Here is a 55,859-nt window from a genome sequence, read left to right as displayed (position 1 = left end):
CGCCGAAGCCCGGGTCACCTTGAAGTCGTCGTGGTTCGCGCAGGTCGCGCCGTTCGCGGTGCCGTTGTAGTCACCGGTCCGGACCTGCACGACGTTGTCACCGGACCGCAGGAAACGGGTCGGGAACCGCAGGCTGACGTCCTCCGCACCCAGCGCGCCGAAGTCGCCGCCGAGGTCCACCCGGTTGCCGTTGACCAGCACGAAGTTGTGGTACTTCGCCTCGGCCGAGTTGCCCGCCTCGACGGTGAAGCCGAACGTCGCCGTCCCCGCCGCGAGCGTCTCCGCGTTCTCCACCGGCTTGCCGTCGATCGCCAGCGACTCGACCGTGTCACCGCTGCCGTTCGGCAGCGCCGCGGTCACCAGCTGCGTGCCGCGCACGAGCGCGCCGTCGGCGGGCGTCACCTTCGCCGCACCGGTCGGAGCGTTGTTGACCTCGACGGTCACGCTGGTCCGCGCGCCCGACTCCGTCGTCGCGGCGACCGTGTGCGAGCCGTTGGCCAGCTTCGTGGTGTCCAGGTTTGCGCTCAGCCCGGCGGTGCTGCCCGGCTCGCCGGAGACGACGAACGTCAGCGGCTGGCTCAGCAGGCGCTTCGAGCTGCCGCAGGTGCCGTCGCCGAAGCTGTAGCTGAACGCGTTCTGCTCGCCGTCGGCCACCACCCCGAGCAGGCCCAGGCCGATGCTGCTCAGCGCGAAGTCGTCATAGTTCGGGCAGCGCAGGCCTTCGCCGTACGGCAGCTGCTCCACCCCGACCGCGGTCGTGCTCGTGGTGTCGACCCAGTTCGCGCCGGCCTTGACGGTCACCGTGTTGGTGCCCGCCCGCAGCCACGAACCCGGGAACTCCAACGTGCCGCGCGTGCCGCCGACGACGTCGGGGAAGAAGACCCGCTCGGCGTCGGCGGTGTGCCCGTTGACCACGAGGTGGTTGTGGTAGCGGGCCTCGGTGCCGTTGCCGCCCATGTCGAAGCTCAGGCGCGCGGTGCCCGCGGTCTTGTCGGCGTCGACCGTGACGCCGTCGACGGTGATGGAGACGACCGAGTCGTCCTCCGTGACCGGCCCCGCGTCGACCTGCACGGTGCCTTCGAGGGTCTGGCCGTCCCGCAGGTCGAGGGTAGGACCGCTGCTCGACGCCGCGGCCGGCGAACCGTCCGCGGCGACCGAGACGATCGCGGTGCCCGCACCGGCGACCAGCGCCAGCGCGAGCGCCGGCCCGAGCAGGCGTCGCCGGCTCGGGCGCAATCGGTGGATCATGAGGGGTGTCTCCTTAGCTGACATTCGTGAGCTGCACCGCTGCGACAGCGGTGACACCGACGCCGAACAACGTGATGCCGGCGGCGGCGAGAACAGGGGCCACCCGGGTGGCCAGACGCAGGACCCCGCTCGACCGGGCACCCCGGACGACCACGGAACTGCCGGCGATAGCGAGCAGGCCGACGCCGAACAGCACGACAGCCATCCCGATCCCGAACGTCATCACCAGCAGCAGCGCGAACCCGGGCCGCCCGATGAACAGCCCGGTCACCAGCACGAGAAACGCCGCCGGGGACGGGGTGAGGCCCCCGGAAACTCCCAGCAGCACCAGACCGGGCCGCTTACCGGAGCCATGGCCGTGGCCGTTCGGATCGTGGGGATCGGTCTCGTGCACATGGCCGGAGTCGGCGATTTGCGCGTGGTCAGGGTCGTGCCCATGGTCAGGGCCATGCGAATGAGCGTGGCCGTGCGAAGGACTGTGGCTGTGCGAATGGCCGTGGCTGTGCGAGTGGCCGTGGCTGTGTGAGTGGCCGTGGCTGTGCGAGTGGCCGTGGCCACCAACGTGACGACGCACCAGAGCGAGGCCGGTGGCCAGGACGAGCAGGCCGGCGAGCAGTTGCAGCCAGCCGGTCAGCTCCTCCATGCGCAGCACGTCCGAGAGGGACAGGAACGTCCAGGCCAGGCCGATGACGAGGACCGAGACGGTGTGCATCACGGCCACCGAGCCGCCGAGCCAGGCGGCGTCGCGAATCCGGCCGCGCGACCCGATGAGGTACGCCGCAGCCAGGCTCTTGCCGTGCCCCGGAGCCACCGCGTGCACCGCGCCCGCGACGAACGCGAGCCCGAACGCGAGCGGCGGCACCCCCGGCGACTGGATGATGTCCTGCAACTGGTCCGCGATGGACGCGGTGGGTATCGCGGCGGTCATCGCGCGACCCGCCGGCGGCGACGGCCCGACCAGCGCCACACCATCAGCGCGGCGACGGCGGCGACCAGCACGCCACCGACCACAGCCGCGATCTGGACGGCAGCGCTGCGGCCCAGGTCCGGGGCATCCTGCGCCGGAGCGTCGCCGAGCACCCAGTCATGCGAGGCCTGGTCGGACGCGTACACGGCACGAGCGCCACCCGGACCGGTGGCCAGCGTGCGGTACGCCGGATTGAGGTCGGTCAGGGTCCGGACCGCGACCGCGACCGTGCCGACAGGTCCAGCGCACGTGTAGTCGATGGTCACGCCGGTCCGCGCCAGATCGGCCGGCGCCGCGACGGTGCCCGCACACGCCTGATCGCCGCTGACGACCGTGATCCGCTTCAGCAGGTAGGCCGAGAACTCGGTCGACGGGCCGATCGCCGCGGCGTCCGACGCCTCGTAGAAGACCGCGCCGTCGAGCATGACCCGGTCCTGCGGGAGCAGGCCGAGTGACACCCCGAGCAGCGTCAGGTCGTCGACGCCGCCGACCTTCCAGCGGACGCGCACGACCTCGGGGCGTACGGCGTCGGCTGCGATGGCGATGGTCTGCGGATCGCCGAACGGGTGTGCCTGCGCCGGGGCCGGCGCGAGCAGGGTGGCCGCGAAGGCCGACAGCGCGAGGGCGATCGTCGCACCGCGACGCGGCCGATGTGCGTGTGGGGGCAAGGGAGGACGCTCCGGATCCCTGAGGTGCTGTGGCGCGCTGGGAGCGCAACCAGCCAGGGACACTGCCGAGCGTTCGAGAACTCACCGGGTGACAGCGGTGATCAGCGGGGATCTTCCACGTGAACAGTCAGTTGATCAATCACGGACGTATATGTGTGAGCAGCGCCTTCGCATGCCGGGGGCGGCGCTGCACACGCCGCCCCCGGAAAGTGCACGGGCCTACTTGGCTGCGGACAGTCGGCGCAGGTCCGCGGTGGTGACCTGCAGCGTGTTGCCCTGCGCCCGGTTCAGCCCGCCGGAGGCGTCCAGCTGGTACTGCGCCTGGTTGGGGTTCAGCAGCGCGGCGGGGGCGTCCGGGTACGTCGCGAGGAACAGCACGTAGGTGTCGCCGCCCTTGAGCTTCGTCGCCTCGGCCTGGACGTAGTTGACACCCTTGTACAGCCCGCCCAGCTGACCCACATCGATCTGCTGACCAGGCTTGGCGTCACCCTTGTACACCTTCACCACCTCGATCTGCCGGACCGTGATGACGACCACGTCCTCAGCCGCGCCGGCCTGCTGGCCGGTGCCCGCCTGCGGGTTGGCCTTCGGGTCCGTGCCACCGACACTCGGGCGCAGCTCCTGGACACGCTCAGCCGCGCCGATGCGGGCCTCGACGACCAGGTTGGCCTTCTGGTACAGCGCATCGACGGACTCGTACGTCGGGTAGGAGCCGTGGTACTCGACGGTCTCGGTGCCGCCGCACGCGGCCAGCGCGACGGCGGCGAGTACCGCGACGACGATCGTGCGTACGCGATTCATGACTGCCTCCGTCAGGGGTAGTAGGAGTTGACGTCGTTGATGTCGTACTGCTGCGGTGTGGTCTGCGAGTCCCACAGCCCGTACTTCATCCGCGAGGCCTGCGAGGTGCTGGGATTGTCGGCGAGGTTCAGCCCGTGGCCGAGTTCGTGCACGAACACCGCGGTCACGAAGTTGCTGAAGTTGCTGGCGTCCGCGGCGATGGTGCGGGAGTTGAGCTTGATGTCGAAGTACCGGCCGAAGTTCCAGTGCGTGGAGTACAGGCCGTACCAGGTGTTGGAGTAACTGGCCGCGGTGACCCAGGACGGCGCCGAGGACGACTTGGTGATCCACACCGGCGTCGCCGTGACGTTCCAGTTCGAGATGGCCTTGTCCATCGGACCCTGCCACTGGCTGTTGTAGCTGTACGGCTTGATCTGGAAGTCGGCGTGGGCCATGCCGTTGCCGCTGAGGGTGGCGCCCGCCGGCGCCTGCCAGGCGATGGCCGCGACCAGCGCCGTCACGAACGCGGTCACGGCGTGGCCCAAGGCCCGCCGCGTCCCGCTGCGGCGTGGCCGCACGGAAGGGAATCTCATGCTTGCTCCCCGTGAATCTGTCGCATTCGGAGATGTGCGGCGTCGCGATCGCCCTGGCACACCGGCGGTGTAACAGATCCGCACCGCAATGTACGGCCCCCGCCGAGACTCACCCTAGCCCACACATCGTAACGTTTCCACCTGTCTATATTTCACTGCGTGAGCAACAGTTGCGCGGTGCGTGATCGAAGATCCGGTCCCGATCCCATGCAACCGTCGCGGCCCGGCGTTCCGTGTCATACCCGTACCGGCCACGGAACCAGCACAGGAACGGGGCGAGATGGATCGTGACGGCGAGTTCACGGCCTACTGCGCGGCGCGGAGCGCGACGCTGCGCAACACCGCATACCTGCTCTGCGGTGACTGGCACCTGGCCCACGACCTCACCCAGACCGCCCTGATCAAGCTGTACCTGGCCTGGTCCCGGGTGAGCCGCCACGCGACGATCGACGCCTACGCCCGCCAGGTGCTCGTGCGGGTGTTCCTCGACGAGCGCCGCCGCCCATGGCGGCGCGAACGCGGCGTCATCGACCAGGCGCTGCTCGACCGCCCGACGCACGACCCCGCGATCGCCGAACGGATGGCCGTGCGAGCCGCGCTCGCCGAGGTGCCACCACGCCAGCGGGCCGCGCTCGTACTGCGGTTCTGGCTGGACCTGTCGGTCGACCAGGCAGCCGAGGCGCTGCGGTGCTCCCCCGGCACCGTGAAGAGCCAGACCGCCCGCGGCCTGGCGACCCTGCGCGCCGCACTGGAACGGATGCCCGAACTCGTGGAAGGACAGCGCAGATGAACGACGTCAGGGAGGCGTTCGGGAAACTGCTGGAAGAACCGGCGCCACCGCCGGCCACCGCCGAGCAGCTGCTCGGGGCCGCACACCGCGCACGGACCCGGCGGCGACGCACCCTCGGCGTGACCGGGGCCGCGCTCGCGGTCGTCGCCGTGATGGGGGCGGGGTGGCTGATTCGGGTGGAAGGGAAGCCTCCGTCGCCGGCGACGACGGCCAGTCCGTCCAGGGGGCCGCGCTTGTCGGAGGCGACCGCCCGGCTTGTCGCGCAGCGCATGGAGAAGACGCTGGACGACATCCTTCCGGCAGCTGCCGAACCGCTCGGCGCGAGTTCGGAGTGGGGCGGCGACGGCAGCAGCCCGGCGGACGGGATCGCGACCGTGGGCGCGTACGCCGACGTGTTCGTGGGACCGCACCGCGGGCCGCTCGCCGGCGGGCAGGTGCTGGCGTACCTGCTGGCCACCACGGAGACAGGAGACGGCGACCTCTGCACGCTCGCACCGGACCGCCGCCTGCTGCGGGGCACGGAGATCGGCTGTGAGGTGCTGACGGTCCGCGGCAGCAGGGTGCGGGTCGGGCGCATGCTGGAGTCCGTCGCGCCGACCCGGGTCGCGAGCGGGTACGTCGAGTTCCATTACGCCGTCCGTTACGTCGACGGGTGGACGGTCATGGTGTGGGAACTGCCGTACACGAGGCAGCCGGTCAACAATCCAGTCGCCGACGGCGCGGTGCCGATGCTCGACCAGCCGATATTCAGCCCACGGCAACTGGCGGAGCTGACGCTGGAGCCGGGATTCGCCCCACCGGGCTGACCTCAGCCGGAGTCGACGCGCGGACCGAAGGGGATTCGAACCCCCGGTGGGGCTTGGCACGCCAGCGGCCCCACGCACCTTCGAGCCGCCCGTGCGTGCCCGGCGTTCGGCCCTCGGCGCTGCAATAACCCGGCTCTGCCACCGGTCCGACCGCAGTATGGCTCGAACCCGTCAGCCACGCAGCGCAGTTTCCCAAGGCCCGGTCACGACCGCAGGGCCTCCCGGCCGATCCGCCCTGCCGCACGGGCGTGCGATCCGCCGGCAGCGAAACGTTTGATGGTCAGTCCAGCTTCCGCACCTCGGGCGGCTCGATGCCCAGGCGCCGCAACGCGCTCGCCCGCACCACGCAGACCCATGAGCAGCCACCGGTCCCGTCGGCGCGCCGCACCGTGTAGTGGTTGATTCGAATCTCGTCGGCGGTGAACGGGTCCCAGTCCATGCGCCACCGGAACAGTCAACGCTCCCAGGCCCGGTGCCACACCCGGGCCTTGATGCTGCTGAAGTAGAACACGGTCGCAGCCCGTCGAGCTTGTCCAGCGTGGCCGGGTCGAGGTCGACCTCCGGCTCGGCCGCCAGGTAATGAGACACGTCCCAGCGGGGAACGAGGGCCAAACGTGGTTCTTGACCCGTTCGACGATGTACCTGGGAACGCCGAGCAGGTCGGCGATGCTGTCTGCGCGACGACGTACGGTGCCGCGATGCCGAGCGTGCCGACGGCCTCGGCGGTCCACAGCGGCAGCCGTGCGAGCAGGATCGACACCAGCTCGCCGATCAGGTCCGCACGAGCGTGCGCACCAGCGTGACCACCGAGCCGCTCATGGCAACGACTGCTTTCATGCCCTCGGCGGCCCGCCTCAGTCCGGCCAGCAGGTCGAGGGTCTCACCAGCCTGCTGCCGGGTAGGCGACCGCGGCTGGTCCGTCCCAGTCCTGGATCTGGCCGGCGACGGCGCGGCTGTACAGATCGGCGATGTCGGCGTGCTCAACGGCGATGTTGTGCCAGGTCTGAGCGTTGGCGGCGACCTGGTCCGGATCGCCGGCGAGCCAATCCAGTGCCTGCGACAGCGGCTCGACGTGTTCGACACACCAGCGAAGCCGGCGGTCACCAGCGCGCCGACTGGGTCGAGCACCCATACGGCCGCCTCGGCGACGGTCCTGACCCCGCCGAGCGTCCCGTCGACCCAGGAGCCGTTCTCGACCCCAGTGACGATCATCTCGACGGACTCGGCGATCCCGACACCTGAGTACCAGGTCGTGGAGTCGACACGGTTGGCGACCAGTACGTTGCCGCCGTCGTTCACTCCGGACGCCTGTCAGCCACCGTCGCGGTCCGAGTGGACGCGGCGAGCTCAGCGTCCTCGTAGGTTAGGGCTGCCGTTTGCAGCGCTTCACTACGACCGCGCAGGTCGGCGGCTGCCGCACGCATCGTCGCCGCGATCCGTGACTGCAGCGGCGCTCACCGGCTCCGGGCCGTCGGGCGGATCAGCCCTTGACGACGCAGACGTCGCGATCGGTCCCTAAAGTCGACGCAAAACATTTACACAATAACAGTTGCGCAATAGAGTATGTACAAATTTTTTTGTGGATCTGATAGAATGGCGACATGGCGCAGGAACCACGCGCGACCGCGGCGAAGACCACGGCGCGTATCACCGATCTCCGAACTCTGCGCGCCATCGCGCATCCGGTCCGGCTGAGGCTCTACGAGGTGCTGGCCACGGGCGGGCCGGCGACAGCGTCCAAACTGTCCGCGTACGTGCCCGGCGCGCCGGGATCGCTCAGCTATCACCTCCGCCAGCTCGCGGAGCACGGCTACATCGAAGAGGCGCCCGAGCTGGGCAAAGACGGGCGCGAGCGCTGGTGGCGTGCCATCCCAGGCGGCGTGCGCTGGTCCAACGCCGACTTCGAGGGCCAGCCCGCCGGGCGCGAGGCACTCGCCTCCGCGCAGCAGGTGCTGGTCGCGCGCCAGCTCGAACGCCTGCACGCGTGGCAGGCGGCCGGGGCCGAGCAGTGGGGTCCGGACTGGGCCGGCGCCGCGGTGGCCACCGACACGGTGCTCCACCTGAGCCTGGACGAGCTGCGGGAGTTCGCCGCGGATCTGCACGCGGTGATGAACAAGTGGGGCGAGGCGTCCCGGGCGGCGACCCAGGGTGCCCGGCGCGGCGACGACACCGACCGCGAGCAGGTCTTCGTCTTCACCCACGCGTTCCCGTTCGACGACCGCCCCGGCCCGTCCCGCGGCAACCCGGCCTGACCCCGCGAAGCGGAGGACCCGTGACGACCACCCCCCGGGCCGCCACCGGCCCTGTCGACGTCCCCGAGGCGGCACGGGCCGACGCGCCCCCCGCCGTATGGCGCGACCGCGGCTTTCTGCGCTACCTCGCGGGATTCGGTCTGTCGCTGCTGGGCGACCAGATCTGGTTCGTGGCCCTGGCCTGGGCGGCCACCCGCCTGGACAGCCCCGCCGAGGCCTCGTTCGTGCTGGCCGCGGGATCGCTGCCCCGGGCGGTGCTGATCCTGTTCGGAGGCACCCTCGCCGACCGCTGGGGTGCGCTACGGGTGACCCTCGTCAGCCAGGCGGCGCGGGTGGTCACGATGCTCGCCGCGGTGGTGCTCGCGGTCGCGGCGGAGCCGCGGCTGTGGACGCTCGCCCTCGTCGCGATGCTCTTCGGCGCCGTCGACGCCGCGCACATGCCGGCCGCCGCCGCGCTGCCGCCGCAGCTGCTCCCCCGCGACGCGCTGCCGGCCGGGCAAGGGCTGGTGCAGACCCTGGAGCGGGTCGCCATGATCGTCGGGGCCCCGGTGGGCGGGCTGATCGTCGCGTTGGGCGGGCTGAGCGCGGCCGCCGCGGCCAACGCGCTGCTGTTCGTGGCGGCGCTGGTGATCCTGCGCGCGTTGCGGCTGCGCCCGTCCGCCGACCACGCCCACCCGGCCGGCCCGAGCGAGCCCGAGGGCACCTGGCAGGCGCTGCGCGGCGGCCTCGCGTACGCGATCCGCGAGCCGGTGCTCGGGCCGGTGCTGCTCGTCGTCACCGTGCTCAACCTCGCCATCGCCGCACCGCTCAACGTCGGGGTGGCCCTGCTGTCAGACGCCCGGGGCTGGCAGGCCGCAGGATTCAGCGCGATCATCGCCGGCTTCGGCACCGGGGCGACCGTCGGCGCCCTGTCGGTGGTCCGCTTCCCGCCCCGGCGGCGACCGGCCGCCGTCGGCCTGATCTGGGTGATCGCGGGCAGTCTCTGCATCGGAGCGCTGGGTTTCAGCCCCAGCCTGCTGGTCGCCGTGGGAGCCGCCGCCGCACTCGGCGTGACCTCCGGCCCCGCCTCGGCGCTGCTGCTCGGCCTGGTCCAGGCCAGAACCCACACGAGATACCTGGGCCGGGTCATGGCACTGGTGACCTTCTCCGCGCTCGGCCTCGTCCCGGTGTCCTACACGGCGTTCGGCGCGCTGGTGGAGGCCACGTCGCTGCCCGCGTCCTTCGTCATCTGCGCCGCCGCCGAGCTGCTCACCGCGCTCGCCGCGCTGGCCGTCACCCCGCTGCGCAGGGCGGCGCTGTGACGGCCGGCGGCGCGGTCACTCCTCGTCGACCTCGGCGAGGGTGCGGGGGTCGGTGCAGTCGCCGTGCAGGGTGGGGCTGAGCCAGCCCGAGGCGCTGCGGCGAAAGACGCCGGGCTCGATGGCGCCCGCGCCGTCGGGGAGCAGGCCGTGCAGCTGGTCGGATCCCGGCCCCACGCGGAGCGCATAAAGATCGAGGGCGTATAGCTTCTCAGCTATACGCCCTCGACACCAGTGGTGCGCCGCCAGGGACTCGAACCCCGAACCCGCGGATTAAGAGTCCGCTGCTCTGCCAGTTGAGCTAGCGGCGCTCGTTGGCAACGGAGAGAACCTTAGCATGACGATCCGGGGGTTCTCCAATCGGTTAGCGGACTCGCGGTACGCATCCCCAAACCACCCCAAACCACCCTCCAGAACACCGCATATCACCCCACAACGACGTGCCACATCGCTCGAACTTCCTCACCACACAGCGTCACAACCCCGCCCTGTGAGCACGCTCACGCAAAGATCATCCGTGTCGCCACGCCAGATCCCGAGATTCCGTCAGAACCACCCACACGCCCCACCCGCCTGCGGCAATATGTGAACCGGGACATATCGGCGGTAATGGGTAGGTGGCGTCATGGGTGCACTGCGCAGGTTCGGCATCGCCGCGGCAACGGCCGCGGTCCTCGTACCACTGGCCTCCTGCGACACCGGCGACCCCGCCGGCTTCAAGCAGAACGCGGCCCCCCAACCGGCCCCACCCGCCCAGACCCTGGAACTCACCCCGGCAGCCGAGCAGAAGGACCTGCCGGTCAGCACCGAGATCGGCATCACCACCGCGAACGCCTCGGTCCGCTCGGTGGCCCTGGCCGACGCCAAGGGCCGCCTCCTGTCGGGCCGGATGCGCCCCGACAACAGCGCCTGGATCCCGGACAAGCCCCTGGACTACAAGGGCCGCTACTCGGTCACCGTGACGGCCACCGACGGCCGCCGGGCGATCACGAAGTCGACCTCGTTCACCACGATGGCGGAGCCGCAGCGGCAGGTCGGCACGGGCATGTACCTGTTCGACGACCACACCTACGGTGTCGCGATGCCGGTCGTCGTGGAGTTCTCGGAGCAGATCCCCGAGAAGTCGCGGGCGCAGGTGGAGTCGCGGCTGTTCGTGACCACGACGCCGGCCCAGCCGGGGGTGTGGCACTGGATGAGCGGGCGGCAGGTGACCTACCGGGCGCCGGAGTACTGGAAGCCGGGCACGGTGCTCAGCGTGCGGGCGGCGCTGAAGGGCCTGCCGATGGGCGAGGGCCGGTACGGCGACGACGACCGCAAGGCCACCGCGAAGATCGCGGGCGAGAAGCTGGAGCTGATCGTCAAGAACTCGAACAAGCACATCGACGTCTTCCGCAACGGCAAGAAGGTCAAGTCGATGCCGGTGAGCCTGGGCAAGGCGAGCACCCCGTCGTCCTCCGGCACCATGGTGATCATGGACAAGCAGGAGTCCACCATCTTCGACACCACCGGCGAGCCGGGCGACCAGTACCGGGTGCAGATCCAGTACGCGCAGCGCCTGACCTGGGGTGGGGAGTTCATCCACTCGGCTCCGTGGAGCGTCGGCGACCAGGGCAACCGCAACGTGTCGCACGGCTGCCTGAACGTCTCGCCCAGCAACGCGGTCTGGCTGTTCCAGAACACGCACGTGGGCGACCCGGTGACGGTCAAGGGCACGGGCGTGAAGCTGGAACGCGGCAACGGCTTCACCGCGTGGGACCTGAGCTGGAAGGAATTCGTCAAGGGCAGCGCGCTGCCGGTGCCGCAGGAGCTGCTGGAGCCGGTGCCCGCGGTGGCTCCCTCACCGTCGGTGAGCGCGTCGCCCTCGGCGGCGGTCCCGTCCCCGACAGATTCGATCAACTAGTCCGTTTTGTCACTGTATGCGTCGGTGGTCGTGCTCACTGGATGCAACGCGTAACCTTAATCGAGCGTCTTTGAGGCAGTATTGGACAAGCGCCTCGCGCACACACCCCTCGATCTTGGTGAGGAGCCTATGCCCACCCCCGATCTCCCCGCCCCCATGTCCATGACCCGGCGGCGCGCGCTCACCGCGCTCGGCCTGGCCGGTGCGGGTGTCGCCGGAGTGGCCGGCCTGGCTGCCTGCACGGGCGACAAGTCCCCGATCTGGAACGGCTCGACCGGCGACGGCGACAAGCCGGCCGAGACGCCGCCGAAGGCGACCGTCACCATCAGCGGCCCGACCGCCGACGCCAAGAACGTCCCGGCGAGCGCGGAGATCGTGTTCGCCGCGACCGAAGCCGTGCAGACCACGGTCTCACTGAAGGACGCCAACGGCGCTGAAGTACCGGGCGCCATGCACCCCGACGGCGCCGGCTGGCTGCCGGAGAAGGCGCTGGCCTTCGGCGCGACGTACACGGCGACGGTGACCGCGACCGGTGACGACGGCAAGCCCGCCACCGCCACCAGCACGTTCACCACCATGGCCAAGCCGACGAAGCTGGTCGGCATCAGCAGTTTCCTCGCCGACAACGCCGTCATCGGCGTCGGCATGGTGCTGATCTTCAAGACCAGCCGGGACATCGCCAAGGCCGACCGGGCTGCGGTGCAGCGGCGGCTGATGGTGGAGACCCAGCCGCTCCAGGAAGGCATCTGGACCTGGTACACCGCCCGTGAGCTGCACTGGCGGCCGAAGACGTTCTGGCAGGCCGGCACGCAGATCAACGTGACGGTGCGGGCCGGCGGCCTGCCGATGGGCGGCGGCTACTACGGCCGTCGTGACTCGACGCTGGTCTGCAAGGTCGGGCCGGACCTGCAGCTGCGGGTCGACGACAAGACCCACAAGATGACGGTGCACAAGGACGGCAAGGTCATCAAGACGATCCCGGTCAGCCTGGGCCGTCCGACCATGCCGTCGTCCAGCGGCACGATGATCATCATCGAGAAGAAGCGGAACACCGTCTTCGACACGATGGACGCCCCGAACCCGGCCAACCGCTACCGCACCCCGGTGGAGTACGCGCAGCGGATGACCTGGGGCGGCGAGTTCATCCACGCCGCGCCGTGGTCGACGCAGCACCAGGGCCGCCGCAACGTGTCGCACGGCTGCGTGAACGTGTCCATGGCCAACGCGGCCTGGCTGTTCGCCAACACGCTGGTCGGCACGCCGATCACGACCAAGGGCACGCCCCGCGAGCTGGACTACGGCAACGGCTGGACCGACTGGGACAAGACCTGGGAGCAGTACGTCAAGGGCAGCGCCATCCCGTACGTCCCCCCGGCCGACCCGACCCCGGACCCGTCGACGACCCCGTCGACCGACCCGTCCGCCACCCCGTCCCCGGCCGTCTCCGGCACCCCCAGCGCCTGACGCCCGCCGACGACCTCGCCCCCACCTGGCGCAACTCTTAAGAGTCGCGCCTTCAGACCGCCTCTCGGGCCGCGACTCTTCAAGAGTTGCGGCCCGAAGCACGTCCGGCCCGATGGGCAGGGCCGGGAGGGTGTGGGTGCGGCGGGCAAGCGAAAAGCCCCGGCGGAATCCCGCCGGGGCTTTCTCATCTGGGGTGATCGACGGGACTCGAACCCGCGACCCCCGGGACCACAACCCGGTGCTCTACCAGCTGAGCTACGACCACCATTGCACGCCGCTGACCGTACGGCCGCGGCGACTGACCAATGATAGCCATACCCCCCGGCGCCACGTCGAGCGGGTATCGCTGTGTCCCCGACTACTTACGGCAGGACTGTCGTCGCGGCGATGCGCTTGGCCTCGTCGACGTCCGGGCCGGGCTGCGGGACGAAGATCGCCTCGCGGTAGTAGCGCAGCTCGCGGATGCTCTCGCGGATGTCGGCCAGGGCCCGGTGGGCCAGGCCCTTCTCGGGCTGGCCGAAGTACACCCGGGGGTACCAGCGGCGGCACAGCTCCTTCACCGACGACACGTCGATCATGCGGTAGTGCAGGTGCGTGTCGAGGCGGGGCATGTCCCGGACGATGAAGCCGCGGTCGGTGGCGATCGAGTTGCCGCACAGCGGCGCGGTGCGCGGCTCGGTGACGTACTTGGTGATGTATTCGAGCACCATGTCCTCGGCCTGCTCGACGGTCACCGTGGAGCGGCGCACCGCCTCGGTCAGGCCCGATTTCTCGTGCATCTGCTTCACCACGTCGACCATGCCGTCGAGGGCGGCGTCGTCGGTGTGGATCACGACGTCCACCCCGTCGCCCAGCACGTTCAGGTCGGCATCGGTGACCAGGGCAGCTACCTCGATCAAGGCGTCGCTGCCCAGGTTCAGGCCGGTCATCTCACAGTCGATCCATACCAGATGGTCGGCGCTTCGCAGATCTCCCACCGGCACAGCGTACGCCGTATGGGCGCACTGTCAGTGCCGCCACTGTCGGGCCCACGGGCGTGCCCCGCCGGCCGCGTGGCGGATAGGGTGGCGACCATGTCCCAGGTCCGCACCCGCGACCCGCTCGTGCGGGTGCTCACCGTGATCGCCGTCGTCGTGCTCTGCGCGTTCGCCTTCCAGCGGCTGATGGTGTGGCACGACAGCTTCTTCGACCTGCGCATCTACATGTCCGCCGTGAACTGGTGGGGCGACGGGCACGACCTCTACGACTACGCCCAGCCCGACCGGGTGCAGGGCGCGCTGTACTTCACCTACCCGCCGTTCGCGGCGCTGCTGCTGTTCCCGTTCGGGCTGCTGCCGCTGGGCGTGACCCAGGCGCTGTTCACGCTGGGCACCGTCGCCGCCGTGGTGGTCACGACCTACTGGCTGGTGGCGCCACTGGCGCGGCGGCAGGGCTGGCCGGCCTGGTATGCCGTGGGCATCGCCGCGCCGCTGGTGCTGGTGATCGAGCCGCTGCGCGAGACGATCACGTTCGGCCAGATCAACATGCTGCTGATCCTGCTGATCATGATGGACCTGCTGGTGCTGGGGCCGCGCGGCTCGAAGTGGACCGGCGTCGGTATCGGCGTGGCCACCGCGCTCAAGCTGATTCCCGGCCTGTTCATCGTGTACCTGCTGGTCACCAGGCAGTGGCGGGCGGCGTTCACGGCGATGGGCGCGGCCGCGGGCGTGACCCTGCTGGCCGCCGCGATCGCACCGCGCGCCTCGTGGGACTTCTGGGCCTCGGCGCTGTGGGACACCGCCCGGGTGGGCCGCCTGGACTACACCGGCAACCAGTCGCTGCAGGGGCTGCTGGCCCGCCTGGTCGCGCCGGAGCAGCCCGCGAAGTGGCTCTGGCTGCTGCTGGCGCTGGCCGCACTGGCTTTCGGCATGTGGCGCGCGGCGCGGGCCGGGCTGGCCGGGGACGCGGTCACCGGGCTGGCGCTGACCGGCCTCGTGTCGGGGCTGATCAGCCCGATCACCTGGCCGCACCACCTGTACTGGTTCGTGCCCGCAATCGTGACCCTGCTCGCCGCGGCGCAGCGGGCGCAGGCCGGTCGCCGGTGGGGCTGGCTGGCCTTCGCCGCGGGCGTGTACGCCGTCTGCGTGATCGGCGTCGTCTCGCTGGTGGACTGGGGCGTGGACGCGGTGCCCACGGACACCGTGGGGCTGTTCCTGGCCCGCAACGCGTACGTCCTGCTCAGCCTGGTGCTGCTGGTCTTCCTGCCGGTCAACCGACCAGGGGATTATCCCACGTCAAGGGCCGTATAGCCAGTCTTGTCCGTTCTGACGGTTTTGCCGTAACGTGAACGGCAGGGACAACGTCTCCCCCGGGACAGGTCCCCAAGTGGTGACACCGTTCCCCCGGTGAGAGCGGCCCGTACGCCGGTACGTGCGGGCCGCTCGACTTGTGCTCAGGCTCGCTGCCGCGGGCGGTCCAGCCGCAGCTCGCAGCCCGGCCGGGGCAGCCACACCCGCAGGAACTCCTCGGTGATCACTTCCCGGACCGGCTCGGTCGCGGGCAGCGTGCCGCGCAGCGGCGGCCACGGCAGCTCGGGCGCGGCGACGGTCCGCATCGCGGGCACGGTGACGTCGGCCGTCCTGACGCCGAGCATCGTGTCACCGGGCATCGTGTCGCCGAGATCGATCCCGGGCACCGTGTCGGCGAGCCGGGGGTCCGGCACCGTGGCGGCGGCCTGCAGGCAGGTCGTCATCGGCGCGGCGGCCGGGCCCGTGTAGGGCGCCCCGGCCCATGGAACGGTCAGCGGCGCGCGTGTGCCCGCCTCGAACCCCTGCGGCGCGGGGCCGCCCGGCCCCGGTTCCCGCGGGCTGCGTACCCCCGGCTCGGTTTCCCGCGGCGCACGCTGCTCGGGCGTGGGCAGCAGGGTGACCGCGTCGGGGTCGCCGGGCAGCACCGGCCGGGTGTGGTCGGACAGCAGCGCGGTCAGCGCGCCGTCGCCGTCGGTGTCGGCCGGCGGCTCACCCGTCCGGGCCGGCCAGGACAGGGTCACGAACGCCAGGATCAGCAGCACCATGCCGAGGATGAGCAGGCCCCAGGAGGCCGAGCCGAGCCAGCTCGCGCTGAGCGCGACGTCCAGGGTGGCGGCGTCCGACGGCAGCGCGGGCTCGCCGGCCGGGGTGTCCCGCAGCACCACGACCAGGGCCAGGTGCCGGCCTCGGTCCAGCTGCGGGTTCCAGGACAGCGAGCCGAGCCCCTGCCGCAGCCAGAACCCCTGGGCCAGCGGGTCGCGCGGATCCCGGCCGGGCGCGTCCATCCGGTTGGTACGCAGCACCACCGGCCCAGACCCGATGACGGTCTGCGCGACCTCGGTGTAGCGGATGCCCGCCAGGTACGCGGCGACCTCGTCGGGCGCGGCGACGCCGATGAACGCGGGCGTGCTCGCCGAGCTTGCCGACAGCCGCAGCGTGGTCGTGCCGACCCGCACGTACGGGACGTCGCGCTGGAGCAGGGCGTCGAGGTCGGGCACGACCAGCACCCGGTTCGGGTCCTTCGGCGGGGCGATGGTGGCGTGGAACGCCCCGTCGGGGCTGTCGTGGCCGGACAGCCAGGCCGCACCGCCGCCCGCGGCCAGCGCGGGCACCGCCACGAGCAGGGCCAGCAGACCGACGACAACACGGACAGCGCGCATCGGGTGACCTCCCAGGGCTCGCCGGTGGGGCGGCGAGGCTCTCCGCGCGCCGGTGATCGAGGCGCGCTCTCCCGGGACAACGCGGCCGGGCGCCCGGCAGATGCGGGCACCCGGCCGATGACGACCGTGCGGATGACTAGCGCACCGGCTCCTTGCGGGTACGCGCCAGCGCCAGACCGGCGAGGATCAGCGCCAAAACGCCGGCGATCAGGCCCGCCACGCCGAACCAGTCCGTGTCGCTGCCCTTGGTGTCGCCGACGGCGAGGGTGTTGTCCGTCGCCGGGGTGGCCGCCGCGCCTGCCGCCGCGGGCAGCAGGATCAGCACCGGGGCCGGGCTCTCCGGCTCCGCGCCGTCGTTGGCCGGCGGCTCGATCCAGCGCACCACCGTGCCGTCGGAGTAGGTCTGCAGCGTCTTGAAGACCATCTTGTCGACCTTGGGCAGCGGGCCCATGGACACCGGGAACTCCTGGAACTGGCCCGGCTTGACCGCCGCGTCGGGCGAGGTGGCGGTCCAGGTCAGCGTGGAGACGACCTCGCTGACCGGGCTGCCGTGCACCTCGATGGGGGTGGTCAGCTTGCGCTTGGCCACGGCGACCGTCCAGCCGGGCACCGGCATCGTGGTGACCGACGCGACCGGGGCGTCCTCCGGCAGGTACACCTCGATCTTGGTGGTGTTCGTGTCGTCGGACTCGTTCGGCACCCGGAACGCCACGCGGGCGTAGCCGCCCTGCACGGCCTCCTTCGGGTTGACCGTGACGTGGGCCGACGCGGGCACGGCGACGGCCAGCAGGCCGAGCACCGTCATCGCGACCACACCGAACCGGCGCGTCATCTTCATGCCTGGACCTTTCGTACGGCTCGGAACCGAGCGCTATGAGATCGGCACCGTCGCGGTGACCGAATCCTGATCGATCTCGGAGAGGCGAAGGGTGAAGCGCAGCTGCCAGTCTCCGGGCGTGGGCAGGGTGACCTGCCCGCTGGCGTGGTTGTCGGTGAGTTTGAGCAGCGGGAACGTGATCGGTTCGATGCCTGCCGAGGGCAGCGCCGCGGTGGCCTTCCACTCCACGACCGGCAGCGGCGAGCCGTCGGCCTTGTACGCGTACAGGTGCACCGCGTTGTCGCCGAGCTTCGCCGGGTCGACCTCGACCTGCAGCGTGTACAGCGAGCTGGTCAGGGTCGAGGAGTAGATGACCGGCTGGGCGGGCAGCTGCGCGGTCTCCTGCGCGGTGCGCGCCGGGGTGGTCTGCGTCAGCGCACCGGTCACCGCCAGCACCACGGCGGCGATGGCCAGTTCGGTGGTGACGACCCGGCGCAGCGGGCGCGGGTTGTCGGCGGCCCCGTTGTTCGTCCACCGCCGGGCGAAGAAGGCAGCGGCCAGGATCAGGCCCACCAGCACGATCTTGGCGATCATGAGCTGCCCGTACGTCGTGTCGACCAGCGCCTGCGGCGTGCCGATCTGGATCAGCCCGGACACGACGCCGGCCAGCAGCACGGTCGACACGGCCAGCGCCGCCCAGCGCGACCAGATCGGCAGGATCGCGCCCAGCTCGCGGTTGTCGGCCTGGCGCAGCAGGAAGAGGGCGAGCATGAGCAGGCCGCCCAGCCACACCGCCGCCCCGGCCAGGTGCAGCGCGTCGACGACCACCGACACCGCGGGCACCGGCGACGCGGCCGGGTGCCCGGCCAGCGGCCAGGTCAGCGCGGCCCCGGCGGCGACGGCGAGCAGCAGCACCCGGTCCACGATGCCGTCACGCCCGGCCAGCAGCGGGCGCACCAGGAACGCGGCCACCGCCAGCAGCGCCAGCCGCACCAGCAGCGCGATGCCGTACTGGCTGCCCAGCACGTCGCCGAGATCGCTGCCGGTGACCCCGGTCAGGCTGCTGCCGGTCGAGTACGGGGCCTGCAGGTACAGGCCGGCGAGGGTGACCAGGGCGACCACGCCGAAGCCGGTCCACATGACCCGGCGGGGCCCGCGCTGGCTGAGCCGGGCCGGCCACAGCAGCGTCAGCACCAGCACCGGGCCGACCAGCAGCACCAGCCCGCCGTACCCGATGGCTTTGGCGATCGCGATCAGGTTGCGGATCGTGGTGTCGACCTTCTCCTCGGGCAGCGCCGTCGGGGTGGCCGAGGGCGCGCCGACCGAGAACGTGAAGCCGCCCGGGATCGGGTGGCTGTCGGCCGAGATCACCCGGTAGCTGACCAGGTAGGTGCCCTTGGGGGCGTCCTCGCGCAGCCCGATGCTCAGCACGTTGCCCTCGACCGTGGGCTTGCCGCGGTCGGCCCGCTGCCCGTCCGGCCCGATGATCCGGATCTTGTCGGCGACCGGCGACACCGGCTCGCTGAACGTCAGCGTCACGTCCCGGGGCGCCTCGGGCACCACCGACCCGGCGGGCGGGCTGGTGCGCAGCAGCGCCGCGTGCGCGTACGCCGGGGAGGCGGGCAGCAGCGTCAACGCCAGGAACGCCACGGCCGCCAGCAGAGCCCGGAGCTTCGCCCGGCGGGAACGGGGGGTGGGGGCAGTCATCTGACTCACGGGGCGACCGTAACGGGGCGGGCGGGTTCGCGCGAGGTGGTGGTGCGGCTCAATGCCCACAGCAGCCCGGCCTGCGCCAGCGCGGCGGCGTGGCCGATCTCGTGGGCCAGCGCGGTCACGCCGTCGGCGACGTCGAAGGCACTGGTCATGATCAGGCAGGCGGCAAGCACGAAGGCCACCGGCACGAACGCGCGGGCCCGGTCCGGCCGCCAGGCGGCCAGCGCGAAACCGACCGCGAGCGCGATGTCGAACGAGGCCGCCTCCCGGCCGGTGTGCAGGTCGCCGCCGCCCGCGAACAGCGCCGGCAGCGCCAGCAGCACCTGGACCACGGCGGTCGCGCCGAGCGCGATCCGCAGGATCTGCCGCCGCCCCTGCGCCTGCCGCCGGGCCGCCGACGCCGCACCGTGCCGCTCGGCCGCGACCGCGGCGAGGATCGGCACGGTCAGGTCGGGCACCGCGACCGCCTGCACGCGCACCGCCCGGGTGAGCTGCTCGGCGGCCCGCGACCAGGTGCGGCAGTCCGCGCACCCGGCCAGGTGCCGGTCGAGCACGTCCGCCGCGAGCCCGGCCTGCGCGGCCCAGGCATCGGCCTCGCCGTCCAGCCGCGCGGACAGCCCGACGCGCACCTCCTCGCAGTTCGTCATGGGCGGGTAGTCGCCGCGCGGGGGCGTTCAGTTCCCGCCGGTGTCCCAGGACACGCGTGCCGTCACCGCCGGGGGTGAGCCCGGACGGCGGTTAGGCTTGCTCCCCGTGCCCCCCGTGCCCCGAGACGACACGCTCGCGGACGACGGTGTCCCCGTCGCCCGGGATGGCGGGCGCGCGGAACCGGCCCTGATAACCGAGCTGCCGCTCGCCGCGGCCCAGGCGCGGCAGGCGGACTCCGCCGTCGACCCGGCCACCGAGTGGGCGCTGGCGGCCCGCACCGGCGACCCGGTGGCGCAGGCCGCGTTCGTCCGGTCCACCCAGGCCGAGGTGTGGCGCTTCGTGGCCGCCCTGGTCGACCCGGGCAGCGCGGACGACCTCACCCAGGAGACGTATCTGCGGGCGTTCCGGGCGCTGCCCGCGTTCGAGGGCCGCTCGACGGTGCGCACCTGGCTGCTCGGCATCGCCCGGCGGACCTGCGCCGACCATCTGCGTACGGTGGTAAGGCAGCGCCGGCTGGGCGTCCGCCTGGCCGCACAGGTGCTGGTCAGCGGGCCGCACCCGGACCCGGCGGGCCAGATCGGGGCGGCGCAGCTGCTCGACCGGCTGTCCCCGGAGCGCCGGGAGGCGTTCGTGCTGACCCAGCTGCTGGGGCTGTCGTACGAGCAGGCGGCCGCGGTGCAGGAGGTGCCGGTCGGCACGATCCGGTCCCGGGTCGCGCGTGCCCGCGCCGAACTGGTGGACGACGTCGTTAGCGCCTTAGCCGCCTGAGGCGGCCTCGCGGGGGCGAAGGAGGAGAACGATGGACGAGCGCACCGGCTGGAGCAGGGCCCAGCCGTGGGTGAGCCTGCTGGTCAGGCTCGGTCTGGCCGGGATCTTCCTGGTCGCGGGCGGGCTCAAGGTCACCGACCTGGCCGCCAACGGCCGCGCCGTGAACGCGTACCAGATCATGTCGTACGACGCCGCGATGGTCGTCGGCGCGATCCAGCCCTTCGTGGAGATCGTCGTCGGCCTGCTGCTCCTGGTCGGCCTCGCCACCCGGCTGGCCGCGTGGCTGTCGGCGGGCATGATGGTCGCCTTCATCGCGGGCATCAGCTCGGCCTGGGCCCGCGGCCTGAACATCGACTGCGGGTGCTTCAGCAAGGGCGGCCAGCTGCCGCCCGGGGTGACGCCCAACTATCTTCCGGAGATCTTCCGGGATGTGGCCTTCCTCGCGATGGCCATCTTTTTGATCATCTACCCGGTCAGCCGTTTCTCCCTCGACGCACGACTGGACCGACCGTTCTCCGCCGGACTCCCGGCGGATGACGACGTGCTGGAGGAAGAAAGTGACGAATCGAGCGACCACGCGGCCCCGCGCCGCGAGCGGGCCTGACCTGGGGCGGCGCGCATGAGCGAGCGCAGCGAGCGAATCAGCAGGCCCAGTGCACGTGCACGCGACGAGCGTAGCGAGGAGCGGGCATGAGCAGCAGGAAAGATCAAAACGCCGCCGCCCGGATGGTGCGGGACCAGATCGCCAAGGAGCAGCGCCGTAAGCGCACCATGTGGATCTCCATCGCCGCCGTGTCGGCGCTGGTCATCGCCGGTCTGATCGGCTGGGGCATCTACGCGGGCTCCAAGACGACGGACTACACCGCCCCGAAGGGGGCGAACGCCGCCGGCAACGGCATCGTCACCGGCAGCGGGCCGGTCGTCGTCGACGAGTACGTCGACTACCTCTGCCCGCACTGCAAGAGCTTCCACGACGAGGCGGCCGCCTCGATCGCGCAGCTCGCCGCCGACGGCAAGATCACCCTGGTGACGCACCCGGTGGCGTACCTCGACGGCGCGTCCACCAACCGGTACTCGACGCGCTCGTCGGCCGCCGCGGGCTGCGCCGCCGAGTACGGCAAGTTCACCGAGTTCTCGGACGTGCTGTTCGACAACCAGCCCGCCGAGGGCGGGGCCGGCCCCACCGACGACGATCTGATCGTGCTCGGCCGGCAGGCCGGGCTCGGCGACGACTTCGCCCAGTGCGTACGCGACAAGCGCTTCCTCACCTGGACCAACCACGTCAGCGAGGAGGCCGGCCGGGCCGGGGTCACCGGCACCCCGACCGTCCTGGTCAACGGCAAGCCCACCCAGGCGAGCGCGGCGCAGATCGCCGCCGCGGTCGCCGCCGCCGGCGGAGCCACCCCGTCGGCGAGCTGACCTGAGCAGGAGCAGATGACACCCCTCACGGCACGGCGGGTGGGCGCGGTCCTCGGGACCGCGCTCACCCTGCTGTTCACCCTCGCCTCCCCCGCCGCCGCGCACGGGGCCGACGCCCCCGACGCCACGAACTACCGCACCGTCATCACCGGCACGCCCGACCTGCCCGGCCTCGAAGTGATCACGATCGAGGCGGGCGCGCGGCTGCAGCTGACCAACCACAGCGGCAAGCCGGTCGAGGTCCTGGGCTACAGCAACGAGCCTTACCTGGAGGTACGCCCCGACGGGGTGTACGAGAACATCCACTCCCCCGCCACGTACCTCAACATCACCATCGCGCACGTCGACCCGCCCGCGCACGCCGACCCGACGGTGCCGCCGGAGTGGCGCAAGGTCAGCGACGAGCCGGTGTACCGCTGGCACGACCAGCGCGCCATCTGGACCGAGCCGGCAGAGCCACCCGCCGTGGCCGCCGCGCCGGACCAGCCGCACCGCATTCGCGAGTGGACTGTGCCGATGCGCACCGAGGTGACCCCGTTGCAGGTCACCGGCGTGCTCGACTGGGTGCCGCCGCCGAACCCGGTGACCTGGTGGATCGCCGCCGTCGCCGGTGCGCTGGCCGTCGCCCTGCTCGGCCTGGTCCGCGGCCGCCCCCGCGCGATCACCGTCGTGCTCGCCGTGGCCGCCATCGCCGCCGGTGTGCTCGCGCTCGTGTACGCGGTGGGGCGCGAGATCGACGCGGGCAACCACACCCTCGGCCCGATCCTGCTGGAACTGCTCACGGTGCAGCTGTGGGCCGTGGTCAGCGCGCTGGCCGCGATCGCCGCCGGGGCGTACTCGCTGTCCCGCCGGGCTGCGGGCGACTTCGCGCTGGCGCTGGGCGCGGCCGCGGTCGGGCTGTTCGCGGGCATGGTCAACGCGGCGGTGTTCCATCGCTCGATCGCCCCGATCCCGTGGGGCGACGCCACGGCCCGGGTCATCGTCGCCACCGTGATCGCCCTCGGCGTGGGTGTCGCCGCGGCCGGCATGCTCCGCCTGCGCGGCACCACCTCCGGCAGCGCGGCAGACCCGGCGGACGGCGCTGTGCCGACCGACGTCAGCCCGCCGGCGGCCGGCGCCACCCCGGCAGCGCCCGCCTGACCCCGGGTGGCGGATCGCCACCCGATCCCCGGTCAATCTGAGGTCAGCCTTTCGGTCGGCTATCCCCCCGAACAGGAATCGGGGACAGCGACAACGTTACGAGCGCGTTAAGTTGCGCCCTCAGCAGTCGACCTGGGGGTATTTGCATGCAGCTCATGCTGTGCTGGTTTGCCCATGTCGCGGTGTCCGATGAGGCGCGATCGCAGCGTGCGGTCCGGTTCACGCAGGCGCTCGACGGGCTCGTGCCGGCATCGTGGACGCGGCACGACTTCGGTGGCGAGGACTGGGGCGTCACCGTCCTGCACCCGGCCGACCGGGGAGCGTTCCGGTGGCCCTCCGTGGAGACCGCCGGTCCGGTCACTGCGGTCTCCCTCGGCATCCCCGTCGGGGTCGACGCCGACGGCGGTGCGGCGGCGCTGGCCGAGCGGCTGCTGGCCGCCGAGGACGTGCACCGTGCCGTGGTGCCGCCGTTCGGCCTGCTGGCGCTCGACACCGACCGGTTCAGCCTGCAGCAGGACTGGCTCGGCATGGCCCGGGTGTTCACCGGCACCGCCGACGGGGTCACCGCCTACTGCACCCGGCCCGGACTGCTCGCCACGTTCCTGCACGGGACGCCGCAGCCCGACCTGGCCGGCTGGACCTCGTACACCGTCTGCGGGCACTTCGGCGGGGACCTGTCCCCGGTGGCCGGGACCCGGCAGCTGCGACCGGGTGAGCGGGCGACCGGTCGACGCCTCCCCGGTGGTGGCTGGAGCCTGGACAGCGAGCTCCGGTACGCGGTCGACGACGTGGTCGCCGAAGGGCTCGCCGGCCAGGGCCGCCCCGTCGCGGAGCAGCTCGACCGAGCCGCCGACGCGCTCACCCGCGTCGCCGCCGGCGTGCCCCGGCTCTACGCCGACCAGATCACCCTCGGCCTGTCCGGCGGCAAGGACTCCCGCCTGATCGCCGCCACGCTGGTCGCGGCCGATCGTCTTCCCCGCTTCCTCACCTACACGGACACCGCGGCCGAGGGGCGCGTGGCGGAGCAGCTGGTGCAGCTGCTGCGCGACCGGCGCGGCCTCGATCCCGAACACGTGCTCCGGCTTGCCGGGGCCCCGGCGAAGGTGCTGAACACCGGTCTGCGCGAGCGCGCCCGATACCTGCGCGACCGCTACGACCACCAGTTTCCGTCCAGCTACCTGACCCGCCCGGCCGACTCACCGCTGCCGCCCGAGCGGATGAGCCCGGCCACGTACACCGGCGCGGCCGGCGAACTGGCCGTCGGCTACTGGTATCCGCCGGCCGGCGGCCCGGCGGTCACGCCTCGGCAGGCGGGCATGGGCAAGCTGCTCGCCGGCGCACCCGCGGCGGCCATCGCGCCGGCCGTGTTCGCCGCCGAACGCGACCGGATCGAAGGCATCTTCCAGCACGCGGAGGCGAGGGGCGTCCGCGGGCTGCACCTGCTCGACTACCTCTACCTCGTGGAACGGATGCGCCGCTGGTCCACCTCCGCGTACACCACCGGCATGATCACTCCATTCCTGGCGCCGGGCTTCGTCGCCACCACGTTCGCGCTGACCCCGGAACAGAAGCGCGAGCGGCTGCTGCACACCGGCATCATCGCCCGGCTGGTGCCGGAGTGGGCGGACGTGCCCTTCGTCAGCCTCCACACCGGGCGGTCCACGGCCACCCGCGTCTGGGAGGGCGACGGCGTGGCGGCGGTGAGCGACCTCCTGGACACCGCGGGCGGCACGCTCGCCGGGCTCATGCACAAACCGGCAGTCGAGAAGGCGCTGCGCAGCACCAGGCTGGGTGGTCGCCCGGACGCGCGCATCCTGCAGCAGTTCACCACGCTGGCGGTCGCCGCCGAGCGCCTGGAGCCGGAGACCACGCTCCCGGCCACCGGCAGCACCTACGCCCGGGTCACCGCGCGGCCGGCGGCGTTCGGGCCCGAGAGCGCCCCGGTGCGCCTGCTGCGCCGGATCCGGCACACCAGGTTCGGCAACCGCGTCTGGACCACGGTCCGCCAGCAGGTGCGCGGGCGCTGACGCCCGACGGCGGGTCCCGGTGGCGTCAGGCCACCGGGACCGCGAATCCGTACGGCAGTTCCAGCCGGTGCCGGGCCAGCAGTTCGGTGTCGGACAGCAGCTCGCGGGTCGGCCCGTCCGCCACGATCCGGCCGCCGTCCAGGATCACCGAGCGCGGGCACAGCTGCAGCGCGTACGGCAGGTCGTGGGTGACCATCAGCAACGTCACGTCCAGCCCCAGCACGATCTCGGCCAGCTCGCGCCGCGCCTGCGGGTCCAGGTTGGACGACGGCTCGTCCATGACCAGCAGGTCGGGCCGCATCGCCAGCACCGTGGCGACGGCGACCCGGCGCCGCTGACCCAGCGACAGGTGATGCGGAGCCCGGTCCTTGACGTCGCCCATGCCGACCGCGGCCAGCGCCTCGTCGACCCGCGCCACCAGTTCCGCGCCGCGCAGGCCCAGGTTCGCCGGGCCGAACGCCACGTCCTCGCCGACCGTCGGCAGGAACAGCTGGTCGTCCGGATCCTGGAAGACCAGGCCGACGCGGCGGCGGATCTCGGCCAGGCCGGGCCGGTCCTTCGGGTCGACGGTGCGGTCGCCGACCGACACCGAGCCGGACGAGCCGGTCAGGCCGGACGCGGGCAGGATGCCGTTGAGGTGCAGCACCAGCGTCGTCTTGCCCGCCCCGTTCGGGCCGAGCAGGGCGACCCGCTCGCCGGGCTCGATGCGCAGGCTCACGCCGTGCAGCGCCTGGTGGCCGTCGGGGTAGGCGTATCGCACGTCGTCGAGCAGCAGCGCGGTCATACCAGGAACCTATCCGTGAGCAGGACGACGACGGCGAGCGCGGGCACCACGGCCCCGATCGCCCACTGCCGGGCGGTGGCCACGCTGCCCTCGTGCAGCGCCGCGGGCAGCCGCCCCGTGTAGCCGCGCGAGCGCATGGCCAGGAAGACCCGTTCGCCGCGTTCGAACGCGCGCAGGAACAGTGTGCCGAGCCCGGCGGCGAAGCCGCGCACCTGCCACAGGAAACGCGGGTCGTCGAGCCGGGACAGCCGGGCGATGCGCATGCGCCGCGCCTCGTCGGCGAGCACGTCCAGGTAGCGCAGCATGAACAGGGCGATCTGGGTGATCGCCTGCGGGGTGCGCAGCCGGTCCAGGCCGATCAGCACGTCGCGGGCCGGAGTGGTGCCGGCCAGCAGCAGCGCGATGAGCACGCCGAGCGTGCCCTTGACCAGGATGTTCCAGCCGGCCCACAGGCCTTCGACGGCCACCGACAGCCCGAGCACGTCGGTGCGCGGGCCCGCGGCGAAGAACGGCAGCAGCACCGCGGTCGCCACGAAGGGCAGCTCGATGAGGCTGCGCCGGGCCAGCCACCCGGCCGGGATCCGCGCCAGCACCGCGAGCGCCGCGACGATCAGCGCGTACGCCCCGAAGGCGGGCAGCAGCTCGCGTGGGGTCGCCACCACCACGACGGTGAACAGCACCGACGCGGCGATCTTGACCTCGGGCGCGAAGTGGTGCACGGATGAGTGCCCGTGCACGTACATCGGATGGGTGTGCCCCGCGCCCACGGCTACTTCTCCGCGGCCACAGCGGTCGGGGCCTGCTCGGCCGAAGCATGGCGGCGGCGGCGCACGGCCCAGAAGATCGCCAGGCCGATCGCGAAGGTCAGCGCGACGCCGATGAGCCCGGCCAGGCCGGTCGCGTTGTCCAGGCCTTTGATGCCGTAGTCGGCGAGGAACGAGCCGCCCAGCTCATGGTCGGCTGCCTGCTGCGCGATGCAGCTGCCGCCGGTGATCGCCCCGTCGGCGTCGACGGTGCAGCCGGTGAGGGTGGTCGCGTCGAGACCGTCCGGGGAGCCCGACGCCAGGTAGCTGACACCGCCGGCCAGCGCCGCGGCGACGGCCAGGCCACCGATCACGAAGACCCTGGTCGGTACGCCGCCGGTCACGGGCTGCTCCAGGCGGGAGCCACGCAGCGCGTACACCAGGTCGGGGCGCACCTTGGCCACCGTGGTGACGGCGGCCGCCGCGATGAGGCCCTCGCCGACGCCGATCAGCGCGTGCACACCGGCCATGGTCGCCGAGATCTGCCCGTAGCCGATGGTCAGCGGCACCTCGCCGCCGAGCACGAACTGCAGCACGAAGCCCTGCGAGGCGAGCACCACCGAGACGATCGAGGCCAGGAACACGGCGAGGCCGACGCCCGCGGCGGTGCGCGGCAGCAGCTTCATCAGCGCGACCAGCACCAGGTAGCCGACGGCGGTGCCGAGCAGCGCCATGTTGGAGATGTTGAGGCCCAGCGCGCTGATGCCGCCGTCGGCGAAGACCAGCGCCTGCACGATCAGGACGACCGAGACGCACAGCGCGCCGACCCACGGGCCGACCAGCGCCGCGGCCAGCGCGCCGCCGAGCAGGTGCCCGCTGACGCCGGGCAGCACCGGGAAGTTGAGCATCTGCACCGCGAAGATGAACGCGGCCACCAGGCCGGCCATCGGGGCCAGCCGGTCGTTGAGGTCCTGGCGCGCGCGGCCCAGGCAGAGGGCCAGCAGCCCCACGGCGACCACGCCGTACGCCAGCGAGACCGGCCCGCCGATGATGCCGTTGGAGATGTGCATCGCGATATTCACTCAGCCAGCCTAGGGTTGTTGCAAAAGACTTGCAATAAGCTGCGTCGGTCCTGCCCTCACCTGCGCAGGCAGACGGCACGGATAGGGTGGCCGGTGTGACGGAGAACGTACGACTCGCCCCCGGCGACGCCGCCCCCGACTTCAGCCTGCCGACCGCCGACGGCGGCACGCTCCACCTGTCCGACCTGCGCGGCAAGAAGGTCGTGCTGTACGCCTACCCGGCCGCGATGACCCCCGGCTGCACCACCCAGGCCTGCGACTTCCGCGACTCGCTCGCCTCGCTCACCGCCAAGGGGTATGCCGTCGTCGGCATCTCCCCCGACGCGCCCGCGAAGCTGGCCAAGTTCGTCGAGCGCGACGCGATCACCTTCCCGCTCGTCAGCGACCAGGACAAGGCCGTGCTCACCAGCTACGGCGCGTTCGGCGAGAAGAAGAACTACGGCAAGGTCGTGCAGGGCGTCATCCGGTCCACCTTCGTCATCGACGAGAAGGGCCAGATCGAGCACGCCTTCTACAACGTCAAGGCCACCGGCCACGTCGCCAAGCTCCGCCGGGATCTCAAACTCGACTGACGGGCCGAACCGCTACACTGCGGTTCGGTTCAGCGGGAGTGGCGTAATGGCAGCCGCGCCAGGTTTAGGTCCTGGTGTCCGAGAGGACGTGGGGGTTCGAGTCCCCCCTCCCGCACCATCCTCACCGCCCCGAACCAAGCGTGCGCAGGTGTTCGGCGGCGACGCGCTTCGGGACGCACATGCGCCAGGCGTCGGTGATCAGCTCGGGCAGCTCGTCGGGGTCGAGCGCGGCCATCCTGGCCTCGACCCAGTGGTAGCGCAGGTCGGACGCCCGGGGCAGGAAGAACTTGGCCGGCTCGGCCGCCACCAGCGCGTCGCGCGCCTCCTTCGGAAAGCCGAAGCCCAGCTCCGTCTCGTCGGCGGACAGGGCGGCGAACACGATCCGGCCCACCCGGAACTTGACCCGGTCGCGCACCAACGCCTCGTATGCCCGAGGTAGCGACAACGCGACCTGCCGCACCTGTTCCACCGTGACCATTCGCGCCTCCCGTGCCGCCGGTCGCGGCACCTCTAGCCTGGGCCAGGCGCCGCGTCCACCAGTCTGCCCCTCACCGGTGACATTCCCGACCACACGGCCGGGAAAGGGCGTGTTCTATTGACACATTTAACGGTGTTCCGAAAGGCTCCTTGCGCGAGTCCTTCGACACCCTGGAGGGGCAGTGAGGAAACTTCGAGTCGTGGCGGTGTGCCTCGGCATGGTCGGCGCGATCGCGCTGGTCGTGCCGGCGAGCGCGAAACCCGTCGGTGACGGCGATCGGGCCAGGAACCCGCTCGACGTGTACGTGGGCGAATTGGATCAGAACCAGCTGGAGCAGTTCCGCAAGCTCGGCATCGACAACGAGGAGCTGCGGACCGCGCCGCTGGCCGGCGGCAAGGTGAAGGTCGAGGCGGTGCTCTCCGAAGTGGAGGCGTCGCGGCTGGCCGGACGCGGTGTGCCGCTGTCGGTGAAGATGATCCGCGGCCAGAAGGCCTCGGACGCGCTGCGCAAGCAGGCGCTGGCCGGCAACGTGGTGTACCGGCCGTACAGCGGGCCCGGCGGCTTGCGCGAGGAGCTGGAGAAGATCGCGGCGGAAAACCCGACGATCACCAAGCTGGTGACGATCGGGCACTCGGTGCAGGGCAAGCCGATCCGAGGGATCAAGCTGAGCCTGGGCGCGCGCGTGCTGCCCGACGGGCTCAAGCCGTCGGTGGTCTACAACGGGGCACAGCACGCCCGCGAGTGGATCACGCCCGAGATGGTGCGCCGGCTGCTGCACCACTACGTCGACGGCTACGGCACGAACGCCGAGCTGACCAACCTGATCAAGACGCGTGAGCTGTACTTCTTCCCGGTGGTCAACCCGGACGGCTACGACTTCACGTTCACCGAGGGCAACCGGTTGTGGCGCAAGAACCTGCGTGACAACAACGGCGACGGGCAGATCACGGCGGGCGACGGCGTGGACCCGAACCGCAACTACGCCTTCAAGTGGGGTTACGACAACGAGGGTTCCTCACCTGACCCGTCCAGTGAGACCTACCGCGGCAGCGGCCCGAACTCGGAGCCGGAGAGCAAGGCGCTCGACTCGTTCTTCAAGCGGGTGCGCCCGGACTACTACGTCAACTACCACTCGGCCGCGGAGCTGCTGCTCTACGGCACGGGCTGGCAGGTCAGCACGCCGAGCCCGGACGACGTCATCTACCAGGCGCTGGCCGGTGACGACGCGAACCCGGCGGTGCCCGGCTACGACCCGGACATCTCGGCCGAGCTGTACACCACCAACGGCGACGTCGACTCGCACATGCAGGCCAGGTACGGCACGCTCGGCTTCACGCCCGAGATGACCACCTGCGAGACGGTGTCGAACTCCATTCCGGACGACGAGTGGCTGGCCGAGGACTGCGCCAGCGGCTTCAACTTCCCGGACGACGAGGAGCTGATCCAAGCGGAGTTCGCCAAGAACATCCCGTTCGCGCTGTCGCTGGCCAAGTCGGCGGCGCGGCCGGACGACCCGGCGTCCGTGCTGGGCCACGTCACCCCGCACTTCGTGACCGACAGCTTCGACGTGTCGTACGGCCGCAGCCAGGCCGTCGCCGCGACGATCCGCCGGACGCTGAAGAACGTCAAGGTGAACTGGAAGATCAACGGTGGGGCGACGAAGTCCGGCTCGGTGAAGGAGTGGAAGGGCGGCGAGCGCTACGGCGACGAGAACGACGACTACTACGCCGAGTTCCGCGGCACGGTGACCGGGCAGAAGCCCGGTGACCAGGTCGAGGTGTGGTTCAGCGGGTTCTCCGTGACACCGGGCCGCTCCGGCGCGGTTGCCGGCGACCACTTCACCTACCGGGTGCACGACGACGTCGGCGGCAAGGTGCTGATCCTCGCCGCGGAGGACGTGACGGGCATCAGCCCGGCCCAGGGTGTGACCACGGCGAAGTACGCCGCGGACTACGCCGCGTCGCTGACCGCGGCCGGCTACTCCAGCGACGTGTACGACTTCGACGTGATGGGCCGCAAGGCGCCGCACCACCTGGGCGTGCTGTCGCACTACAAGGCGATCGTCTGGGAGACCGGCGACGACATCATCCTGCGGTCGGCCGGGCAGCCCGGCGGCACCGCGGCGAAGGCCGCGCTCGACATCGAGCTGGCCGTGCGCGACTACCTGAACGAGGGCGGCAAGCTGCTGCTCACGGGCCAGAACGCGCTGTTCGCCCAGTCGGCGGACGGGGCCTACTTCTACCACCCGGACGCGCCGGCGCAGCCGGAGTGCACCGTGCGGGCGTACCCGTGTCTGCCGCTGTTGAACGACTTCATGCAGTACTACCTCGGGGCGTACAACTACGTCAGCGACGGCGGCACCGACCCGAGCGGCGAGCCGTACGACGTCGGCGGCGGGACGGGCGCGTTCAGCGGTTTCGCGGGCACGCTCAACGAGGCGGGCTCGGCGGGCAACCAGACGCACAGCGCATCGTTCCTGACCACGTCGAGCTTCCTGCCCCCGGCACAGTTCCCGCAGTTCACCAGCTCGTCCCCGGTGGACTGGCTGCGCCCGGGAGCGGCCCCGTTCGACCCGCGCACCGGTGACTGGTACCTCTACAGCGACCGGTCGGACGTGTCGTACAAGCGGCTGTCGCGGACCGTGGACCTGACCGGGAAGTCCTCCGGCGAGCTGCGGTTCTGGTCGTCGTACGACACCGAGCCGAACTGGGACTTCATGTTCGTGGAGGTCCACCCGGTCGGCTCGGACACCTGGACCACGCTGCCGGACACCACCGGGCACAGCACCCAGGAGACCGGTGACAGCTGCGCGAGCGGCTGGGCCACCCTGCACCCGTTCCTGGCGCACTACCAGACGGCGGACTGCGCCCCGACCGGCACGACGGGCACGTGGCACGCGCTGACCGGTCCCTCCGGGGGCTGGACGGAGCTCGCCTACGACCTGACCCCGTACGCGGGCCAGCAGATCGAGATCTCGATCTCGTACGCGTCCGACTGGGGCACGCAGGGCCTCGGCGTGTTCCTCGACGACGTGACGGTCAGCGCCGACGGCGCGCCGCTCGCGACCACCTCGTTCGAGGACGGCCTGGGCGGCTTCACGGTCGCCGCACCGCCGGACGGCTCGTCGGGCGGCAGCAACACCTGGGTGCGCAGCCAGCAGGCGTTCGAGGAGGGTTCGATCGTGATCACCCGTGACACGGTCTTCACCGGATTCGGCGCCGAGGGCCTGACCCCGGCAGAGCGCAACGACCTGGTCAAGCGCTCGATGAAGCACCTGCTCGGGTACTGAGTGAAAGGAAGGGCACCTTCCACAACGCATGCGTTGTGGAAGGTGCCCTTCCTTCTGCTCGGGGCGGGCTTCTTAAGATCAGGATCATGCGGTTTGAGCTGGACCCTGAGCTGACGGACGTCGTACGTGAGCAGATCATCACGCTGTGGACCGACGCGTCGAACGCGGGCGGGTCGATCGGCTTCGTGGGGCAGGTGACCCGGGACGACGTCGCGCCGGTGGCCCAGGCGGCGTTCGACGGGATCGCGGCCGGTATCGACCGGCTGCTGGTCGGCTACGACGAGGACGGCGTCGTCGCGGCGATGCTGATCCTGGTCAGTCAGCGGTTCGCGCTGAGCGAGCACTGGCGCACGCTGGGCCGGGTCATGGTGCACCCGCGCCGCCAGGGCCGGGGCGAGGGCGCGGCGCTGATGCGCGAGGGCGAGCGGATCGGCCGCGAGATGGGGCTGGCGGGCCTGCACATCACGGTGCGCGGCGGCATGGGCCTGGAGCGCTTCTACGGGCCGCTGGGCTACCGGGAGGTCGGCCGGCTGCCGGGCGCGCTGCGGGTGGCCCCCGGCGACGACCGCGACGAGGTCCTCATGTGGCTCGACCTCAGCTGAGCTCAGCCCGGAACCGGTCCAGCACCTCGACCTCGTCGCCGACCACGATCTCACCGAACGTGTCGGGGATCAGATTGGAGCCGAACAGCAGCTGCTGGCCGACATTGCGGTGGCGGGCCAGGGTGCGCAGCGGTTCGCGGCCGCGTTCGCCGGTCTCCTGGTCGGTGGTGGTGACCACGCAGCGGCCGCACGGCTTGGCGACCCGGAACACGAGCGTGCCGATGCGCAGCCGCCGGCCCAGCCACTCGTCCTCGGCGAACGGCGGCGCGCCGTCGACCACGACGTTGGGCCGGAACCGGGCCATCGGCAGCGGGCCCTCGTCGGAGCCCGACTCGGCGATCCAGTCGTTGAGCCGGTCCAGCGAGGCGGTGCTGGCCAGCAGCAGCGGGAAGCCGTCGGCGAAGGAGACCCGGTCGGTGGGCACGGCGTAGTCGGGGTCGACCGGGCGGCGATTCGCCGGGTCGTCCATCCAGACCAGCCGCACGTCGCGGCCGAGTTCCTTGCTGAGCAGCGCGTCGGCGTCGGGGCCGGCCGCGGTGGCGGTCATGCTGATGCGCCCCCACAGCGTGGCGGTCACCAGCGGGTCGGGCGCGGGCTGGGCGACCAGCAGCGGCTCGCCGCCGGGGAAGGACAGTTCCAGACCGCTATCCACCGGCACGGCCCGCAGCAGGGCGAGCCGGGCGACATCACGCTGCGTGATCTGTGCCCCGTCCGGGTCGATGATCATCCAGCGGCGATCGCCGGCCAGACCCCAGGGCTCGACGGTCGCCCGCTGGTGATCGATCCGGCGGCAGCCCTTGATCGGGTACGTGTGCAGCGCGCTCACTCGCATGACGCGACGTTATCAGCGCGTCACGCGAACGGATGGTGCTCCGTGCACCCGGGCGGTCAGCGCCAGGCCGCGCCGATGCCGTCGCCCGGGTACCAGTGCTCCTTGGGCTGCTCGCGGAAGGCCAGGAAGCGGCGGCCGGTCTTCTCCGCGTGCTTGAGCAGCACGGTGGTGATGGTGACGTTGTCGGTGAGCAGCAGCGCCCGCTCGGACAGGTGCGGCTCGACGGCGTTGAACTCGCGCTGCTCGTGCCCGGCGCTGTGGTCGCTGTCGTGCAGGAACATGTCGACCGGGCGGTCCATGGCGTCGAGTGTCGCGATGGAGTCGCCGATGACCAGGTCCACCACGCCGGCCCAGGGCTCCGCCTTGGCCAGGTAGCCGGCCTCGGGGTTGATGTCCAGGGAGGTGACCCGGCCCGGGTGGCCTTCGGCGGCGTTGCGCAGCAGTGCCGCAGCCAGCACGCAGGTGCCCAGGCCCTTGTCCACGCCGGTCTCCACCACGTGCTGCGGCTTGCGCGCCCGGACCAGGGCATACCAGCCGACCCGGCGGGCGTAGCGGACCTGCTTGTCGGCCAGGCCCCGGCGGGCGGAACGGGCGGTGGTCTGCTCGATGTGCGTGCGCAGCGCCGTGTCGGACTCGATCTCGGCCATCCAGCCGCGCACGTCGGCGACGGGGGCCTCGGCGACGATGCTGACGAACCAGGCGAGGTGCTCGCGGTTCAGCGGCGTCAGGTCATAGGTGTAGTTGTGGTGCTCGCGGGAGGTCACCAGCCAGCGCGCGGACTGGCGGATCACCTTGGCGTCGTGCTTGGCGACCCTGGCCAGACGCTTGGGCAGGGCGGCCAGCGGGGCCAGCGCGGTGCGCGACACGGCCCGCCTGATCCGGGTCTTGCGGTCGGGCATGGGGCGCACCTTCCACCGGCGAACATGAATTCGTGTGCGAGTTCTATCATGTCCGGCCGCCCCGCGGACAGACCCGAGATTGTCGCTGAATGAAATTTTGCATACAGTGTCGCTGTGAATGTGGTGCCAACAACCGATGCGCCGACCGGGGCTGCGGCTGACGTGCGCTCGCTCGTGCAGGGTGCCCGGCTGACGCCCACCCAGCGGCGCATCGCCCGCGAAATCGTGCACCACGCCGACACCGTCGCCTTCCTGTCCGCCGCCGAGGTCGCCGAGCTGGCACAGGTCAGCCAGCCGTCGGTGACCCGCTTCGCGATGGCGCTGGGCTTCGACGGCTACCCGGCGCTGCGCCGTCGGCTGCGCGAGCTGACCGCGGGGCCGCGCACCGCCACCGCACCGAACGGCGACAACGACCTGCAGCGCGCCGTACGCGACGAGATGGCCAACCTGAACCGGCTGGCCGACCACCTCGCCGACCCGGCCGCCGTGCACGCCGCGGCGGGGCTGCTCGCCGCCAGCCGCCCGCTGCCCGTGGTCGGCCTGCGCGCCGCCGCCCCGCTCGCCGGCTACTTCGGCTACTTCGCCGCCAAGATCCACCCCGAGGTCCGGGTGCTGGACACCGGCGGCAGCCTGCTCGCCGAACGGCTCGAACAGGCCGCCGACTCCGGCGCGCGGGCCGTGCTGGCGTACGCGCTGCCGCGATACCCCCGGGAACTGCGCGACGCCCTCACCGAGGCCCGCGGCCTGGGCCTGAAGATCGTCGTGGTGACCGACTCCCCGGTCAGCCCGGCCACCGACCTCGCCGACGTGACGCTCACCGCCGCGGTCGGCTCCCAGCTCGTGTTCGACCTGCACACGGCCCCCATGGTGCTGACCATGGTGCTGCTGCAGGCCATCAGCGACGTCGACCCGGCGGCCACCCAGCGCCGGCTCGAACACTTCGAGAGCTCGGCCACCCGCCGCGGCGTCTTCACGGAATAGGGGAAACGATGGAGCAGATCATCCGTGCCGCTACCGGCACCACCCGCACCGCGCTGGGCTGGCCCCAGGAGGCGGCGATCCGGATGCTGTGCAACAACCTCGACCCGGACGTCGCCGAGCGCCCGCAGGACCTGGTGGTGTACGGCGGCACCGGCAAGGCGGCCCGTGACTGGCCCAGCTTCCACGCGCTGATCCGCACCCTGACCACGCTCAAGGACGACGAGACCATGCTGGTCCAGTCGGGCCGCCCGGTCGGCGTGTTCCGCACCCACGAGTGGGCCCCGCGCGTGCTGCTGGCCAACTCCAACCTGGTCGGCGACTGGGCCACCTGGCCCGAGTTCCGCCGCCTGGAGCAGCTCGGCCTGACCATGTACGGCCAGATGACCGCCGGCTCCTGGATCTACATCGGCACGCAGGGCATCCTGCAGGGCACCTACGAGACGTTCGCCGCCGTCGCGGCCAAGAAGTTCGACGGGACCCTGGCCGGGACGCTGACGCTGACCGGCGGCTGCGGCGGCATGGGCGGCGCGCAGCCGCTGGCCGTCACCATGAACGGCGGCGCGTGCCTGATCGTCGACGTCGACAAGACCCGCCTGGACCGCCGGGTGCAGACCCGCTACCTCGACGTGGTCGCCGACTCCCTCGACCACGGCATCGAGCTGGCCCTGGCCGCCAAGCGCGACCGGCAGCCGCTGTCGGTCGGCGTCGTCGGCAACGCCGCCACGATCTTCCCCGAGCTGCTGCGCCGCGGCGTCGCCATCGACATCGTGACCGACCAGACCAGCGCCCACGACCCGCTGTCGTACCTGCCCGAGGGCGTGTCGATGGAGCAGTGGCAGGCGTTCGCGGCCGACAAGCCGGAGGAGTTCACCGAGCGGGCCCGCGCGAGCATGGCCAAGCACGTCGAGGCCATGGTCGGCTTCCTGGACGCGGGCGCCGAGGTGTTCGACTACGGCAACTCGATCCGCGGCGAGGCCCAGCTCGGCGGGTACGACCGCGCGTTCGCGTTCCCGGGCTTCGTGCCCGCGTACATCCGGCCGCTGTTCGAGGAGGGCAAGGGACCCTTCCGGTGGGCTGCGCTGTCCGGCGACCCGGCCGACATCGCCGCCACCGACAAGGCCGTGCTCGACCTGTTCCCCGAGAACGAGTCGCTGTCGCGCTGGATCAAGATGGCGCAGGAGAAGGTCGCCTTCCAGGGCCTGCCCGCCCGCATCTGCTGGCTCGGCTACGGCGAGCGCGACAAGGCCGGTGTCCGGTTCAACGAGATGGTCGCCGACGGCACCCTGAAGGCCCCGATCGTCATCGGCCGCGACCACCTCGACTGCGGCAGCGTCGCGTCCCCGTACCGGGAGACCGAGGCGATGCTTGACGGCTCCGACGCGATCGCCGACTGGCCGCTGCTCAACGCCCTGGTCAACACCGCCTCCGGTGCCTCGTGGGTGTCCATCCACCACGGCGGCGGCGTCGGCATCGGCCGCTCCATCCACGCCGGTCAGGTCACCGTCGCCGACGGCACCGCCCTGGCCGCCCAGAAGATCGAGCGCGTCCTCACCAACGACCCCGGCATGGGCGTCATCCGCCACGTCGACGCGGGCTACGACTTCGCCGCCGAGGTCGCCACCGACCGCGGCGTCCGCATCCCGATGCGTGAGTCATGAGCGCTTTTGGGGAGTTGTGGGCGCAGCTGGCGCCGGTGGGGCGGGACGCGGACTCCGGCGGTTACCTGCGCTACGCGTTCGGGCCGGCCGAGATGACCATGCGGAGCTGGTTCGTCGAGCAGGCCAAGGCGCGTGACCTGCTGATCGAGGAGGACGGCAACGGCAACATCTTCGCGTGGTGGGGTGATCCCGCCGCGGGGGACGCCGTGCTGACCGGCTCGCATCTGGACTCGGTGCCACACGGCGGGGCGTACGACGGGCCGCTCGGTGTGGTCAGCGCCCTGCTCGCGGTCGACGAGCTGCGGGCCCGGGGTGTCACCCCGGCCCGCCCGATCGGCATCGCGGTCTTCGCGGAGGAGGAGGGCTCCCGGTTCGGGCTCGCCTGCCTCGGCTCGCGCCTGCTCGCGGGCCTGGTCGACCCGGCCGCCGCGGCGGCGCTGACCGACCGTGACGGTGTCACCCTCGGCACGGCCATGCGCGAGGCGCTCGGCTCCGGCCCGGCCGGGGCCCGGCCGGACCTGCTGGACCGGATCGGCTGCTACGTCGAACTGCACGTCGAGCAGGGGCGCGCCCTGGTGAACCTGGACCGCCCGGTCGCCGTGGCCAGCGCGATCTGGCCGCACGGCCGCTGGCGGCTGGACTTCACCGGCGAGGCCAACCACGCCGGCACCACGCTGATGGCCGACCGCCGCGACCCGATGCTGACCTTCGCGTCCACCGTACTGGCGGCGAACGACGAGGCCCGCCGCCTCGGCGCGCACGCCACGATCGGCCGCGTCCAGGTCTACCCGAACGCCACCAACGCCGTCCCCGGCAAGGTCAGCGCCTGGCTCGACGCCCGCGCCGACTCCCCCGACACGATGGAACAGGTCGTCGCCGGCGTACATCTGCACGCCCAACATCGAGCCCTGACCGACGGCACCAAGGTCACCCTGACCGCCGAGTCTGTCTCCCCCGAGACCGAGTTCCACACCGGCCTACGCGACCGCCTGGCAGAACTCCTCGACGACGCCCCGATCCTGCCCACCGGCGCCGGCCACGACGCAGGCGTCCTCAGCGCCTTCGTCCCGACCGCGATGCTCTTCGTCCGCAACCCGACCGGCATCTCCCACTCCCCTGCCGAACATGCCCCCGACGCCGACTGCGAATCCGGCATCCAAGCCCTCGCAGCCGTCCTCCAGGACCTCGCGTGCTGATCCACTGCCAGTACGCCTGGCTCCCCGACGGCGTCGCCCCCGACGTCGTTCTGGAGATCCGCGAAAACCGCCTGGCCCGCATCACCCGCCTCCAAGATCGTGACGATCTGGCGAGCGGAGCGGTGTATCGGAGTGGGTTGATGATGCCGGGATTCGCGAATGCGCACTCCCATGCGTTTCACCGGGCCTTGCGGGGGCGGACTCATGCCGACCGGGGGTCGTTCTGGACCTGGCGGGAGCAGATGTATCGGGTGGCGGCGGCGCTGGATCCGGACTCGTACTACCGGCTGGCGCGGGGCGTCTACGGGGAGATGGCGCTGGGCGGGATCACGTCGGTGGGCGAGTTCCACTACCTGCACCACGGGCCGGACGGGACGCCCTACGGCGACCCGAACGCGATGAGTCACGCGCTGATCGCGGCGGCGCAGGACGCGGGGCTGCGGATCACGCTGCTGGACACGCTCTACCTGACCGCGTCCGTGGACGGCAAGCCCCTGGAGGGGCCGCAACTGCGGTTCGGAGACAGGGACGCGCTGCGGTGGGCGGATCGGGTGGACGCGCTGCCCGACGCGCCTCATGTGGTGGTCGGGGCGGCGATCCACTCGGTTCGGGCGGTGCCGCTGACACAGATGGCGACCGTGGCGGCGTGGGCGGCGGGGCGGCCGCTGCACGCGCACGTGTCCGAGCAGCGGGCCGAGAACGAGGCCTGCCTGGCCGAGCACGGGCGTACGCCGACGGAGGTGCTGGCGGACTTCGGGGCGGTGCACGAGACGTTCACGGCGGTGCACGCCACCCATCTGACGCACCGGGACATGGCGCTGCTGTCGGACTCGTACGCGTGCTTCTGCCCCACGACGGAGCGCGATCTCGGCGACGGCATCGGCCCGGCGCGCACCCTGGCCGATGCGGGCACCCGGTTGACCTTGGGCAGCGACAGCCACGCGGTCATAGACTTCTTCGAGGAGTCACGGGCCCTGGAGCTGCACGAACGTCTCGCCACCGAGCAGCGCGGCCACTTCACCGCGGCCGAGCTGAGGGCCGCGGCGACGGCGACCGGGCACACCAGCCTGGGCTGGCCCGACGCCGGGCGGATCGAGGTCGGGGCGCGTGCCGACCTGGTGACCGTGGCCCTGGACAGCCCGCGCACCGCGGGGATCGACCCCGAAGGCGTGCTGTTCGCGGCGAGCGCCGCCGACGTCACCCACGTCATGGCCGACGGTCGCGAGATCGTCCGGGACGGGCGGCACGTCGCCGTCGACGTGGCCCGCGAGCTGCAGGAGGCGATCACGTGTCTCTTCTGATCACCAACATCGGCGAGCTGACCACGAACGATCCCGAGCTGGGCCTGCTGCGGGACGCGGCGATGGTGGTCGGCGAGCGGGTCGAGTGGGTCGGCCCGGCCTCGGCCGCGCCCGCCGCCGACGAGCGCCTCGACGTACGCGGCGCGGCGGTGCTGCCCGGCTTCGTGGACAGCCACAGCCACCTGGTGTTCGCCGGGGACCGCGCGCCGGAGTTCGCGGCGCGCATGGCCGGGGAGCCGTACACCGGCGGCGGCATCCGCACGACCGTCGCCGCGACCCGCGCCGCCACCGACGACGAGCTGCGCGCCAACGTGGCCCGGCTGGTCGGCGAGGCGCTGCGGCAGGGCACCACCACCATCGAGATCAAGAGTGGGTACGGCCTCAGCACTCCCGAGGAGGCGCGCTCGGTTCGCATCGCTCGCGAGTTCACCGACGAGGTCACCTTCCTCGGGGCGCACGTGAAACCCGCCGACTCCGCCGACGGCTACGTGGACCTGGTCACCGGCCCGATGCTGGACGCCTGCGCGCCGTACGCGGGCTGGGTCGACGTGTTCTGCGAACGCGGCGCGTTCGACGTCGAGGAGTCGCGCCGGGTGCTCAAGGCGGGCATCGCCGCCGGGCTGCGCCCCCGCATCCACGCCAACCAGCTCACCATGGGCGGTGGCGTGCAGCTCGCCGTCGAACTCGACTGCGCCAGCGCCGACCACTGCACCCACCTGTCCGACGCCGACGTCGACGCCCTGGCTCACTCGAACACCGTCGCGACGCTGCTCCCGGGCGCGGAGTTCTCGACGCGCTCGCCGTATCCCGACGCGCGCCGCCTGCTCGCCGCCGGAGTCACCGTCGCGCTGGCCTCGGACTGCAACCCCGGCTCCTCGTACACCTCATCCATGCCCTTCTGCATCGCCCTCGCGGTGCGGGACATGTTCATGACCCCCACCGAGGCCGTCTGGTCCGCGACCGCAGGCGGCGCCCGCGCCCTGCGCCGCCCCGACCTGGGCCACCTCGGTATCGGCGCGTCCGCGGACCTGATCGTCCTCGACGCCCCCTCTCACCTGCACCTGGCCTACCGGCCCGGCGTGCCGCTGATCCGCTCCGTAGCAAGGAAGGGCACCCTCCAATCGCTTTGCGTAGAGGAAGGGCACCTTCTTAACGCCTCGGGGCCGCACCATCCGGAATCTCCGCACAAGGGAGTGCTCTCATGACCGTCATCGTCGAACCCACCGGCATAGCCCCCGGCGACGTCGCCGCGGTGGCCCGCGCCGACGCGCAGGTGTCCCTCAGCGACGCCGCCATCGCCGCGATGCAGGCCAGCCGCGCCATCGTCGATGACATCGAGCGCGACGGCCGCCCCGTGTACGGCGTCTCCACCGGCTTCGGCGCGCTCGCCAACACGTTCATCGCCCCCGAGCGCCGGGCCGAGCTGCAGCACGCGCTGATCCGCTCGCACGCCGCCGGCGTCGGCGCGCCCATGCCGCGCGAGGTCGTGCGGGCCATGATGCTGCTGCGGGTGCGCTCGCTGGCGCTGGGCCACTCCGGCGTACGCCCCCTCGTCGCCCAGTCCCTCGTCGACCTGCTCAACCACGACATCACCCCGTGGGTGCCCGAGCACGGCTCGCTCGGCGCGTCCGGCGACCTGGCCCCGCTCGCCCACTGCGCGCTGGTGCTGATGGGCGAGGGCTGGGTGCTCGGCAAGGACGGCGCCCGGGTGGCCGCCGAGGACGCCCTGCACGCCGCCGGGCTCACCGGGATCTCCCTGTCCGCCAAGGAGGGCCTGGCGCTGATCAACGGCACCGACGGCATGCTCGCCATGCTGCTGCTGGCCTGCGACGACCTGGGCCACCTGTGCACCGTCGCCGACGTGACCGCGGCCCTGTCCATCGAGGCCATGCTCGGCACCGACCGGCCGTTCCACCCGTCGATCCACGAGATCCGCCCGCACCCGGGCCAGGGCGCGAGCGCCGCCAACATGTACAAGCTGCTCCAGCAGTCCTCGATCATGGACAGCCACCGGGACGACCTGGAGCACGCGGTGCAGGACGCGTACTCGATGCGCTGCGCCCCGCAGGTCGCCGGCGCTGCCCGGGACACCCTGGACTTCGCCCGCACCGTCGCCGCCCGGGAGCTGGTCAGCCTCGCCGACAACCCCGTGGTGCTGCCCGACGGCCGGGTCGAGTCGACGGGCAACTTCCACGGCGCGCCGCTCGGCTTCGCCGCGGACTTCCTCGCCATCGCCGCCGCCGAGATCGGCTCGATCAGCGAGCGCCGCGTCGACCGGCTGCTGGACATGACCCGCTCGCGGGACCTGCCGCCGTTCCTCAGCCCCGACGCCGGGGTCAACTCCGGCCTGATGATCGCGCAGTACACCGCCGCGGGCATCGTCGCCGAGAACCGGCGGCTGGCCTCGCCCGCCAGCGTGGACACCATCCCGACCTCGGGCATGCAGGAGGACCACGTCAGCATGGGCTGGGCCGCGGCGAAGAAGCTGCGGGTCGTCCTGGACAACCTGACCAGCCTGCTCGCGGTGGAACTGCTGGCTGCGGTACGCGGCCTCCAGCTGCGCGCCCCGCTGACCCCGTCCCCTGCCGGCCGGATCGCCATCGAGCAGCTCACCCCGCTCATCGGCACCCCCGGCCCCGACGTCTTCATGGCCCCGATCCTGGAACAGGTCCGCGCCGCCGTCTCCGGCCCCGACCTCCTCACCGCCATCGAGGCCGAAGTCGGCCCACTCGCCTGACCCCCACCCCGCCGCCCGGCCATCCGGGCGGCGGGGTCAGGAGAGGTGTTCGGGGCGGACGCCGCGGCCGACCAGGCGGGCCGGGATGGCCTGTAGGGCGGGGAAGCGCTGGAAGAGTTTCAGCACGGCGGGGGCCTTGATCGGGGCGTCGGCGCGGAGCACGGCGCCGACCAGGCGGCTCTGCGCCGCCCGCTGGGCGCGCTGGGTAACCCGGGTCGGGAACATCCGGCGCTTGCGGACCAGGTCCAGGTCTTCGGTACGCAGCCGGCCTGTCTTCAGCTTCGGTCCGAGCAGCCGGGCCGCCGCGACCGCGTCCTGCACCGCGAGATTCACCCCGACCCCGCCCACGGGGCTCATCGCATGGGCCGCGTCGCCGATGCACAGCGCGCCGGGCACGTGCCACTTCTCCAGCCGATCGACCTGCACGGTGAGCAGGTGCAACTGGTCCCACGAGCGGATCTCGCCGACCCGCTGCGCGACCATCGGCGCGAGCCCGGCCACCCGGTGCCGGAAGCCGTCCAGCCCTTCGGCCTGCAGCCGCGCGTAGCCGCCCTTCGGGATGACGTACCCGCACTGGTAGTAGTCGTGCCGGTCGATCATGATGAGGATCGCACCCGGCCCGACCCGCCCGAGCAGCCCTTCCGGATCCCCGGGCTCCCGCGACATCCGGAACCACAGCACGTCCATCGGCGCGCCGAAGTCCACCGGCACCAGCCCCAGCTTGTCCCGGATCACCGAGGCACGGCCGTCGCAGGCCACCGTCAGCTCCGCGTGCACCCGCACCGTGACCCCGTCCGGGCCGACCGCGGCGACACCGGTGACCCGCCCGGTCGAGTCCCGCAGCACGTCCACCGCCTCGGTCGAGCGCAGCAGCGTGAACCCGGGCAGCTTCGCGGCCTCGGCGGCGAGCAGGTCCAGGAAGTCCCATTGCGGCAGGATCAGCAGGTAGTTGTGCGGCTTCGGCAGCCGGGTGAAGTCGCCGACCCGGTACGTGCCGTCGTCGAACGACACGGCCACCCCCGGCTCACGCCGCCCCGGCAGCGCGGCGATCGCGTCGCCGAGCCCCAACTCGTCCAGCACGTCCAACGTGGACGGATGAATCGTGTCCCCCCGGAAGTCCCGGAAGAAGTCAGCATGCTTCTCCAGCAGCACGACCTCGATCCCCTGCCGCGCCAGCAGGAACGCCAGCATCAACCCCGCCGGCCCACTCCCCACCACGCAGACCCGTGCCCTGAACTCCCGCTCCGCCACGCCCCGCTCCTCATGATCGCGACGATCTTGCACGAACTGTTGGGGATATGCCCGTTACGAGTGTGTCGTACCCACAGCCCACGCAAGATCGTCGCCCCGAGGGGCGGGGCTAGGAGAGGTTTTTGGCGATGACGGCGGCTAGGGCGCGGAAGGCTTTGCCGCGGTGGCTGATGGCGTCCTTTTCGGCGGGCTCCAGCTCGGCGTTGGTGCGGGTGTTGCCGTCGGCGACGAAGATGGGGTCGTAGCCGAAGCCGCCCTCGCCGCGGGGGGCGCGCAGGAGGCGGCCCGCCATCTTGCCGCTGACCAGGTGTTCGCGGCCGTTCGGGGAGGAGCCGCCGCCGGGTAGCACCAGGGCGGCCGCGCAGACGAACGCCGCGCCGCGGTGCTCGTCGGGCACGTCGCCGATCTGCGCCAGCACCAGTTCCAGGTTGGCCCGGTCGTCGCCGTGCTTGCCGGACCAGCGGGCGCTGAACACCCCGGGCATGCCGCTGAGCGCGTCCACGGCCAGGCCCGAGTCGTCGGCGACCGTCGGCAGGCCGGTGTGCTTGACGCCCTCGCGCGCCTTCAGCAGCGCGTTCTCCGCGAAGGTCAGCCCGGTCTCGGGGACCTCGACGTACGGCGGGACGTCGTCGAGCCCGACCAGCTCGACCTTCAGCAGCTCCGGTGAGCCGGCCAGGATGCGGCGCAGCTCGTCGAGCTTCTTCACGTTGCGCGTGGCGAGCAGGAGCTTCACCGGCGGAACACCTCCAACAGGCCGGCCGCGTCCAGCGTGGGCAGGCCCAGCGTCTGGCGCTGCAGCGTGGTCAGCGTCTCGCAGCCGGCCACGCCCAGGTCGAGCAGGGCGTTGAGCTGCTTGCGGTCGAAGACGCCGTCCTCGCCCGTGCCCTGCACCTCGACGAAGTCGCCGGTGCCGGTGCAGACCACGTTCATGTCGACGACAGCCGTCACGTCCTCTTCGTAGCACAGGTCCAGCCGCGGCTCGCCGCCGATGATGCCGACGCTGACCGCCGCGACCGAGCGGTGCAGCGTGGTCTCCACGGTCTGCTTGCGGGTCAGCATGTTCTTGGCGGCCAGCCAGCTCACCGCGTCGTGCAGAGCCACGTACGAGCCGGTGATCGCGGCGGTGCGGGTGCCGCCGTCGGCCTGCAGCACGTCGCAGTCGATGACGATGGAGTTCTCGCCCAGCGCCTTGAGGTTGATGCAGGCCCGCAGGGCGCGGCCGATCAGGCGGGAGATCTCGTGGGTACGCCCGCCGACCTTGCCCTTGACGCTCTCCCGGTCGGACCGGGTCGTCGTGGCGCGCGGCAGCATCGCGTACTCGGCGGTGACCCAGCCCTGGCCGGTGCCCTTGCGCCAGCGCGGCACGCCCTCCGTGACGCTCGCGGTGCACAGCACCCGCGTGTTGCCGAACTCCACCAGCACGGAGCCCTCGGGATGCATGCTCCAGTTCCGCGTCAACGTGACCGGTCGAAGCTGGTCGGGCGCACGCCCGTCAGGTCTCGTCATGCGCCCACCCTATGGGGTCAAACTTCGTACCGGGCACCGGGGCGGACGATCTCGACGGGTCCGGCGAACGTGGCGGCGGCGTTGTTCAGCGTCTCCGCCTCCGAGCCCCACGCGGTCACCAGATGCGTCAGCAGCAGCCGGCGCACCCCCGCCTTGGTGGCGATCTCGCCCGCCTCGCCGCCGGTCAGGTGCAGATCCGGCGGGTTGTCGACGCCGTCGAGATAACTCGCCTCGCACAGGAACAGGTCGGCGCCCTGGGCCAGCCGCAGCAGCGCGTCGCAGCCCGCGGTGTCGCCCGAGTACGCCAGCACCCGTCCCTCGTGCTCCAGGCGCACCCCGTACGTCTCCACGGGGTGGTTCACCCGGTCCACGCTGACCTGGAACGGTCCGATCGGGAAGCTGCCCGGCTGCAGCGCGTAGAACGTGTAGACGTCGTCGAGCGGGCCCTCGTCCAGGCTGTACGCGGTCGCGATGCGCTCCGGCGCGCCCGCCGGCGCGTACACCGGGATCGGCGGGTACGGCCCGTCCGGCGCGTACCGGCGCACCACCACGTACGAGCAGGCGTCCAGCATGTGGTCGCAGTGCAGGTGGCTGAGCAGGATCGCGTCGACCGACTTCAGGCTCGCGTAGCGCTGCAGCGCCGACAGCGAGCCGGTCCCGAAGTCGAGCAGCAGCCGGAACCCGTCCGCCTCCACCAGGTACGCCGAGCAGGCCGACTCGGGCCCCGGAAAGCTGCCCGCGCAGCCCAGAACAGTAAGCCTCATGCCGAATCTCCGCTCCGCGCAGATTCGGCATGAGACCTGAGGGCACAGTGCCTCATGATTCGCTCGCTTCGCTCGCTCATGCCCGCGCTCCCGCAGGGTCCAGCGCGGATCCGAGGAACCGCTTCGCCAGCCGGTCGAAGATCTCCTGGTCGCCGGTGCACAACAACTCGTGCGCAGGAGCCGGGGCGTCGTCCGGGCGCACCAGGTCGCGCTCCACGAGGACACGATAGACGTCGCGTGCCGTCTCGTCCGCGCTCGACACCAGGGTCACCTGATCCCCCATCACGAGGCTGATCACACCGGTGAGCAGCGGATAGTGCGTGCAACCCAGCACCAGCGTGTCCACCTGGGCCCGCTGTAGCGGCTCCAGGTAGGCGCTGGCCAGACCGAGCAGCGCCCGGCCGGACGTCACTCCCCGCTCCACCAGCCCGACGAACTGCGGGCAGGCCGCAGCGGTCACCGCGAGGTGCGGTGCTGCGGCGAACGAGTCCTGATACGCCCCTGAGTTGATCGTAGCCGTGGTGCCGATGACTCCGACCTTGCCGTTGCGCGTGGCGGCGACGGCACGTCGCACCGCGGGGCGGATGACCTCCACCACAGGCACCCGGTAACGCTCGCGAGCGTCGTGCAGGCAGGCGGCGGAGGCGGTGTTGCACGCGATGACCAGCATCTTCGCGCCGCGCTCGACGAGGCTGTCCAGACAGGCGAGGGCATACGAGCGCACGTCGGCGATGGGTTTGGGCCCGTACGGCACGTGTGCCGTGTCGGCCATGTAGACGACCCGTTCATGAGGCAACTGGTCGAGGATGGCCCGGGCGACCGTCAGCCCCCCGACCCCCGAGTCGAAGATGCCGATCGGCGCGTCCGTCACGCTGCGCAGCCTACTTGGCCAACCCCCCTTCCGGGGAACGGTCCGTTCCGAGATGTCGCGAACGTGACACGGTAATCAGCCTGCCGTTACGCACGGTCGCCGGAAACCGTTGCACTCAGTGCACGGCCCGATCAACGGGCAGGTCAGGCAGAGGATTGGCGAGCACAGTGCGTACTGAGTCGAACTCCGAGCGCGACGCCGACGGCGTCCTCGCCACCGCGAACCCGGCCGGCACCGCCGGCAACCCTGCAGGCACGGCCAGTGACGAGCACACCGGGATGCCGTCGGCCCGCACCGCGCCCGACGACCAGGACGGCACTCGCGCCCCCGGCCGGGTGCGCGCCGCCGTGACGTCGCGGTTCCGGCTGCCCGGCGAGGACGACCCGGCCCCGCGTACCGGCCGCCTGCTCGGCCTGTGCGCCTGGGCCGCGGCGCTGGGCTTCCTCGGGCTGATCCCCGGCGGCCGCCTGGCCGTCGCGCTGGCCATGAACCTCGACGTGCCCACCTGGTACGCCCCCACCGCCCTCACCATCGGCGTGCTCGGCGTCGCCGCGATCGCCGCCGGCTTCGCCGCGATCCACCGCTACCGCCTCCCCCTCATCCTCTTCACCATCTCCACCTTCCTCCTCCTGACCAACATCACCCTCGCCTACACCACCCGCTAGCCCCCCCAGCCCCGCCCGCCGCGTTGATCATGAACTTATGGCACGGCTCGACGGCACGCCATGAACACAACTTCATGATCACCCTCTCGCGCGGGCGCGAAGCACACCGGCCACCCTCCGATCCGCGCCACCAGGCCCACAACCGAAAGAGCCCGACCGGTCGCCGGTCGGGCTCTTCGATCATGAAGTTGTGTCACCGACACGCCGCCGACCCGTGCCATAAGTTCATGATCAACGCGGCGAGGCGGCGGGGGTCAGGCCCAGAGTTGGCCCTCGAGGGCGGTTTCGGCGTCGTTGAGGGTGCCGGTGTAGGCGCCGGTGGAGAGGTATTTCCAGCCGGCGTCGGCGACCAGGAAGGCCACGTCCGCGCCCCGGCCGTTCTTGGCGGCGTCGTGGGCGACGGCGAGGGCGGCGTGCGCGACGGCGCCGGTGGAGAAGCCGACGAACAGGCCTTCGACCTCGACGAGCTGGCGGGTGCGCAGCACGGCGTCCCGGGTGCCGACGGAGAAGCGCCGGGTCAGCACCGAGGCGTCGTACAGCTCGGGCACGTAGCCCTCGTCGATGTTGCGCAGGCCGTACACCAGCTCGCCGTAGCGGGGCTCCGCCGCGATGATCTGGATGTCGGGGTTCTTCTCCCGCAGGTAGCGGCCGGTGCCCATGAGCGTGCCGGTGGTGCCCAGGCCGGCCACGAAGTGGGTCAGCGTGGGCAGGTCGCGCAGCAGCTCGGGGCCGGTCGTCTCGTAGTGGGCGCGGGCGTTGGCCTCGTTGCCGTACTGGTACAGCATGATCCAGTCGGGGTGCTCGGCCGCGATCTGCTTGGCGGTCGCCACCGCCTGGTTCGAGCCGCCCGCCGCCGGCGAGAAGATGATCTCCGCGCCGTACATGCGCAGCAGCTGGATGCGCTCGGTGGAGACGTTCTCGGGCATCACGCAGACCAGCCGGTAGCCCCGCAGCTTGGCGACCATGGCCAGCGAGATGCCGGTGTTGCCGCTGGTCGGCTCCAGGATCGTCGCGCCGGGGCGCAGCCGCCCGTCGGCCTCGGCGGCGCGCACCATGTACATGGCGGCCCGGTCCTTGACGCTGCCGGTCGGGTTGCGGTCCTCCAGCTTGGCCCACAGCCGCACCGGCGGCGCGCCCTCGGGCACGGCCGGGCTCAACCGGGGCAGCCCGATCAGCGGCGTATCCCCGCAGACGTCGAGCAGTGAGTCAAAACGTGCCATGATCAGCTCCGTTCGCGCGAGCCGCCTGCCACGACCTCACACATACCCGCCGGACGGACGACGCCGGTGGATCGTCCGGCAGGTCCGCCGGGACGGCGGACCTGCGAGAACGAGCCACCGGCGCGTATGCCCACGGTGTGCGCGAGATCGTCGCGGCGGGAAAGGTCAGCGGCCGAGGACGGCGGCCGCGGCGGCGAGGCCGAACGCGCCACCGGCGACGGCCGGCAGGATGGTGACCGTGTCGCCGTCACTGATCTTGGCGTCGAGCGAGCCGAGGAAGCGCACGTCCTCGTCGTTGACGTAGATGTTCACGAAGCGGTGCAGGCCGCCCTCGGGCGTGATCAGCCGGCCGCGCAGGCCCGGGTACGCGCCGTCGAGGTTGGTGAGCAGCTCGGCGAGGTTGTCCCCGGCGCTGGAGACGGCCTTGGCACCGCCGGTGTAGGAGCGCAGGATCGTGGGGATGCGAACGTCGATGGCCATGGCAGAGAACTCCTGTAAGAAGAAATAGTCGTATGGGCGGTCGGTCGGGACTGGCGTCGGGTCAGCTCAGTGCTGACACTCGTAGTCCACCGCCGCCGGGCTCTGCCCGAACATGAACGACTGCACGGCGTGCGGGTCGCCGCTCTCCTCGTAGCTCCGCATGACGTCCATACTCTCACCAACGAGCTGGACCGGCTCTTCGGACACCTGCCCGTCCACGATGCGGAACGAGCGGATCTCCGCCGTCCGCTCATCGCGGGTCGAGACGAGAAGGTAGTGGGCGTTCGGTTCGCCCGCGTAGGAGATGTCGGTCCGCGAGGGGTACGGCTCCGTCGCCGTGTGCGAGTGGTAGATCACCACCGGCTCCTCGTCGAGGTCGTCCATCTCCCGCCACACGCGCAGCTGCTCCGTCGAGTCGAAGCGGTAGAACGTGGTCGAACGCTCGGCGTTCTCCATCGGGATGTGCCGCTGTGGAGCGTCCGAACCCACGGGACCGGCCACCACGCCGCAGGCCTCGTCCGGGTGGTCCCGGCGGGCGTGGGCGACGATCGCCTCGATGATCTCCCTGTGGATGGTCAGCACGGCGACCAGCCTACCGATCCCGGGCCGCCGTGTGACAGCCCTGTGATCCGCGCCATGACAGGAAGCGTCACCTCCGGAACTCGGCTCCGATGATCGCCTCCAGGAGGGATTCCTGGAGGTAGCCGAGGTACGAGTACACGCTGAGCTGGAACACCCGGGCCGAGCCGGCGTCCTGCTCCAGCGCCTCCTCCAGCTCGTACTCCACCACCGTGTCGTCGGTCAGCTCCAGCCGGATGCCGAGCGCGAGCCGCGCGTCGTTGATCGCGCGCAGCCACGCCTCGGCGGACTCCGGGTCGAGGCGCACCTCGCCCTTGCCGGCCTCGGGAAGCCCGGCCAGCACCGCGCCGGCCTGGTCGATCTTGGCGGTCTTCAGGTCGCCCTCGGTGAAGCGCCGGAACTCGGCGGAGTTCTTCACGTCCTCGGGGTACACGTCGGGAAAGAGCCGCTCGACCACGGGGTCCTCGCGATCGAAGCCGTCGGTCAGCAGACCGACGACCTCTTCGGCGACCTTGCGCAGTACTCGTACCTCGTCCTCGCGAAAGTCCGCCACGCATTCCGCGCCGACTCTGCGGAAGATCGTCATGCGCGCTCGCTCACTGTCTGTCGACCGTGGCCCACAGGCCGTACGTATGCAGCCTGCTGGCGTCGTGCTCCATGCGCTCGCGGGCGCCCGCCGACACGACGGCACGGCCCTTCTGGTGCACGTCGAGCATCAGCAGTTCGGCCTTGTCCCTGCTGTAACCGAAGAGCTGCTGGAAAACCCAGGTCACGTAGCTCATCAGGTTCACCGGATCGTTGTGCACGATGGTGACCCAGGGTCGGGCGAATTCCGACGCTTCGTCTATGTCCGGTTTATCAACCGGAACTGTCTGTGGGGCGGCGGTCACGTCCCCCATCCTACGAGTTGATTCGGGCAACACACAGGCACGCGGAAGTGCCGTCCTGCGGAGCGCTTCCCGATCTTGCGGGAAGCGCCCGCGGCCAGGCCACACGCCACAGCTCACGGGGGACACCGGCACAAGATCGGGCGAGGCCATAGGGTGTGAGGATGTTTGCCGGTGCGCCGAGTCTGCTGACGGACCACTACGAGCTGACCATGATCAGCGCAGCGCTGCGCGACGGCACGGCGCATCGCCGCAGCGTCTTCGAGGTGTTCGCGCGACGCCTGCCGGTGGGCCGGCGCTACGGCGTGGTCGCCGGCACCGGCCGCCTGCTGGAGCTGCTCGCCGCGTTCAGATTTCACCCGGACGAGGTCGCTTTCCTGCGGGACCGGGGCGTCGTCGACGAGCAGACCGCGGCCTGGCTGGCCGACTACCGCTTCCAGGGCGACCTCGACGGGTACGCCGAGGGCGAGCTGTTCTTCCCCGGCTCCCCGATCATGACGGTGAGCGGCACGTTCGCCGAGTGCGTGGTGCTGGAGACGCTGATCCTGTCGGTGCTCAACCACGACTGCGCGATCGCCGCGGCCGCGGCCCGCATGGTCACCGCGGCCCGGGGCCGCCCGCTGATCGAGATGGGCTCGCGCCGGGCGCACGAGGAGGCCGCGGTGGCCTCCGCCCGCGCCGCCTACCTGGCCGGCTTCGCGTCGACGTCGAACCTGGCCGCGGGACTGCGCTACGGCATCCCGACCGCGGGCACCGCCGCGCACGCCTTCACCCTGCTGCACGACGACGAGAAGGCCGCCTTCACCTCGCAGGTCGCGGCGCTCGGCGAGCAGACCACGCTGCTGGTCGACACGTACGACATCAGCCAGGGCATCCGCAACGCGATCGCGGTGGCCGGGCCCGGCCTGCGGGCGGTGCGCATCGACTCCGGCGACCTGTCGGTGCTGGCCGCGCAGTCGCGGGCGCTGCTCGACGAGCTGGGCGCGCCGGACGTGAAGATCGTCGTCAGCGGCGACCTCGACGAGTACGCCATCGCCGCCCTGGCCGCCGAGCCGGTCGACGTGTACGGCGCGGGCACGGCGGTGGTGGTCGGCTCGGGCGCGCCGACCGCGGGCCTGGTCTACAAGCTGGTCGAAGTGGACGGCCGCCCGGTGGTCAAGCGGTCCGAGAACAAGGCGACGATCGGCGGGCGCAAGACGGCGTACCGCCGGCACAAGCCGACCGGCACCGCGGTCGAGGAGATCGTGCTGGCACAGCAGGCCACGCCCCCGGCACAGCCCGGCGACCGGCTGCTGCAGCGCCCGTTCGTCCGCGGCGGCGAACTCGTCGCGGACCTGCCGACCCTGGCCGACAGCCGGGCCCACCTGCGCGACTGTCTGATCACGATCCCGTGGGAGGGCCTGAAGCTGTCGGCCGGCGACCCCGCGGTGCACGTGACCGTGACCACCACCGGCCCGCGAGCATGAGCCCGGTCACCTGATCGTTGCGGGACGGCTCCGACCGGAGCAGCATGGGCAGCGGTGGAGAGGCACCACCGTTGACTGTCCGGGGAGGCGGCCATGGCCCGCGCACTGATCATCGTGGACGTGCAGAACGACTTCTGCGAGGGCGGCTCGCTGCCGGTGACGGGCGGCGCGGCGGTGGCGGCCGGAGTCTCGGCGCACCTGGCCGCGGACGCGGGCGCGTCGCCGCGCCGCTGGGACCACATCGTGGCGACCAAGGACCACCACCAGGACCCGGGCGGCCACTTCGGCAACCCGCCGGACTACTCCAGCAGCTGGCCGGTGCACTGCGTCGCGGACACCGTCGGCGAGCAGTTCCACCCCGCGCTGGACACCGAGCGCATCGAGGCGATCTTCCTCAAGGGCGAGTACGCCGCGGCCTACTCGGGGTTCGAGGGGCAGAGCAACGGCGTCGGGCTGACCGCGTGGCTGCGCGAGCGCGACGTGACCGAGGTGGACGTCGTGGGCATCGCCACCGACCACTGTGTACGGGCGACCGCGCTGGACGCGGCCCGCGAGGGCTTCGCGACCACGGTGCTGCTCGACCTGACCGCGGGCGTCGCCCCGGAATCGACGGAAGTCGCGCTGACCGAGCTTCGCGAGTCCGGTGTGGAGATCACCAACGCGGCCTGAAACCGCAGCTCAGTAGCCCTTAAGGGATGTTTTAGGTAAACGCTCTTCCATTTTAAGGAAAGTTAACTTAATGTTTGGCCGCATCGGGGGGATAGGTGTCAATCATTAAGGGAGAGCCATGCTCAGAACACGGGCCCGCCTGATAGCCGCCACCGCAGCCATGGTCGTCGCCGGTTCCATCGGGGCCGTCACCATGGCGAACGCGGCAGGCACCGTCACCGCCTCCTACACCCAGACCTCCAACTGGGGCAGCGGCGCCGAGGGCAAGTACACCATCACCAACGGCACCGGCGCGGCGGCCACGTGGACCCTCGTGTTCACGCTGCCCTCGGGCACGACCGTCAGCTCCTTCTGGGACGCCAACCTGACCGGCACGGGCCAGACCCGCACCGCGACCGGCACCTGGAACGCCACCATCCCGGCCGGCGGCTCCGCCTCGTTCGGCTTCGTGACGGCGGGCTCCGGCCAGCCGACCGCGTGCACCGTCAACGGCGCGAACTGCGCCACCGGCGCCAGCCCGTCGGTCGTGCCGACCACGCCCGGCACCAGCCCCAGCAGCTCCCCGTCGGCCCGGCCCAGCACCTCGCCGAGCTCGTCGCCGAGCGCCCCGCCGAGCCCGTCGAGCAGCCCGACCAACCCGACCCCGGGCAAGAAGGTCATCGGCTACTTCACCAACTGGGCGCAGTACGGCCGCAACTTCCACGTGAAGAACCTGGTCAGCAACGGTTCGGCCGCGAAGCTGACGCACATCAACTACGCGTTCGGCAACGTGACCGGCGGCCAGTGCGTGATCGGTGACTCGTACACCGACTACGACCGGGCCTACTCGGCGGCCGAGTCCGTCGACGGCGTCGCCGACACCTGGGACGCCGGCGCGCTGCGCGGCAACTTCAACCAGCTGCGCAAGCTCAAGAAGGCGTACCCGAACATCAAGATCGTGTGGTCGTTCGGCGGCTGGACCTGGTCCGGTGGCTTCGGCGCGGCCGCGGCCAACCCGACCGCGTTCGCGAACTCCTGCTACAACCTGGTCGAGGACCCGCGCTGGGCCGACGTGTTCGACGGCATCGACATCGACTGGGAGTACCCGAACGCCTGCGGCCTGTCCTGCGACAGCAGCGGACCGCTCGCGTACCGCAACCTGATGCAGGCGCTGCGCAACCGCTTCGGCACCGGCAACCTGGTCACCTCGGCGATCACCGCCGACGGCAGCACCGGCGGCAAGCTCGACGCCACCGACTACGGCGCGGCCGCGCAGTACGTCGACTGGTACCTGCCGATGTCGTACGACTTCTTCGGCGCCTTCGCCGCGCAGGGCCCGACCGCCCCGCACTCGCCGCTGACCTGCTACGCGGGCATCCCACAGCAGGGCTTCTGCACCGAGGCGGCCATCGCCAAGCTGAAGAGCAAGGGCGTTCCGGCCAGCAAGCTGCTCATCGGCATCGGCTTCTACGGCCGCGGCTGGACCGGCGTCACCCAGTCCGCCCCCGGCGGCTCGGCGACCGGCGCGGCCCCCGGCACCTACGAGGCGGGCATCGAGGACTACCACGTGCTCAAGACCAAGTGCCCGGCCAACGGCACCGTCGGCGGCACCGCCTACTGCTTCAGCGGCGGCCAGTGGTGGAGCTACGACACCCCGGCGACGATCGCCGGCAAGATGACGTGGGCCAAGAACCAGAGCCTGGCCGGCGCCTTCTTCTGGGACACGTTCGGCGACACCGCCAACGGTGAGCTGATCACCGCGATCAAGAACGGCCTCGCCTGATCCAGCGAGACCAGCGGCCCGTCGGAACCTCGGGGTTCCGGCGGGCCGCCGCCGTTCGCGGTGACGGAGATAACCCCATGCGCGGCCGTTAATCACTGACGCGGTGTCGGGGGCCTCAGGCAGGATGGGCGCGGAGGTAAAGACCAAAGTGACCATCGAGCCTTACCGCAAAATCCTCGGACTCCCCGGCGTACGCGCACTGATGCTGGTGGGGCTGGTGGCTCGTGTCCCGGTCATCGCGGCCGGCATCGTCCTGACCCTGCACGTGGTCAACACGATGCACCTCGGCTACGCCCAGGCCGGTCTCGTCGGCACCGCCTCCACCCTCGGCTCCGCGATCGGCTCCCCGCTCGCCGGGCGGCTGCTCGACCGGCACGGCCTGCGCCCCGTGCTGATCGTCACCACCGCCGCCCAGGCGCTGTTCTGGAGCATCGCGCCCCAGCTCGACTACCACACCCTGTTGGTCGGCGCGCTGGTCGCGGGCGTGCTCGGCCTGCCCGTGTTCAGCCTCGTCCGGCAGTGCATCGCCGCGCTCATCCCCGCCGACCAGCGCCGCCCCGGCTTCGCCCTGGACTCCATGGCCGTCGAGCTGTCCTACATGCTCGCCCCGGCCGCCGCCGTCGCCGCGGTGACCGCCTTCGGCAGCCGCCCCACCATGTACGCCGTCGGCATCGGCGTGGTCGGCGCAGGCCTGGCCCTGATCGCCCTCAACCCGCCGACCCGTTCCGCGGCCGAGCAGGCCGCCCCCGAGGCCGCGGTGCCGCGCCGGCAGTGGCTGCGCCCGCGCCTGTTCGCGCTGCTGTCGATCACCGCGGTGCTGACGTTCGTGCTCACCGCCACCGACCTGACGCTGATCGCCTCGCTCAAGGGCAGCGGCCAGGAGACCTGGATCGGCCTGGTCATCGCCGTCTGGTGCGGGTACTCCCTGATCGGCGGCTTCGTCTACGGCGCGCTGCACCGCAGCATCTCGCCGCTGCTGCTGGCGGGCCTCATGAGCGCGCTGACCATCCCGCTCGGCCTGGTCGGCGGCGGCTGGTGGTGGCTGCTGCTGGCGCTGATCCCGGCCGGGGTGCTGTGCGCGCCGTCGCTGTCGGCCACCATCGACACAATGAGCCAGTGGGTGCCCGCCGGAGCCCGGGGCGAGGCGATGGGCCTGCACGGCACCGCGCTGACGATCGGCGTCGCCGCGGGCGCGCCGTTCGCCGGCACCATCATCGACGCGTACGGCCCCGCCTGGGCCTTCGCCGCCACCGGCAGCGCCGGCCTGCTCCTGGCCCTCATCGCCCTCCCCTTCTGGCGCCTGGCCGGGGCGGGCTCCCGCCCTGCCGAACCCGTGCCGGCGACCCCGGCCGTCGACTGGGACGGCGCACTCATCGCCGACGCGGCCATCGTCGGCGCGGGCTCCACCATCCCCACCGCGGACCCCGCCACCGACCCCACCCGCACCCCCGCCGCCCATCGCTGACCACCAGCCGCCCTCCCCGGCGGAGGGCACCCGCGCCCCGCGCGAAGCAAAGTCACCCGCGCTCCATGCGAAGGAAGGGCACCTTCACATCGCTATCGGTCAATGCCGGGAAGTTAAGCCCGGGTAGGGAGTTTCGGCTGGTTGATCTGCACCGT

54 protein-coding genes, 4 tRNA genes and 1 pseudogene (1 of these 59 running past the window's edge) are annotated in these 55,859 nt (G+C 71.6%); 27 read left to right on the top strand and 32 right to left on the bottom strand.

Annotation, left to right across the window (positions count from 1 at the left end):
* From ACFQO7_RS30275 to ACFQO7_RS30255, 5 genes are all read right to left on the bottom strand, one after another.
* A protein-coding gene (locus ACFQO7_RS30275) for a carbohydrate-binding protein (protein ID WP_376809568.1) crosses the window boundary here: on the bottom strand, positions 1–1,248 show its beginning. The gene continues 3,732 nt to the left of window position 1, outside the view; 1,248 of the gene's 4,980 nt are visible here — the first part of the coding sequence; it begins with the start codon at positions 1,246–1,248; its stop codon lies off the left edge, out of view.
* A 13-nt stretch (positions 1,249–1,261) separates the two neighbouring features.
* Positions 1,262–2,176 (bottom strand): HoxN/HupN/NixA family nickel/cobalt transporter, encoded by a 915-nt coding sequence (locus ACFQO7_RS30270; RefSeq protein ID WP_376809567.1) that lies wholly within the window; start codon positions 2,174–2,176, stop codon positions 1,262–1,264.
* Positions 2,173–2,883 (bottom strand): hypothetical protein, encoded by a 711-nt coding sequence (locus ACFQO7_RS30265; RefSeq protein ID WP_376809566.1) that lies wholly within the window; start codon positions 2,881–2,883, stop codon positions 2,173–2,175. Before ACFQO7_RS30265 ends, ACFQO7_RS30270 begins: the two co-directional genes overlap by 4 nt.
* Positions 2,884–3,102: 219 nt before the next feature.
* Positions 3,103–3,684: a hypothetical protein gene (locus ACFQO7_RS30260; RefSeq protein ID WP_376809565.1), complete on the bottom strand. Its 582-nt coding sequence runs from the start codon at positions 3,682–3,684 to the stop codon at positions 3,103–3,105.
* 11 nt (positions 3,685–3,695) lie between these two features.
* The gene (locus tag ACFQO7_RS30255) at positions 3,696–4,256 is read right to left on the bottom strand and encodes a zinc metalloprotease (RefSeq protein ID WP_376809564.1); all 561 of its coding nucleotides are present in this window, start codon (positions 4,254–4,256) and stop codon (positions 3,696–3,698) included.
* 280 nt (positions 4,257–4,536) lie between these two features.
* Here ACFQO7_RS30255 and ACFQO7_RS30250 point away from each other — a divergent pair, with 280 nt between their 5' ends.
* Both ACFQO7_RS30250 and ACFQO7_RS30245 read left to right on the top strand, forming a co-directional pair.
* Entirely contained in the window at positions 4,537–5,046 is a 510-nt protein-coding gene (locus tag ACFQO7_RS30250) for a SigE family RNA polymerase sigma factor (RefSeq protein ID WP_376809563.1), read from the top strand.
* A complete protein-coding gene (locus ACFQO7_RS30245) occupies positions 5,043–5,852 on the top strand; it encodes a hypothetical protein (protein ID WP_376809562.1) in 810 nt (269 codons plus the stop codon). Before ACFQO7_RS30250 ends, ACFQO7_RS30245 begins: the two co-directional genes overlap by 4 nt.
* A gap of 20 nt (positions 5,853–5,872) precedes the next feature.
* Here the strand turns inward: ACFQO7_RS30245 and ACFQO7_RS30240 are convergent.
* The 3 genes from ACFQO7_RS30240 to ACFQO7_RS30230 all read right to left on the bottom strand — a co-directional run bounded on the left by ACFQO7_RS30240 (position 5,873) and on the right by ACFQO7_RS30230 (position 7,151).
* Positions 5,873–6,000: transfer RNA gene (locus ACFQO7_RS30240), tRNA-OTHER, on the bottom strand.
* A gap of 132 nt (positions 6,001–6,132) precedes the next feature.
* The gene (locus ACFQO7_RS30235; RefSeq protein WP_376809561.1) at positions 6,133–6,291 is read right to left on the bottom strand and encodes a hypothetical protein; all 159 of its coding nucleotides are present in this window, start codon (positions 6,289–6,291) and stop codon (positions 6,133–6,135) included.
* Positions 6,292–6,623: 332 nt separating this feature from the next.
* A complete protein-coding gene (locus ACFQO7_RS30230) occupies positions 6,624–7,151 on the bottom strand; it encodes a hypothetical protein (RefSeq protein WP_376809560.1) in 528 nt (175 codons plus the stop codon).
* Positions 7,152–7,453: 302 nt separating this feature from the next.
* On the opposite strand from ACFQO7_RS30230, the gene ACFQO7_RS30225 reads away from it, so the two are divergent.
* Positions 7,454–8,104, top strand: coding sequence for a helix-turn-helix domain-containing protein (locus tag ACFQO7_RS30225; RefSeq protein ID WP_376809559.1), 651 nt, complete (start codon positions 7,454–7,456; stop codon positions 8,102–8,104).
* Between the two features lie 20 nt (positions 8,105–8,124).
* Complete coding sequence (locus ACFQO7_RS30220; RefSeq protein WP_376809558.1) at positions 8,125–9,405, top strand: MFS transporter; 1,281 nt, start codon at positions 8,125–8,127, stop codon at positions 9,403–9,405.
* Positions 9,406–9,420: 15 nt separating this feature from the next.
* Here the strand turns inward: ACFQO7_RS30220 and ACFQO7_RS30215 are convergent.
* Positions 9,421–9,558, bottom strand: a pseudogene (locus tag ACFQO7_RS30215) (dethiobiotin synthase); the annotation flags it as partial.
* A 79-nt stretch (positions 9,559–9,637) separates the two neighbouring features.
* Positions 9,638–9,713 (bottom strand) — tRNA-Lys (locus tag ACFQO7_RS30210).
* 314 nt (positions 9,714–10,027) lie between these two features.
* On the opposite strand from ACFQO7_RS30210, the gene ACFQO7_RS30205 reads away from it, so the two are divergent.
* The gene (locus tag ACFQO7_RS30205) at positions 10,028–11,302 is read left to right on the top strand and encodes a L,D-transpeptidase (protein WP_376809557.1); all 1,275 of its coding nucleotides are present in this window, start codon (positions 10,028–10,030) and stop codon (positions 11,300–11,302) included.
* A gap of 129 nt (positions 11,303–11,431) precedes the next feature.
* A complete protein-coding gene (locus ACFQO7_RS30200) occupies positions 11,432–12,766 on the top strand; it encodes a L,D-transpeptidase (RefSeq protein ID WP_376809556.1) in 1,335 nt (444 codons plus the stop codon).
* 189 nt (positions 12,767–12,955) lie between these two features.
* On the opposite strand, the gene ACFQO7_RS30195 is transcribed toward ACFQO7_RS30200, so the two are convergent.
* Together ACFQO7_RS30195 and orn are read right to left on the bottom strand one after the other, a co-directional pair.
* Positions 12,956–13,031: transfer RNA gene (locus tag ACFQO7_RS30195), tRNA-His, on the bottom strand.
* Positions 13,032–13,128: 97 nt separating this feature from the next.
* Positions 13,129–13,743, bottom strand: coding sequence for an oligoribonuclease (gene orn, locus ACFQO7_RS30190; RefSeq protein ID WP_376809555.1), 615 nt, complete (start codon positions 13,741–13,743; stop codon positions 13,129–13,131).
* Between the two features lie 96 nt (positions 13,744–13,839).
* Here orn and ACFQO7_RS30185 point away from each other — a divergent pair, with 96 nt between their 5' ends.
* Entirely contained in the window at positions 13,840–15,054 is a 1,215-nt protein-coding gene (locus tag ACFQO7_RS30185) for a glycosyltransferase 87 family protein (protein WP_376809554.1), read from the top strand.
* A gap of 143 nt (positions 15,055–15,197) precedes the next feature.
* On the opposite strand, the gene ACFQO7_RS30180 is transcribed toward ACFQO7_RS30185, so the two are convergent.
* The 4 genes from ACFQO7_RS30180 to ACFQO7_RS30165 form a co-directional block, all read right to left on the bottom strand.
* Positions 15,198–16,433 carry a hypothetical protein gene (locus ACFQO7_RS30180; protein WP_376809553.1) on the bottom strand — a complete coding sequence of 412 codons (1,236 nt, stop codon included), beginning with the start codon at positions 16,431–16,433 and terminating at the stop codon, positions 15,198–15,200.
* Between the two features lie 136 nt (positions 16,434–16,569).
* A complete protein-coding gene (locus ACFQO7_RS30175) occupies positions 16,570–17,271 on the bottom strand; it encodes a YcnI family copper-binding membrane protein (RefSeq protein WP_376809552.1) in 702 nt (233 codons plus the stop codon).
* A 33-nt stretch (positions 17,272–17,304) separates the two neighbouring features.
* A complete protein-coding gene (locus ACFQO7_RS30170; protein WP_376809582.1) occupies positions 17,305–18,957 on the bottom strand; it encodes a copper resistance CopC/CopD family protein in 1,653 nt (550 codons plus the stop codon).
* 5 nt (positions 18,958–18,962) lie between these two features.
* Positions 18,963–19,610 carry a hypothetical protein gene (locus tag ACFQO7_RS30165; protein ID WP_376809551.1) on the bottom strand — a complete coding sequence of 216 codons (648 nt, stop codon included), beginning with the start codon at positions 19,608–19,610 and terminating at the stop codon, positions 18,963–18,965.
* Between the two features lie 199 nt (positions 19,611–19,809).
* Between ACFQO7_RS30165 and ACFQO7_RS30160 the strand changes: the two genes are divergently transcribed.
* The 5 genes from ACFQO7_RS30160 (at position 19,810) to ACFQO7_RS30140 (ending at position 24,965) form a co-directional block, all read left to right on the top strand.
* Positions 19,810–20,379 carry a sigma factor-like helix-turn-helix DNA-binding protein gene (locus ACFQO7_RS30160; RefSeq protein ID WP_376809581.1) on the top strand — a complete coding sequence of 190 codons (570 nt, stop codon included), beginning with the start codon at positions 19,810–19,812 and terminating at the stop codon, positions 20,377–20,379.
* Positions 20,380–20,410: 31 nt separating this feature from the next.
* Positions 20,411–20,983, top strand: a complete 573-nt coding sequence (locus ACFQO7_RS30155; RefSeq protein ID WP_376809550.1) for a DoxX family protein — start codon at positions 20,411–20,413, stop codon at positions 20,981–20,983.
* 86 nt (positions 20,984–21,069) lie between these two features.
* Positions 21,070–21,798 carry a thioredoxin domain-containing protein gene (locus tag ACFQO7_RS30150; protein ID WP_376809549.1) on the top strand — a complete coding sequence of 243 codons (729 nt, stop codon included), beginning with the start codon at positions 21,070–21,072 and terminating at the stop codon, positions 21,796–21,798.
* A gap of 15 nt (positions 21,799–21,813) precedes the next feature.
* The gene (locus ACFQO7_RS30145; RefSeq protein ID WP_376809548.1) at positions 21,814–22,938 is read left to right on the top strand and encodes a hypothetical protein; all 1,125 of its coding nucleotides are present in this window, start codon (positions 21,814–21,816) and stop codon (positions 22,936–22,938) included.
* A 146-nt stretch (positions 22,939–23,084) separates the two neighbouring features.
* Positions 23,085–24,965: a hypothetical protein gene (locus ACFQO7_RS30140; protein ID WP_376809547.1), complete on the top strand. Its 1,881-nt coding sequence runs from the start codon at positions 23,085–23,087 to the stop codon at positions 24,963–24,965.
* 25 nt (positions 24,966–24,990) lie between these two features.
* Here the strand turns inward: ACFQO7_RS30140 and ACFQO7_RS30135 are convergent, their stop codons facing one another.
* From ACFQO7_RS30135 to ACFQO7_RS30125, 3 genes are read right to left on the bottom strand one after another with little or no spacing between them, the layout of a single operon-like run.
* A complete protein-coding gene (locus ACFQO7_RS30135; protein ID WP_376809546.1) occupies positions 24,991–25,749 on the bottom strand; it encodes an energy-coupling factor ABC transporter ATP-binding protein in 759 nt (252 codons plus the stop codon).
* The gene (cbiQ, locus tag ACFQO7_RS30130; RefSeq protein ID WP_376809545.1) at positions 25,746–26,516 is read right to left on the bottom strand and encodes a cobalt ECF transporter T component CbiQ; all 771 of its coding nucleotides are present in this window, start codon (positions 26,514–26,516) and stop codon (positions 25,746–25,748) included. The genes ACFQO7_RS30135 and cbiQ overlap by 4 nt, the downstream gene beginning before the upstream one ends.
* A 2-nt stretch (positions 26,517–26,518) precedes the next feature.
* Positions 26,519–27,562, bottom strand: coding sequence for an energy-coupling factor ABC transporter permease (locus tag ACFQO7_RS30125; RefSeq protein ID WP_376809580.1), 1,044 nt, complete (start codon positions 27,560–27,562; stop codon positions 26,519–26,521).
* Positions 27,563–27,669: 107 nt separating this feature from the next.
* Between ACFQO7_RS30125 and bcp the strand changes: the two genes are divergently transcribed.
* Both bcp and ACFQO7_RS30115 read left to right on the top strand, forming a co-directional pair.
* A complete protein-coding gene (gene bcp / locus ACFQO7_RS30120; RefSeq protein WP_376809544.1) occupies positions 27,670–28,146 on the top strand; it encodes a thioredoxin-dependent thiol peroxidase in 477 nt (158 codons plus the stop codon).
* A 32-nt stretch (positions 28,147–28,178) separates the two neighbouring features.
* A tRNA-Leu gene (locus ACFQO7_RS30115) sits at positions 28,179–28,264 on the top strand.
* A gap of 3 nt (positions 28,265–28,267) precedes the next feature.
* Here the strand turns inward: ACFQO7_RS30115 and ACFQO7_RS30110 are convergent.
* Positions 28,268–28,624 carry an MmcQ/YjbR family DNA-binding protein gene (locus tag ACFQO7_RS30110; RefSeq protein ID WP_376809543.1) on the bottom strand — a complete coding sequence of 119 codons (357 nt, stop codon included), beginning with the start codon at positions 28,622–28,624 and terminating at the stop codon, positions 28,268–28,270.
* Between the two features lie 181 nt (positions 28,625–28,805).
* Here ACFQO7_RS30110 and ACFQO7_RS30105 point away from each other — a divergent pair, with 181 nt between their 5' ends.
* Positions 28,806–31,913, top strand: a complete 3,108-nt coding sequence (locus ACFQO7_RS30105; protein WP_376809542.1) for a M14 family metallopeptidase — start codon at positions 28,806–28,808, stop codon at positions 31,911–31,913.
* Between the two features lie 86 nt (positions 31,914–31,999).
* Positions 32,000–32,515, top strand: a complete 516-nt coding sequence (locus ACFQO7_RS30100) for a GNAT family N-acetyltransferase (RefSeq protein WP_376809541.1) — start codon at positions 32,000–32,002, stop codon at positions 32,513–32,515.
* Here the strand turns inward: ACFQO7_RS30100 and ACFQO7_RS30095 are convergent.
* Positions 32,508–33,347: an MOSC domain-containing protein gene (locus ACFQO7_RS30095; protein WP_376809540.1), complete on the bottom strand. Its 840-nt coding sequence runs from the start codon at positions 33,345–33,347 to the stop codon at positions 32,508–32,510. The genes ACFQO7_RS30100 and ACFQO7_RS30095 overlap by 8 nt on opposite strands.
* A 56-nt stretch (positions 33,348–33,403) precedes the next feature.
* A complete protein-coding gene (locus ACFQO7_RS30090; RefSeq protein WP_376809539.1) occupies positions 33,404–34,246 on the bottom strand; it encodes a class I SAM-dependent methyltransferase in 843 nt (280 codons plus the stop codon).
* Between the two features lie 123 nt (positions 34,247–34,369).
* Here ACFQO7_RS30090 and ACFQO7_RS30085 point away from each other — a divergent pair, with 123 nt between their 5' ends.
* The 6 genes from ACFQO7_RS30085 to hutH are packed head-to-tail and all read left to right on the top strand — an operon-like array spanning position 34,370 to position 42,119.
* Positions 34,370–35,227 carry a MurR/RpiR family transcriptional regulator gene (locus tag ACFQO7_RS30085; protein WP_376809579.1) on the top strand — a complete coding sequence of 286 codons (858 nt, stop codon included), beginning with the start codon at positions 34,370–34,372 and terminating at the stop codon, positions 35,225–35,227.
* Positions 35,228–35,235: 8 nt separating this feature from the next.
* Positions 35,236–36,885, top strand: coding sequence for a urocanate hydratase (gene hutU / locus ACFQO7_RS30080; protein WP_376809538.1), 1,650 nt, complete (start codon positions 35,236–35,238; stop codon positions 36,883–36,885).
* Complete coding sequence (locus ACFQO7_RS30075) at positions 36,882–38,081, top strand: allantoate amidohydrolase (protein WP_376809537.1); 1,200 nt, start codon at positions 36,882–36,884, stop codon at positions 38,079–38,081. The genes hutU and ACFQO7_RS30075 overlap by 4 nt, the downstream gene beginning before the upstream one ends.
* Positions 38,081–39,382, top strand: coding sequence for a formimidoylglutamate deiminase (locus ACFQO7_RS30070; RefSeq protein WP_376809578.1), 1,302 nt, complete (start codon positions 38,081–38,083; stop codon positions 39,380–39,382). Before ACFQO7_RS30075 ends, ACFQO7_RS30070 begins: the two co-directional genes overlap by 1 nt.
* Positions 39,370–40,587: an imidazolonepropionase gene (hutI, locus tag ACFQO7_RS30065; RefSeq protein ID WP_376809536.1), complete on the top strand. Its 1,218-nt coding sequence runs from the start codon at positions 39,370–39,372 to the stop codon at positions 40,585–40,587. Before ACFQO7_RS30070 ends, hutI begins: the two co-directional genes overlap by 13 nt.
* Entirely contained in the window at positions 40,584–42,119 is a 1,536-nt protein-coding gene (gene hutH, locus ACFQO7_RS30060) for a histidine ammonia-lyase (RefSeq protein ID WP_376809535.1), read from the top strand. The genes hutI and hutH overlap by 4 nt, the downstream gene beginning before the upstream one ends.
* A gap of 36 nt (positions 42,120–42,155) precedes the next feature.
* On the opposite strand, the gene ACFQO7_RS30055 is transcribed toward hutH, so the two are convergent.
* The 5 genes from ACFQO7_RS30055 to murI form a co-directional block, all read right to left on the bottom strand.
* Positions 42,156–43,370, bottom strand: coding sequence for an FAD-dependent oxidoreductase (locus ACFQO7_RS30055; protein WP_376809534.1), 1,215 nt, complete (start codon positions 43,368–43,370; stop codon positions 42,156–42,158).
* A 109-nt stretch (positions 43,371–43,479) separates the two neighbouring features.
* The gene (rdgB, locus tag ACFQO7_RS30050; RefSeq protein WP_376809533.1) at positions 43,480–44,103 is read right to left on the bottom strand and encodes an RdgB/HAM1 family non-canonical purine NTP pyrophosphatase; all 624 of its coding nucleotides are present in this window, start codon (positions 44,101–44,103) and stop codon (positions 43,480–43,482) included.
* Entirely contained in the window at positions 44,100–44,876 is a 777-nt protein-coding gene (gene rph, locus ACFQO7_RS30045; RefSeq protein WP_361039931.1) for a ribonuclease PH, read from the bottom strand. Before rph ends, rdgB begins: the two co-directional genes overlap by 4 nt.
* Positions 44,877–44,893: 17 nt before the next feature.
* The gene (locus ACFQO7_RS30040; RefSeq protein ID WP_203695014.1) at positions 44,894–45,640 is read right to left on the bottom strand and encodes an MBL fold metallo-hydrolase; all 747 of its coding nucleotides are present in this window, start codon (positions 45,638–45,640) and stop codon (positions 44,894–44,896) included.
* Positions 45,641–45,716: 76 nt separating this feature from the next.
* Positions 45,717–46,511 carry a glutamate racemase gene (gene murI / locus ACFQO7_RS30035; protein ID WP_376809532.1) on the bottom strand — a complete coding sequence of 265 codons (795 nt, stop codon included), beginning with the start codon at positions 46,509–46,511 and terminating at the stop codon, positions 45,717–45,719.
* A gap of 167 nt (positions 46,512–46,678) precedes the next feature.
* Between murI and ACFQO7_RS30030 the strand changes: the two genes are divergently transcribed.
* The gene (locus ACFQO7_RS30030) at positions 46,679–47,176 is read left to right on the top strand and encodes a hypothetical protein (RefSeq protein ID WP_376809531.1); all 498 of its coding nucleotides are present in this window, start codon (positions 46,679–46,681) and stop codon (positions 47,174–47,176) included.
* Positions 47,177–47,430: 254 nt separating this feature from the next.
* Here the strand turns inward: ACFQO7_RS30030 and ACFQO7_RS30025 are convergent, their stop codons facing one another.
* From ACFQO7_RS30025 to clpS, 5 genes are all read right to left on the bottom strand, one after another.
* The gene (locus ACFQO7_RS30025) at positions 47,431–48,396 is read right to left on the bottom strand and encodes a PLP-dependent cysteine synthase family protein (protein WP_361039937.1); all 966 of its coding nucleotides are present in this window, start codon (positions 48,394–48,396) and stop codon (positions 47,431–47,433) included.
* 165 nt (positions 48,397–48,561) lie between these two features.
* A complete protein-coding gene (locus tag ACFQO7_RS30020; protein WP_376809530.1) occupies positions 48,562–48,876 on the bottom strand; it encodes a MoaD/ThiS family protein in 315 nt (104 codons plus the stop codon).
* 66 nt (positions 48,877–48,942) lie between these two features.
* Positions 48,943–49,458 carry a M67 family metallopeptidase gene (locus tag ACFQO7_RS30015; RefSeq protein ID WP_376809529.1) on the bottom strand — a complete coding sequence of 172 codons (516 nt, stop codon included), beginning with the start codon at positions 49,456–49,458 and terminating at the stop codon, positions 48,943–48,945.
* A gap of 67 nt (positions 49,459–49,525) precedes the next feature.
* A complete protein-coding gene (locus ACFQO7_RS30010; RefSeq protein ID WP_361039946.1) occupies positions 49,526–50,041 on the bottom strand; it encodes a DUF2017 domain-containing protein in 516 nt (171 codons plus the stop codon).
* 10 nt (positions 50,042–50,051) lie between these two features.
* Entirely contained in the window at positions 50,052–50,354 is a 303-nt protein-coding gene (clpS, locus tag ACFQO7_RS30005) for an ATP-dependent Clp protease adapter ClpS (protein ID WP_120316753.1), read from the bottom strand.
* Positions 50,355–50,506: 152 nt separating this feature from the next.
* Between clpS and ACFQO7_RS30000 the strand changes: the two genes are divergently transcribed.
* The 4 genes from ACFQO7_RS30000 (at position 50,507) to ACFQO7_RS29985 (ending at position 55,704) form a co-directional block, all read left to right on the top strand.
* Positions 50,507–51,808: a nicotinate phosphoribosyltransferase gene (locus ACFQO7_RS30000; RefSeq protein WP_376809528.1), complete on the top strand. Its 1,302-nt coding sequence runs from the start codon at positions 50,507–50,509 to the stop codon at positions 51,806–51,808.
* 93 nt (positions 51,809–51,901) lie between these two features.
* Positions 51,902–52,477: an isochorismatase family protein gene (locus ACFQO7_RS29995; protein WP_360522414.1), complete on the top strand. Its 576-nt coding sequence runs from the start codon at positions 51,902–51,904 to the stop codon at positions 52,475–52,477.
* Between the two features lie 118 nt (positions 52,478–52,595).
* Positions 52,596–54,239, top strand: coding sequence for a glycosyl hydrolase family 18 protein (locus ACFQO7_RS29990; RefSeq protein ID WP_376809527.1), 1,644 nt, complete (start codon positions 52,596–52,598; stop codon positions 54,237–54,239).
* A gap of 124 nt (positions 54,240–54,363) precedes the next feature.
* The gene (locus tag ACFQO7_RS29985) at positions 54,364–55,704 is read left to right on the top strand and encodes an MFS transporter (RefSeq protein ID WP_376809526.1); all 1,341 of its coding nucleotides are present in this window, start codon (positions 54,364–54,366) and stop codon (positions 55,702–55,704) included.
* The last annotated feature ends 155 nt before the right edge of the window (positions 55,705–55,859 follow it).

The organism is Catellatospora aurea (genome assembly GCF_042663325.1).
GTDB classification, from domain to species: domain Bacteria; phylum Actinomycetota; class Actinomycetes; order Mycobacteriales; family Micromonosporaceae; genus Catellatospora; species Catellatospora aurea.
Note: the sequence above shows the minus strand (reverse complement) of the source record. Positions and strands in the feature narration are given on the sequence as shown.

Bases quoted from the DNA above. Each gene is read 5' to 3' on its own strand.
- ACFQO7_RS30270 (WP_376809567.1), bottom strand. From the start codon at position 2,176: ATGACCGCCGCGATACCCACCGCGTCCATCGCGGACCAGTTGCAGGAC.
- ACFQO7_RS30260 (WP_376809565.1), bottom strand. From the start codon at position 3,684: ATGAATCGCGTACGCACGATCGTCGTCGCGGTACTCGCCGCCGTCGCG.
- ACFQO7_RS30255 (WP_376809564.1), bottom strand. From the start codon at position 4,256: ATGAGATTCCCTTCCGTGCGGCCACGCCGCAGCGGGACGCGGCGGGCC.
- ACFQO7_RS30250 (WP_376809563.1), top strand. From the start codon at position 4,537: ATGGATCGTGACGGCGAGTTCACGGCCTACTGCGCGGCGCGGAGCGCG.
- ACFQO7_RS30245 (WP_376809562.1), top strand. From the start codon at position 5,043: ATGAACGACGTCAGGGAGGCGTTCGGGAAACTGCTGGAAGAACCGGCG.
- ACFQO7_RS30235 (WP_376809561.1), bottom strand. From the start codon at position 6,291: ATGGACTGGGACCCGTTCACCGCCGACGAGATTCGAATCAACCACTAC.
- ACFQO7_RS30225 (WP_376809559.1), top strand. From the start codon at position 7,454: ATGGCGCAGGAACCACGCGCGACCGCGGCGAAGACCACGGCGCGTATC.
- ACFQO7_RS30205 (WP_376809557.1), top strand. From the start codon at position 10,028: ATGGGTGCACTGCGCAGGTTCGGCATCGCCGCGGCAACGGCCGCGGTC.
- ACFQO7_RS30200 (WP_376809556.1), top strand. From the start codon at position 11,432: ATGCCCACCCCCGATCTCCCCGCCCCCATGTCCATGACCCGGCGGCGC.
- ACFQO7_RS30185 (WP_376809554.1), top strand. From the start codon at position 13,840: ATGTCCCAGGTCCGCACCCGCGACCCGCTCGTGCGGGTGCTCACCGTG.
- ACFQO7_RS30180 (WP_376809553.1), bottom strand. From the start codon at position 16,433: ATGCGCGCTGTCCGTGTTGTCGTCGGTCTGCTGGCCCTGCTCGTGGCG.
- ACFQO7_RS30175 (WP_376809552.1), bottom strand. From the start codon at position 17,271: ATGAAGATGACGCGCCGGTTCGGTGTGGTCGCGATGACGGTGCTCGGC.
- ACFQO7_RS30170 (WP_376809582.1), bottom strand. From the start codon at position 18,957: ATGACTGCCCCCACCCCCCGTTCCCGCCGGGCGAAGCTCCGGGCTCTG.
- ACFQO7_RS30165 (WP_376809551.1), bottom strand. From the start codon at position 19,610: ATGACGAACTGCGAGGAGGTGCGCGTCGGGCTGTCCGCGCGGCTGGAC.
- ACFQO7_RS30155 (WP_376809550.1), top strand. From the start codon at position 20,411: ATGGACGAGCGCACCGGCTGGAGCAGGGCCCAGCCGTGGGTGAGCCTG.
- ACFQO7_RS30150 (WP_376809549.1), top strand. From the start codon at position 21,070: ATGAGCAGCAGGAAAGATCAAAACGCCGCCGCCCGGATGGTGCGGGAC.
- ACFQO7_RS30145 (WP_376809548.1), top strand. From the start codon at position 21,814: ATGACACCCCTCACGGCACGGCGGGTGGGCGCGGTCCTCGGGACCGCG.
- ACFQO7_RS30140 (WP_376809547.1), top strand. From the start codon at position 23,085: ATGCAGCTCATGCTGTGCTGGTTTGCCCATGTCGCGGTGTCCGATGAG.
- ACFQO7_RS30135 (WP_376809546.1), bottom strand. From the start codon at position 25,749: ATGACCGCGCTGCTGCTCGACGACGTGCGATACGCCTACCCCGACGGC.
- ACFQO7_RS30125 (WP_376809580.1), bottom strand. From the start codon at position 27,562: ATGCACATCTCCAACGGCATCATCGGCGGGCCGGTCTCGCTGGCGTAC.
- ACFQO7_RS30110 (WP_376809543.1), bottom strand. From the start codon at position 28,624: ATGGTCACGGTGGAACAGGTGCGGCAGGTCGCGTTGTCGCTACCTCGG.
- ACFQO7_RS30100 (WP_376809541.1), top strand. From the start codon at position 32,000: ATGCGGTTTGAGCTGGACCCTGAGCTGACGGACGTCGTACGTGAGCAG.
- ACFQO7_RS30095 (WP_376809540.1), bottom strand. From the start codon at position 33,347: ATGCGAGTGAGCGCGCTGCACACGTACCCGATCAAGGGCTGCCGCCGG.
- ACFQO7_RS30090 (WP_376809539.1), bottom strand. From the start codon at position 34,246: ATGCCCGACCGCAAGACCCGGATCAGGCGGGCCGTGTCGCGCACCGCG.
- hutU (WP_376809538.1), top strand. From the start codon at position 35,236: ATGGAGCAGATCATCCGTGCCGCTACCGGCACCACCCGCACCGCGCTG.
- ACFQO7_RS30075 (WP_376809537.1), top strand. From the start codon at position 36,882: ATGAGCGCTTTTGGGGAGTTGTGGGCGCAGCTGGCGCCGGTGGGGCGG.
- hutH (WP_376809535.1), top strand. From the start codon at position 40,584: ATGACCGTCATCGTCGAACCCACCGGCATAGCCCCCGGCGACGTCGCC.
- rph (WP_361039931.1), bottom strand. From the start codon at position 44,876: ATGACGAGACCTGACGGGCGTGCGCCCGACCAGCTTCGACCGGTCACG.
- ACFQO7_RS30040 (WP_203695014.1), bottom strand. From the start codon at position 45,640: ATGAGGCTTACTGTTCTGGGCTGCGCGGGCAGCTTTCCGGGGCCCGAG.
- ACFQO7_RS30025 (WP_361039937.1), bottom strand. From the start codon at position 48,396: ATGGCACGTTTTGACTCACTGCTCGACGTCTGCGGGGATACGCCGCTG.
- ACFQO7_RS30020 (WP_376809530.1), bottom strand. From the start codon at position 48,876: ATGGCCATCGACGTTCGCATCCCCACGATCCTGCGCTCCTACACCGGC.
- ACFQO7_RS30010 (WP_361039946.1), bottom strand. From the start codon at position 50,041: ATGACGATCTTCCGCAGAGTCGGCGCGGAATGCGTGGCGGACTTTCGC.
- clpS (WP_120316753.1), bottom strand. From the start codon at position 50,354: ATGGGGGACGTGACCGCCGCCCCACAGACAGTTCCGGTTGATAAACCG.
- ACFQO7_RS30000 (WP_376809528.1), top strand. From the start codon at position 50,507: ATGTTTGCCGGTGCGCCGAGTCTGCTGACGGACCACTACGAGCTGACC.
- ACFQO7_RS29995 (WP_360522414.1), top strand. From the start codon at position 51,902: ATGGCCCGCGCACTGATCATCGTGGACGTGCAGAACGACTTCTGCGAG.
- ACFQO7_RS29990 (WP_376809527.1), top strand. From the start codon at position 52,596: ATGCTCAGAACACGGGCCCGCCTGATAGCCGCCACCGCAGCCATGGTC.
- ACFQO7_RS29985 (WP_376809526.1), top strand. From the start codon at position 54,364: ATGGGCGCGGAGGTAAAGACCAAAGTGACCATCGAGCCTTACCGCAAA.